This window comes from Phycicoccus sonneratiae (assembly GCF_016887965.1).
GTDB classification, from domain to species: Bacteria; Actinomycetota; Actinomycetes; order Actinomycetales; family Dermatophilaceae; genus Phycicoccus; species Phycicoccus sonneratiae.
On record NZ_JAFDVD010000003.1, the window covers coordinates 226,885 to 282,963 of the forward strand.

At 74.2% G+C, this 56,079-nt stretch carries 53 protein-coding genes and 3 tRNA genes (2 of these 56 cut by a window edge); 32 read left to right on the forward strand and 24 right to left on the reverse strand.

Annotation, left to right across the window (positions count from 1 at the left end; genetic code table 11):
• The 5 genes from orn to JQN70_RS01810 all read left to right on the forward strand — a co-directional run.
• Positions 1 to 26, forward strand: the end of a protein-coding gene (orn, locus tag JQN70_RS01790) for an oligoribonuclease (RefSeq protein WP_204129592.1). It extends 622 nt beyond the left edge of the window; 26 of the gene's 648 nt are visible here — the last part of the coding sequence; the start codon falls outside the window, past its left edge; its stop codon occupies positions 24 to 26.
• 97 nt (positions 27 to 123) lie between these two features.
• A tRNA-His gene (locus tag JQN70_RS01795) sits at positions 124 to 199 on the forward strand.
• A 60-nt stretch (positions 200 to 259) separates the two neighbouring features.
• Complete coding sequence (locus tag JQN70_RS01800) at positions 260 to 913, forward strand: copper resistance CopC family protein (RefSeq protein WP_204129593.1); 654 nt, start codon at positions 260 to 262, stop codon at positions 911 to 913.
• 47 nt (positions 914 to 960) lie between these two features.
• Positions 961 to 1,036 (forward strand) — tRNA-Lys (locus JQN70_RS01805).
• Between the two features lie 69 nt (positions 1,037 to 1,105).
• Entirely contained in the window at positions 1,106 to 2,143 is a 1,038-nt protein-coding gene (locus JQN70_RS01810) for a glycosyltransferase family 2 protein (RefSeq protein WP_204129594.1), read from the forward strand.
• Here JQN70_RS01810 and JQN70_RS01815 read toward each other — a convergent pair.
• The 6 genes from JQN70_RS01815 to JQN70_RS01840 all read right to left on the reverse strand — a co-directional run bounded on the left by JQN70_RS01815 (position 2,134) and on the right by JQN70_RS01840 (position 5,570).
• Positions 2,134 to 2,430: a GroES family chaperonin gene (locus tag JQN70_RS01815; protein WP_204129790.1), complete on the reverse strand. Its 297-nt coding sequence runs from the start codon at positions 2,428 to 2,430 to the stop codon at positions 2,134 to 2,136. The genes JQN70_RS01810 and JQN70_RS01815 overlap by 10 nt on opposite strands.
• 40 nt (positions 2,431 to 2,470) lie before the next feature.
• Positions 2,471 to 2,734, reverse strand: coding sequence for a DUF3618 domain-containing protein (locus JQN70_RS01820; RefSeq protein WP_204129595.1), 264 nt, complete (start codon positions 2,732 to 2,734; stop codon positions 2,471 to 2,473).
• Between the two features lie 2 nt (positions 2,735 to 2,736).
• Positions 2,737 to 3,216 carry a thioredoxin-dependent thiol peroxidase gene (gene bcp / locus JQN70_RS01825; RefSeq protein WP_204129596.1) on the reverse strand — a complete coding sequence of 160 codons (480 nt, stop codon included), beginning with the start codon at positions 3,214 to 3,216 and terminating at the stop codon, positions 2,737 to 2,739.
• Positions 3,217 to 3,357: 141 nt separating this feature from the next.
• A complete protein-coding gene (locus tag JQN70_RS01830; protein ID WP_204129597.1) occupies positions 3,358 to 4,038 on the reverse strand; it encodes a snapalysin family zinc-dependent metalloprotease in 681 nt (226 codons plus the stop codon).
• Between the two features lie 204 nt (positions 4,039 to 4,242).
• Positions 4,243 to 4,327 (reverse strand) — tRNA-Leu (locus JQN70_RS01835).
• Positions 4,328 to 4,334: 7 nt separating this feature from the next.
• Positions 4,335 to 5,570 carry a glycosyltransferase gene (locus tag JQN70_RS01840; protein ID WP_204129598.1) on the reverse strand — a complete coding sequence of 412 codons (1,236 nt, stop codon included), beginning with the start codon at positions 5,568 to 5,570 and terminating at the stop codon, positions 4,335 to 4,337.
• A gap of 44 nt (positions 5,571 to 5,614) precedes the next feature.
• On the opposite strand from JQN70_RS01840, the gene JQN70_RS20765 reads away from it, so the two are divergent.
• A complete protein-coding gene (locus tag JQN70_RS20765; RefSeq protein WP_204129599.1) occupies positions 5,615 to 6,694 on the forward strand; it encodes a glycosyltransferase in 1,080 nt (359 codons plus the stop codon).
• A gap of 320 nt (positions 6,695 to 7,014) precedes the next feature.
• Here JQN70_RS20765 and JQN70_RS01850 read toward each other — a convergent pair whose 3' ends face one another.
• The 5 genes from JQN70_RS01850 to rph form a co-directional block, all read right to left on the reverse strand.
• Complete coding sequence (locus tag JQN70_RS01850; RefSeq protein WP_204129600.1) at positions 7,015 to 7,662, reverse strand: WbqC family protein; 648 nt, start codon at positions 7,660 to 7,662, stop codon at positions 7,015 to 7,017.
• A 13-nt stretch (positions 7,663 to 7,675) separates the two neighbouring features.
• Positions 7,676 to 8,296 carry a PIG-L deacetylase family protein gene (locus JQN70_RS01855; protein ID WP_204129601.1) on the reverse strand — a complete coding sequence of 207 codons (621 nt, stop codon included), beginning with the start codon at positions 8,294 to 8,296 and terminating at the stop codon, positions 7,676 to 7,678.
• 97 nt (positions 8,297 to 8,393) lie between these two features.
• Complete coding sequence (locus JQN70_RS01860) at positions 8,394 to 9,266, reverse strand: glycosyltransferase family 2 protein (RefSeq protein ID WP_204129602.1); 873 nt, start codon at positions 9,264 to 9,266, stop codon at positions 8,394 to 8,396.
• Between the two features lie 4 nt (positions 9,267 to 9,270).
• Positions 9,271 to 9,918, reverse strand: a complete 648-nt coding sequence (gene rdgB, locus JQN70_RS01865) for an RdgB/HAM1 family non-canonical purine NTP pyrophosphatase (RefSeq protein WP_204129603.1) — start codon at positions 9,916 to 9,918, stop codon at positions 9,271 to 9,273.
• Entirely contained in the window at positions 9,915 to 10,661 is a 747-nt protein-coding gene (gene rph, locus JQN70_RS01870) for a ribonuclease PH (RefSeq protein ID WP_204129604.1), read from the reverse strand. Before rph ends, rdgB begins: the two co-directional genes overlap by 4 nt.
• A 24-nt stretch (positions 10,662 to 10,685) precedes the next feature.
• Between rph and JQN70_RS01875 the strand changes: the two genes are divergently transcribed.
• Entirely contained in the window at positions 10,686 to 11,759 is a 1,074-nt protein-coding gene (locus JQN70_RS01875) for a glycosyltransferase family protein (protein ID WP_204129605.1), read from the forward strand.
• A 26-nt stretch (positions 11,760 to 11,785) separates the two neighbouring features.
• On the opposite strand, the gene JQN70_RS20770 is transcribed toward JQN70_RS01875, so the two are convergent.
• Positions 11,786 to 13,066, reverse strand: a complete 1,281-nt coding sequence (locus JQN70_RS20770) for an MBL fold metallo-hydrolase (protein ID WP_307835762.1) — start codon at positions 13,064 to 13,066, stop codon at positions 11,786 to 11,788.
• The gene (gene murI / locus JQN70_RS01890; protein WP_204129606.1) at positions 13,063 to 13,890 is read right to left on the reverse strand and encodes a glutamate racemase; all 828 of its coding nucleotides are present in this window, start codon (positions 13,888 to 13,890) and stop codon (positions 13,063 to 13,065) included. Before murI ends, JQN70_RS20770 begins: the two co-directional genes overlap by 4 nt.
• Before the next feature lie 120 nt (positions 13,891 to 14,010).
• Between murI and JQN70_RS20775 the strand changes: the two genes are divergently transcribed.
• The 14 genes from JQN70_RS20775 (at position 14,011) to JQN70_RS01960 (ending at position 30,291) form a co-directional block, all read left to right on the forward strand.
• On the forward strand, positions 14,011 to 15,834 hold the full coding sequence (locus JQN70_RS20775) for an ABC transporter ATP-binding protein (protein ID WP_204129607.1): 1,824 nt from the start codon (positions 14,011 to 14,013) through the stop codon (positions 15,832 to 15,834).
• A complete protein-coding gene (locus JQN70_RS01900) occupies positions 15,824 to 16,723 on the forward strand; it encodes a glycosyltransferase family 2 protein (protein ID WP_307835763.1) in 900 nt (299 codons plus the stop codon). Before JQN70_RS20775 ends, JQN70_RS01900 begins: the two co-directional genes overlap by 11 nt.
• Positions 16,720 to 17,265, forward strand: a complete 546-nt coding sequence (locus tag JQN70_RS20655) for an acyltransferase (RefSeq protein WP_204129609.1) — start codon at positions 16,720 to 16,722, stop codon at positions 17,263 to 17,265. Before JQN70_RS01900 ends, JQN70_RS20655 begins: the two co-directional genes overlap by 4 nt.
• Positions 17,262 to 18,326 (forward strand): NAD-dependent epimerase/dehydratase family protein, encoded by a 1,065-nt coding sequence (locus JQN70_RS01910; RefSeq protein WP_204129610.1) that lies wholly within the window; start codon positions 17,262 to 17,264, stop codon positions 18,324 to 18,326. Before JQN70_RS20655 ends, JQN70_RS01910 begins: the two co-directional genes overlap by 4 nt.
• Positions 18,323 to 19,333 carry a CgeB family protein gene (locus JQN70_RS20780; RefSeq protein WP_204129611.1) on the forward strand — a complete coding sequence of 337 codons (1,011 nt, stop codon included), beginning with the start codon at positions 18,323 to 18,325 and terminating at the stop codon, positions 19,331 to 19,333. The genes JQN70_RS01910 and JQN70_RS20780 overlap by 4 nt, the downstream gene beginning before the upstream one ends.
• A complete protein-coding gene (locus JQN70_RS01920; protein ID WP_204129612.1) occupies positions 19,321 to 20,388 on the forward strand; it encodes an RNA-binding protein in 1,068 nt (355 codons plus the stop codon). Before JQN70_RS20780 ends, JQN70_RS01920 begins: the two co-directional genes overlap by 13 nt.
• Positions 20,385 to 21,092 (forward strand): acylneuraminate cytidylyltransferase family protein, encoded by a 708-nt coding sequence (locus tag JQN70_RS01925; protein ID WP_204129613.1) that lies wholly within the window; start codon positions 20,385 to 20,387, stop codon positions 21,090 to 21,092. The genes JQN70_RS01920 and JQN70_RS01925 overlap by 4 nt, the downstream gene beginning before the upstream one ends.
• Positions 21,089 to 23,329: an N-acetylneuraminate synthase family protein gene (locus JQN70_RS01930; protein WP_204129614.1), complete on the forward strand. Its 2,241-nt coding sequence runs from the start codon at positions 21,089 to 21,091 to the stop codon at positions 23,327 to 23,329. Before JQN70_RS01925 ends, JQN70_RS01930 begins: the two co-directional genes overlap by 4 nt.
• Positions 23,320 to 24,399, forward strand: coding sequence for a glycosyltransferase family 4 protein (locus tag JQN70_RS01935; protein ID WP_204129615.1), 1,080 nt, complete (start codon positions 23,320 to 23,322; stop codon positions 24,397 to 24,399). The genes JQN70_RS01930 and JQN70_RS01935 overlap by 10 nt, the downstream gene beginning before the upstream one ends.
• On the forward strand, positions 24,396 to 25,424 hold the full coding sequence (locus JQN70_RS01940) for a glycosyltransferase family 4 protein (protein ID WP_204129616.1): 1,029 nt from the start codon (positions 24,396 to 24,398) through the stop codon (positions 25,422 to 25,424). The genes JQN70_RS01935 and JQN70_RS01940 overlap by 4 nt, the downstream gene beginning before the upstream one ends.
• An 89-nt stretch (positions 25,425 to 25,513) precedes the next feature.
• On the forward strand, positions 25,514 to 26,494 hold the full coding sequence (gmd, locus tag JQN70_RS01945) for a GDP-mannose 4,6-dehydratase (protein WP_204129617.1): 981 nt from the start codon (positions 25,514 to 25,516) through the stop codon (positions 26,492 to 26,494).
• Positions 26,491 to 27,444, forward strand: a complete 954-nt coding sequence (locus JQN70_RS01950; RefSeq protein WP_204129618.1) for a GDP-mannose 4,6-dehydratase — start codon at positions 26,491 to 26,493, stop codon at positions 27,442 to 27,444. The genes gmd and JQN70_RS01950 overlap by 4 nt, the downstream gene beginning before the upstream one ends.
• Before the next feature lie 143 nt (positions 27,445 to 27,587).
• Positions 27,588 to 28,829, forward strand: a complete 1,242-nt coding sequence (locus JQN70_RS01955) for a glycosyltransferase (RefSeq protein ID WP_307835764.1) — start codon at positions 27,588 to 27,590, stop codon at positions 28,827 to 28,829.
• Position 28,830: 1 nt separating this feature from the next.
• Positions 28,831 to 30,291, forward strand: coding sequence for a sugar transferase (locus JQN70_RS01960; RefSeq protein WP_204129619.1), 1,461 nt, complete (start codon positions 28,831 to 28,833; stop codon positions 30,289 to 30,291).
• A gap of 31 nt (positions 30,292 to 30,322) precedes the next feature.
• On the opposite strand, the gene JQN70_RS01965 is transcribed toward JQN70_RS01960, so the two are convergent.
• Positions 30,323 to 31,834 carry a tyrosine-protein kinase domain-containing protein gene (locus tag JQN70_RS01965; protein ID WP_204129620.1) on the reverse strand — a complete coding sequence of 504 codons (1,512 nt, stop codon included), beginning with the start codon at positions 31,832 to 31,834 and terminating at the stop codon, positions 30,323 to 30,325.
• 112 nt (positions 31,835 to 31,946) lie between these two features.
• Between JQN70_RS01965 and JQN70_RS01970 the strand changes: the two genes are divergently transcribed.
• Positions 31,947 to 32,813 (forward strand): nucleotidyltransferase family protein, encoded by an 867-nt coding sequence (locus tag JQN70_RS01970; protein ID WP_204129621.1) that lies wholly within the window; start codon positions 31,947 to 31,949, stop codon positions 32,811 to 32,813.
• Positions 32,810 to 33,073 (forward strand): PqqD family protein, encoded by a 264-nt coding sequence (locus tag JQN70_RS01975; protein ID WP_204129622.1) that lies wholly within the window; start codon positions 32,810 to 32,812, stop codon positions 33,071 to 33,073. The genes JQN70_RS01970 and JQN70_RS01975 overlap by 4 nt, the downstream gene beginning before the upstream one ends.
• Here the strand turns inward: JQN70_RS01975 and JQN70_RS01980 are convergent.
• Genes JQN70_RS01980 through JQN70_RS01995 form a run of 4 tightly spaced genes read right to left on the reverse strand, consistent with a single transcriptional unit; the run spans position 32,996 to position 35,609 of the window.
• Complete coding sequence (locus JQN70_RS01980) at positions 32,996 to 33,445, reverse strand: VanZ family protein (protein WP_204129623.1); 450 nt, start codon at positions 33,443 to 33,445, stop codon at positions 32,996 to 32,998. The genes JQN70_RS01975 and JQN70_RS01980 overlap by 78 nt on opposite strands.
• A gap of 3 nt (positions 33,446 to 33,448) precedes the next feature.
• The gene (locus JQN70_RS01985; RefSeq protein WP_204129624.1) at positions 33,449 to 34,054 is read right to left on the reverse strand and encodes a DUF2017 domain-containing protein; all 606 of its coding nucleotides are present in this window, start codon (positions 34,052 to 34,054) and stop codon (positions 33,449 to 33,451) included.
• On the reverse strand, positions 34,054 to 34,344 hold the full coding sequence (gene clpS / locus JQN70_RS01990; protein ID WP_204129625.1) for an ATP-dependent Clp protease adapter ClpS: 291 nt from the start codon (positions 34,342 to 34,344) through the stop codon (positions 34,054 to 34,056). The genes JQN70_RS01985 and clpS overlap by 1 nt, the downstream gene beginning before the upstream one ends.
• Positions 34,345 to 34,370: 26 nt before the next feature.
• Positions 34,371 to 35,609, reverse strand: coding sequence for a homogentisate 1,2-dioxygenase (locus JQN70_RS01995; protein WP_204129626.1), 1,239 nt, complete (start codon positions 35,607 to 35,609; stop codon positions 34,371 to 34,373).
• A 189-nt stretch (positions 35,610 to 35,798) separates the two neighbouring features.
• Between JQN70_RS01995 and JQN70_RS02000 the strand changes: the two genes are divergently transcribed.
• From JQN70_RS02000 to JQN70_RS02010, 3 genes are read left to right on the forward strand one after another with little or no spacing between them, the layout of a single operon-like run.
• Complete coding sequence (locus JQN70_RS02000; RefSeq protein ID WP_204129627.1) at positions 35,799 to 36,164, forward strand: hypothetical protein; 366 nt, start codon at positions 35,799 to 35,801, stop codon at positions 36,162 to 36,164.
• On the forward strand, positions 36,164 to 36,325 hold the full coding sequence (locus JQN70_RS02005; RefSeq protein ID WP_204129628.1) for a hypothetical protein: 162 nt from the start codon (positions 36,164 to 36,166) through the stop codon (positions 36,323 to 36,325). Before JQN70_RS02000 ends, JQN70_RS02005 begins: the two co-directional genes overlap by 1 nt.
• 25 nt (positions 36,326 to 36,350) lie before the next feature.
• Positions 36,351 to 37,436: a DNA polymerase IV gene (locus JQN70_RS02010; protein ID WP_204129629.1), complete on the forward strand. Its 1,086-nt coding sequence runs from the start codon at positions 36,351 to 36,353 to the stop codon at positions 37,434 to 37,436.
• A 217-nt stretch (positions 37,437 to 37,653) separates the two neighbouring features.
• Here JQN70_RS02010 and JQN70_RS02015 read toward each other — a convergent pair whose 3' ends face one another.
• Both JQN70_RS02015 and JQN70_RS20785 read right to left on the reverse strand, forming a co-directional pair.
• On the reverse strand, positions 37,654 to 38,160 hold the full coding sequence (locus JQN70_RS02015) for a hypothetical protein (protein WP_204129630.1): 507 nt from the start codon (positions 38,158 to 38,160) through the stop codon (positions 37,654 to 37,656).
• Positions 38,157 to 44,849, reverse strand: coding sequence for a polymorphic toxin-type HINT domain-containing protein (locus tag JQN70_RS20785; protein WP_204129631.1), 6,693 nt, complete (start codon positions 44,847 to 44,849; stop codon positions 38,157 to 38,159). Before JQN70_RS20785 ends, JQN70_RS02015 begins: the two co-directional genes overlap by 4 nt.
• 228 nt (positions 44,850 to 45,077) lie before the next feature.
• On the opposite strand from JQN70_RS20785, the gene JQN70_RS02025 reads away from it, so the two are divergent.
• Positions 45,078 to 48,068 (forward strand): FG-GAP-like repeat-containing protein, encoded by a 2,991-nt coding sequence (locus JQN70_RS02025; RefSeq protein WP_204129632.1) that lies wholly within the window; start codon positions 45,078 to 45,080, stop codon positions 48,066 to 48,068.
• A 128-nt stretch (positions 48,069 to 48,196) separates the two neighbouring features.
• Positions 48,197 to 48,967: a type I methionyl aminopeptidase gene (map, locus tag JQN70_RS02030; protein ID WP_204129633.1), complete on the forward strand. Its 771-nt coding sequence runs from the start codon at positions 48,197 to 48,199 to the stop codon at positions 48,965 to 48,967.
• Here map and JQN70_RS02035 read toward each other — a convergent pair.
• The 3 genes from JQN70_RS02035 to JQN70_RS02045 all read right to left on the reverse strand — a co-directional run bounded on the left by JQN70_RS02035 (position 48,948) and on the right by JQN70_RS02045 (position 51,886).
• Positions 48,948 to 49,322 carry an ester cyclase gene (locus tag JQN70_RS02035; protein ID WP_204129634.1) on the reverse strand — a complete coding sequence of 125 codons (375 nt, stop codon included), beginning with the start codon at positions 49,320 to 49,322 and terminating at the stop codon, positions 48,948 to 48,950. The genes map and JQN70_RS02035 overlap by 20 nt on opposite strands.
• A gap of 48 nt (positions 49,323 to 49,370) precedes the next feature.
• On the reverse strand, positions 49,371 to 51,575 hold the full coding sequence (helR, locus tag JQN70_RS02040; protein WP_204129635.1) for an RNA polymerase recycling motor ATPase HelR: 2,205 nt from the start codon (positions 51,573 to 51,575) through the stop codon (positions 49,371 to 49,373).
• Positions 51,576 to 51,691: 116 nt separating this feature from the next.
• Complete coding sequence (locus JQN70_RS02045; protein ID WP_204129636.1) at positions 51,692 to 51,886, reverse strand: hypothetical protein; 195 nt, start codon at positions 51,884 to 51,886, stop codon at positions 51,692 to 51,694.
• 70 nt (positions 51,887 to 51,956) lie between these two features.
• Between JQN70_RS02045 and JQN70_RS02050 the strand changes: the two genes are divergently transcribed.
• Positions 51,957 to 52,817, forward strand: a complete 861-nt coding sequence (locus JQN70_RS02050; RefSeq protein ID WP_204129637.1) for a hypothetical protein — start codon at positions 51,957 to 51,959, stop codon at positions 52,815 to 52,817.
• Positions 52,818 to 52,849: 32 nt separating this feature from the next.
• Complete coding sequence (fahA, locus tag JQN70_RS02055; protein WP_204129638.1) at positions 52,850 to 54,103, forward strand: fumarylacetoacetase; 1,254 nt, start codon at positions 52,850 to 52,852, stop codon at positions 54,101 to 54,103.
• Here the strand turns inward: fahA and JQN70_RS02060 are convergent, their stop codons facing one another.
• The gene (locus JQN70_RS02060) at positions 54,104 to 54,913 is read right to left on the reverse strand and encodes an RDD family protein (RefSeq protein WP_204129793.1); all 810 of its coding nucleotides are present in this window, start codon (positions 54,911 to 54,913) and stop codon (positions 54,104 to 54,106) included.
• An 80-nt stretch (positions 54,914 to 54,993) separates the two neighbouring features.
• Here JQN70_RS02060 and JQN70_RS02065 point away from each other — a divergent pair, with 80 nt between their 5' ends.
• Together JQN70_RS02065 and JQN70_RS02070 are read left to right on the forward strand one after the other, a co-directional pair.
• Complete coding sequence (locus JQN70_RS02065) at positions 54,994 to 55,827, forward strand: DUF427 domain-containing protein (protein WP_204129639.1); 834 nt, start codon at positions 54,994 to 54,996, stop codon at positions 55,825 to 55,827.
• A gap of 70 nt (positions 55,828 to 55,897) precedes the next feature.
• Positions 55,898 to 56,079, forward strand: partial view of an amino acid permease gene (locus JQN70_RS02070; RefSeq protein ID WP_204129640.1) — the start only. The gene runs 1,303 nt beyond the window's last position; only the first 182 of its 1,485 coding nucleotides appear in the window; its start codon is at positions 55,898 to 55,900; its stop codon lies off the right edge, out of view.

The window sequence follows — 56,079 nt, forward strand, 5'->3', positions numbered from 1 at the left end:
TCGACCACGGCAGCGCCGTCGGCTGAGCACCCGGGGGTGGTCACGGGCACCCCCGCGCACCCGGTACGATGGTCCGCGCTGCGGGCGCACGGCTCCCCCTCCGGGGACCACGGGCCCGCCGTGGTGGGTATAGCTCAGCTGGTAGAGCACCTGGTTGTGGTCCAGGGGGCCGCGGGTTCAAGTCCCGTTACTCACCCCACGCCGATCGGCCCTCGGCCCGCTCCCGCGGGTCCGGGGGCCTTTTGCGACACTGGGGCCCATGTTCTCGCGCAAGGTCACGGCGGCCGTCACCCTCCTCCTCGTCGCGCTGGTGACGATCGGGCTCGTCGCCTCGGCGCTGCCGGTGTTCGCCGGCCAGGCCGCGGCCCTGCCGATGCACGCCCAGCTCGTCTCGACCAGCCCCGAGGACGGCGCGTCCGTCCCCACCGTCGAGCAGGTGACGATGACCTTCAGCGAGGACGTCAACGAGCAGTTCCTCCAGGTCGAGGTCACCGGTCCCGGCGGTGCCGAGGCCGAGGGGAAGCCGACCGTCGACGGTGCCGTCGTCACCCAGCCCCTCGCGGCGGGGCTGCCGGCCGGCGAGCACCGGGTTACCTTCCGGGTCGTGAGCGTCGACGGCCACCCGGTCTCGGGCCAGGTGACGTTCACGACGACGACCGCGGGCGCCACCCCCACGCCGACCCCGTCGCCCACCCCCACCCCCTCCGAGACGCCCACCCCGACGCCGTCGGCGACCCCGACGCCGAGCCCGTCGGCCTCCGACGTGGCCGCCGACCCCACCTCCTCGGGCACCCCCACCGGGCTCCTCGTGGTGCTCGGAGTGGCCCTCCTCGTCCTCCTCGCGGCCGGGGGCGCGCTGCTGGCCCGCTCGCGCCGGGGCGCGGCCGGGGAGCACCCGGACGGAGCCTCCTGACGCCGATTTCGCACCGACCCCGACCGGCTGCTAATGTCTCCGCTCGCGCGCCATTAGCTCAATTGGCAGAGCAGCTGACTCTTAATCAGCGGGTTCGGGGTTCGAGTCCCTGATGGCGCACCACCGCTCACCGAGCACGAGGCTCCCCGCACCGCGGGGAGCCTCACCCGTATCCGGACCCCCGGAGGACGCATGGAGCCGCCCGACGCCGCGCCGGCCGCGTCCGTCGTCGTGCCCACGCACCGGGGCGCGCACCGCCTCCCGCTGCTCCTCGACGCCCTCGCGGCCCAGCGGGTGGAGCAGCCCTGGGAGGTCGTCGTCGTCGTCGACGGCCCGGACGCCGCCACCGACGCCGTCCTCGCCGTCGCGCCCCGCGGGCTGCCGCTCGTCGTCGTGCACCGGCCGGCCTCCACCGGGGTCGCCGCGGCCCTGAACGCCGGCACCGAGGCCGCACGGGGGCGCGTGGTCATCCGGTGCGACGACGACCTCACCCCGGCTCCGGACATGGTGGCCCGCCACCTGGCCCACCACGCCGGCGACGAGCGGGTCGGGATCATCGGGCCGACCCGCGACGTCCTCCCCGACTCGCGGTACGCCCGCGCCTACGGCCGGCGCGCGACCCAGCGCAGCGTCACGGCCGTGCTCGCGGCGCCGGAGGACCGGCGGTGGCGGCACTGGGCGGCCCACACCTCGGTGCGACGCGACGTCCTCGAGGCGGTCGGCGGCTACGACACCGCGTTCTCCTACCGCGAGGACTCCGAGCTCGGGCTGCGGCTGGCCCGCGCGGGCGTCCGGCTGCTCGTCGACCCGGCGCTCGTCCTGCCCCACCGCGGGGCACCGGCCGACGCCCGCACCCGCGTGGCCCGCGCGTGGGTCAGCGGCGCGTCCGAGGTGCTCTTCGCGCAGCGCCACCCCGACGTCGAGCCGCCCGCGGCACCGCCCGTCGTCGGCGCGGCGGCGCGGGCGTGGTCGGGCGCCACGGCCGCGCTCGCCGGGCTCCTCCCGACGCACGGGTCGGCGCGGCGCCTGGGGTCCGTCGTCGACACCCTCCTGCGGGTGCTGCCGGCGGGGGTCGGCGGCCGGGTGGTCGCGCTGGCCGTCGAGGCGGCCGCCCGGGCCGGACGCCGTCACGGGCTGCCCGAGCAGCGCTCGTACCGCAGCCAGAAGGACGCCGAGCTCGAGGGAGAGGCGCGCCGGGCCGCCGCCCGCGACAAGGGGCGTCAGAGGTAGAGGCCGGGGCTGCCTTCGTCGACCCGTTCGGCGGCGACCGCGTGGATGTCCTTCTCGCGCAGCAGGACGTAGTCCTTGGCGCCGATCTCGACCTCGCCGCGGTCCTCGGGGTCGAAGAGCACGCGGTCGCCGGCCTCGACCTGCCGGACGTTCGGTCCGGTGGCGACGACGGCGCCCCACGACAGACGCTTGCCGACGCTGGCCGTCGCCGGGATGACGATGCCCCCGCCCGAGCGACGCTCGCCCGGCTCGCCCTCGAGGCTCACGAGGACGCGGTCGTGGAGCATCCGGATGGGCAGCCGCGACCGGCCGCGCGAGGGAGCCACCTCAGCGACGGCGCAGCGAGCGGTACACGACGATGCCGCCGACGACGGCGACGACCGCGACGACGGCGGCCAGCCGCTCGACCCGCAGCTCGCCCTCGGGCGTCTGGGCGACGTCGGCGAAGCGGGCCCTGGCGGCCTCGGTCTGCCGGCGCAGGATCGCCTTCGGCGTGGCCTTGTCGACGAGCTCGTCGACGGTGCGGGCCAGCCGCTCGCGGCGCGCGACGACCTCGGCCTCGAGCGAGGCGATCGAGGTGTTCTCGGGCATCGTCACTCCCCTCCGTCGAGCCCCAGGTCGCGGCGCAGCTTGGCGACGTGCCCGGTGGCCTTGACGTTGTACCAGGCGTGGGTGACCGTGCCCTCCTCGTCGAGGACGACCGTGCTGCGGATGACGCCCTGGACGGTCTTGCCGTAGAGCTTCTTCTCGCCGAAGGCTCCCCAGGACTCCATGACCGCGCGGTCCGCGTCGGACAGCAGCGCGACGGTGAGGTGCTCCTTGTCGCGGAAACGGGCCAGCTTCTCGGGCTTGTCCGGCGAGATGCCGAGCACGGTGTAGCCCTGGCCGGCGAGGGAGTCGAGGGACTCGCTGAAGTCGCACGCCTGCTTCGTGCAGCCGGGCGTCATCGCCGCCGGGTAGAAGTAGACGATGACCTTGCGGCCGCGCAGGTCGCTGAGGGTGACCTGGCTCCCGGTGTCGTCCGGGAGGGTGAAGTCGGGGGCGGCGTCGCCGGCCTCGAGCCTCGCGCTCATCTGCTGCACTCCTGACGTGGGTCGGACGGGTCCTCGCTCCCGCCAACCTACCGTGCAGGTCCGCCGCCCGGGAGCGCGAGGCGTGCCGGACGCCACGGGGCGCCCGCGGCGACGGCTGTCGCGGCGGGCGCCCCGGCCGGGTCAACGCGCGGAGAACGCGGCGGCGTCGAGCGTCGGGGCCGCGAACCCACCCCCGAAGATCGAGTCCACCGTGGCCGACTCCTGGGCGTTCGGGTAGGGGTTCGTGCACGACGGGCCGGGGCCACCGCCGGACATCAGCTCGCTGCAGGGCCCGGAGTAGTTGTCCGGCAGGCCGAGGATGTGGCCGGTCTCGTGGGCGGTGACCCGGAGGCTGTCGTACTGCTGGTTCTGGGCGTAGTCGAGGAAGACCGAGCCCGAGCCGGGACCGTAGACCTGGGCGTAGGAGCCACGCGGGTCGTTGCCCTCGCCGTACGTGAGGTCGGCGCCACCACCCGTGGTCCGCACGAGGTCGACGTTGGAGACCGAGGAGTTCCAGATCTGCGCCGACTGCGAGATCTCGGTCTGGAAGGACGGGGCGCCGCTCACCGAGTAGTAGACGGTGTAGGCGGCGGCGCGCGAGGTGATGCCCTTGCGCTCGGCGTTCTCGCGCTTCTCGAGCGCCTTGTCGACGATGGCCTGGAGGCGCGCGTTCTGCGCCGCCTCGCCGCTGTTCGGGGTGTAGCCGGACGTCCCGCTGGTCGAGGGCGCCGGGGCGGGCGCGGCGTCGGCGACGGCGAGGGGGCCGACGGCGAGGGCCGCGGTCGCGGCGAGGGCGCCGAGGACGGTGGTGCGGTGCTTCACGGTGTCTCCTAGGAGGGGGTCGACTGCACCGGCGCAGGCCGGTGCCGGACGGGGCCGTGTGAGGCCTTGTTCCACCGTCATCACGGGTTCACGCTGTGCCGCAACGGGTCTTGACCGACTTGACACAGTCTTTGACTGCTCCGTGACTCCCCCGTCGGAACCCTTGACGAACGCCGGGCGTGTCGTTGGGGTCCCCCTGACCCGTGGTGCGCGAGGCGGGACTCGAACCCGCACACCCGAAGGCACCAGAACCTAAATCTGGCGCGTCTACCAGTTCCGCCACTCGCGCGCGGGGCTCACTGTAACGGCGCGGGACCGCCGTCGGCTGCGCCGTAGGCCGCCTCCACGGCCGCGACGAAGGCCTGCGGCGAGTAGGCCGCGACGGCGTCCACCTGCACCTCGGCCGCCCGGGCGAGGGCCTCCTCCGGGGCGGTGATCGCGCCCGCCACGGCGTCCGCGAACGCCCGCGGGTCGGCGGTGAGGCCCGCGAACCACGACCGGTCGCCGATGCCCTCGGCCCCGACCGGCGTCGAGACCACGGGAACGCCGTGCACGAGGGCCTCGACGGTCTTGAACTTCACCCCGGCGCCGGTGTGCACCGGCACGACGCAGCAGGTCGCGGCCGCGTACTCGGCGTCGAGGTCGGGGACGAAGCCGGCCAGCGACACCTCGGGGCTCGCTGCGACCGCCTCGGCCAGGGCCGTGCTCGCGCCGGCGCCGACGAGCCGGAGGGAGGCGGTCGGCACGCGCTCGAGCACGGCGGGCCACACCCGCTCGAGCAGCCAGCGGGCGCCGTCGTCGTTCTCCGGGCGGGCGAGGTGCCCCACGAGGAGCACGACGGGCGCCGCCGACCCGCGTGGGTGCGGCACCGGGGCGTCGGGGGCGAGCGGCGGCGGGACGACGTGCGCGGTGGAGGGCGAGCCGAGCAGCCGGGCGTCCTTGTCGCTGAAGACGACGACGGCGTCGAGGCGGCGGACGGCGCGGCGCTCGTGTCGCCGGGCCCGCGCGGCCACGAGCCGCCAGCGGAGGCGACCGGGCGCGGAGGGGGACGGCTCGCGGGCGAAGAGCTGGGACTGGACGTCGTGGAAGGTGCCGACGACCCGGCCCCGGGGGGCGAGCCGGCGAACGAGGCCCGCCAGGCGCACCTGCTCGGACCACTGGAGGTCGACCACGTCCGCGGCCCGCACCGCCCGGGCGGCGGGGCCCCCGGTCACGAGGTCGGCCACGAGCGCGAGCGGGGGCATCCCCGGGTCGAGGGGGCGCCACCAGCGCTCGCCGAGCGCGACGAGCCGGCCGACGATCCGCTCGCGCGCCGTCCGTCCGGGGGCGCCGCCGACGAGGACGAGGTCGCCGGGGGCGCCGGTCGCTGCGGCCGCCTCCCGGCTCGCCGGCGTCGAGGCGGCGACGACCGTGACGGGGCCGGCGTGGCTGAGGTGGGCCAGCAGCCGGCCGAGGTAGCGACCACCCGCGTGCGGCACGTCGTCGAAGGGCACGGCGCCGGTGAGGACGACGACGCGACGGGACGGGGGCACCCGACATTCATACCGGGCCGCGGCCCGATGGGTACGGTGGACGGGTGATCCGTGTCATGGCGCCGGACCTCCCGACGCCGAGTGGCGGCATCAAGGTCATCTACCGCTACGTCGAGCACCTCGTCGCGCTCGGGTACGACGCGCGGGTCTGGCACGGCATGCCCGGTTTCGCCTACCCCGACTGGGGCAGCACCGCGCCGGTCGACACCGGGGCGCACCTGCCCTTCGAGGCCGGCGACGTGCTCGTCATGCCCGAGACCGGCGGCGGGAAGTGGGCCGGCCTCAACCCCGGCGTCCCGACGGTGATGCTCTGCCAGGGCATGGACTTCGTGTTCATGGACGCCGAGTTCACCCGTGACGTCCCGGGCGACTACCCCGGCTGGCCGCAGGCGACCTGCGCGCTCGGGGTCTCGGACGCCATCGTCACCTTCCTCGAGCACGCCTGCCCGCCGGGCTTCCCCGTGCACGCGGTGCCGGTGGAGATCGAGCCGTGGTTCGTGCCGCTGGCCAAGGAGCGGCGGCTCGCGCTGATGCCGCGGCGGCGGCGCGAGGACCTCATCGGCGCGGTGCAGCTCGTGCGCCGGTCGGGCCGGCTGGACGGCTGGGAGATCGTCCTCGTCGACGGGATGACCCAGGCACAGGTGGCCGAGGAGCTCGGGCGGGCGGCGATCTTCCTCTTCGGTGCCGAGCGCGAGGGGTTCGGGCTGCCGGGCGCCGAGGCGATGGCGGCCGGCTGCTACGTCGTCGGGTTCACGGGCGACGGGGCGAAGGAGTACCTTACGCCCGACGTGGCGTCCGTCGTGCTCGACAGCGACGTCGTCGGGATGGCCGAGGCCACGCTGGCGGCGATGGCGGAGTTCGACGGCGACCGGTCCGGGCTGCAGGCGCGGGTCGACCTCGGGCGCTCGCGGGTGCTCGAGCGGCACTCGGCGGAGGCGGTGCGGGGGGCGTTGGGGACGGCCTTCGCGACGATCACGGCCCCGGGGTCGTCCTCGCTGCTGCCGGCGCCGGCGACGCTGGCGCACTACGCGGCGCGCGGGCCCCGGTACGGGCGGGCGGGCGCGGCCTACGTGGGTGCTCGGCGCCTGGCCGGACGGGTCCGCCGGCGCGTGGGTGGTCGCTGAGGCGCGGTCGGCCGCCCGGCGAGCGGGCGTGACGAGGCGACCCCGATGCCTTGACGCCCACTCATCCGTGCCGGTCGCAAGCGATCCCTTGCCGGGTACAACCGATCCCGTGCCCGGTGCAACCGATCCTTTGCCGGGTGCAAGCGATCCCTTGCCGGGTGCAAGGGATCGCTTGCGACGAGCACGGAGTTCGCGGCGATGTACATCGGTCCTCGGCTCCCGGGTCGGCCGGTGGTCCCCGGCTCCCGGGTCGGCCGGCTCTGTCCCTCGGCTCCCCGGGTCGGCGGGTGCTCCCCGGCTTCCCTGGTCGGCCCGCGGCGTCAGGCCGGAGCCTGCTGCCGGAGCACGACCTCCATCGGGTCGTCGTGGTCGACGAGCACGGTGACGATCGAGTCGCCCGTCGTCTTCTCGTGCTCGGACCACAGCAGCTCGATCCCCAGCTCGGCGAAGCGCCGCTCCCCCTCGTCGCGGATGTAGTCGCGCGCCCCGGTGCCGGACAGGTACGACGTCGCCCCGACCTCCTGCAGCACCTCGAGCACCCGCTCGAGCCCGGCCTCCCGGGGCGGGTCCGTGACGACGAGCTCGGTCTCGATGCCGAGCATCCCCTGCACCCCGCGGATCAGCTCGACGTTGATCTCGGCGAGGTTGTGGCTGTCCACCGACCGCACGAGGTCGACGACCTCGAGCCCGCGCGTCCGCCAGTGCCGCGCGTTCCGGTACCGCCCCTCCATCGAGCGGACGAGGTGCTCCTGCCACCCCGGCTTGACCTCGACGGTCGAGATCGGCACGAGGTGCGGCTTGCCGACGAGCGGCAGCGTCACCCACGAGTCGCGCATCATGACCCGGCGCTGCACCCAGTGCTTCTGCAGCTGGTCGTGGACGGCGAGCACGAACCGGTCGGTGTGCGCCATCTTGAACCAGAACCCGGTCCAGGGCAGCAGGTCCGGCTGGTGGATGGCGACCCTCACGCGTGCACCGCCGTCACCGGCGAACCTGCCGCACGAGCGCGTACTGCTCGGCGTAGGCCATGAGCCGCACGAGCCCCGCGGCCGCCGCGAGCTGCTTGACCGAGTTGATCGGGTGGATGTCGGTCGGGATCTCCGACTGGTAGGCCGTGCAGGCCAGCGCCTTCTTCGTCACCTGCTCCTCCGTGAGGTCCTCGAAGACGTTCCACCGCAGGTCCGACGGGTAGAGGTTCACGTCGTAGGCGGCGATGTCGTAGACGAGCACGCTCGGCGGGAACCAGTGCTCCGCCGACATCGACACCCGCGACGAGCGCATCCCGGCCTCGTACACCGCGATGTGGTCCTGGTGCAGCGACGGGAACGGCAGGTACAGCTCGTCCGGGCGCACCTCCCCCATCACCGCGTCCAGCGCCCCGACGAGCTCGGTCATGTGCTGCCCGGTGACACCGTCCTCGAACCCGAGGTTGCGCGTGTCGGTGACCCCGAGCACGGCCATCGCCCGGTCGTGCTCCTCGGCACGCACCGGGCCGCTGTCGGTGACGGTGACGACGACGCACTCGTCGGGGTACTTGGCCATCAGGCCACCGCAGCCCATCGACTCGTCGTCCATGTGCGGGGCCACCACGAGCCGCTTCACGTGCATCCCTTCGCCGGCCGGTCCGTGAGCACGGTCATCCTCGCACCGATGCCCGGCCGGCGCCGGGAGGACGGCCCGATGCGACGCGCCGCCCGGCTCAGGGCGCGGGGACCCCGAGCCGGCGCGCCTCGACGAGCTTGCCGACCTCGAAGGCCATGAGCACGAGCCACGACCGGCGTTCGTCGCCCGGCCCGCGCCACGGGAAGCGGCGCAGGAGCAGCAGCTCGTGGTGCACCCGCCGGGGCAGCGACTTCGGCACCAGCCCGGCCGGGCGCACCCGCGCGGCGACCGTCGCCGTCCCCCGGCCCGAGTGGTACTGCTGCCGCAGCACGCCACGCAGGTCGGTGCGGATCCGGTAGTGCAGCAACGCGTCCGGGACGTACGCGGCCACGTACCCAGCGTCGAACGCCCGCCACGCGAACTCGACCTCCTCGGCCCCGGGCGGGAAGTCCTCGTCGTAGCCGCCGGCGTCGTCGAAGACCTCGCGGCGGAAGGCGCAGTTGCCACCGAGCGGGTACGGCCGGTCCTGCCAGGTGAGCGGCAGTCCGTCCGAGCGGGTCGGGACCGGCACCCACGCCGCGGACCGCCCGGAGAGCGTCTCGGTCTCGAAGGCGGCGCCGACGAAGGCGTGCTCGTCGAGGGCCGACACCAGCGCCCGCACCCAGTCGCGGTCGACCACGTCGTCGGCGTCGCAGACGAGGATGCGGTCGGTGGCCGCCGCCCGGACTCCCTCGTTGCGCGCGACCGACACCCCGCGCCGGCGCGACGCGTCCACCCGCCGCAGCAGCGGCAGCCGGTCGCGCCACGCGTCGAGGGCGGACGACAGGTCGTCGGTCGACCCGTTGTCGGCGACGAGGACCTCGAACGGCGCCGCGATGCTCTGGTCGGCCAGCGCGGCGAGCTGCTCCCCGATGGTGGCGGCGCCGTTGTACACCGGGATGACGACGGAACAGACCGGCGCGCCGCCCATCGGGTCAGTCCTGCGGGTCCGTGCCGAGGAGCGAGCGGAGCACCGGCTCGAGGGCACGGAAGGCGTTGCCGCGGTGGGAGATCGCGTTCTTCTCGACGTCGGTGTACTCGGCGAGCGTGCGGCTGTCGCCGGTCGGGTGGAACACCGGGTCGTACCCGAACCCGTTGGTCCCGCGCGGCTCGTGCCCGAGCCGGCCCTCGACCCGCCCCTCGACGCCCTCGACCCGCCCGTCCGGCAGCGCGACCACCGCGGCGCAGACGAACGCCGCCGCCCGGTGCTCGTCCGGCACGTCGGCGACCTGCTCGAGCAGCAGCGACAGGTTGGCCCGGTCGACCTCCGCCCGCGCCGCGCCGGCCCCCGCGTGCGACCCCGACCAGCGCGCCGAGAACACCCCCGGCGACCCGCCGAGCACCTCGACCGCCAGCCCGGAGTCGTCGGCCACCGACGGCAGCCCGGTCGCCTCCGCGAGCGCGACGGCCTTGAGGCGCGCGTTGCCGAGGAAGGTCACCTCGGTCTCGGGCACGTCCGGCCCGTCGACCTCGGCCGCCGAGACGATCTCGAGGTCGAGCTCGTCGACGAGCCCGGCGAGGATCTGGCGCAGCTCGTGGACCTTGTGCTCGTTGCGGGTCGCGAGGACGACGCGGCGGCTCACGCCTGCCGCTCCCGGGCGGGGGCGTCCAGCGCGGCGGACTGCTGACGGGTCAGCTCGGCGCAGCCGCTCGTCGCGAGGTCGAGCAGGCGCCCGAGCAGCTCGCGGTCGAACGGCACGCCCTCGGCGGTGCCCTGCACCTCGACGAAGCGGCCGTCGCCGGTCATCACGACGTTCATGTCGGTCTCGGCGGTGGAGTCCTCCGGGTAGTCGAGGTCGAGCACCGGCTCGCCCGCGACGACCCCGACGCTCACGGCCGCGATCGACCCGGTGAGCGGCTCCGCCCCGGCCGCCACCAGCCCCCGCGCCTTCGCGTCGGCCACGGCGTCCACGAGCGCCACGTAGGCGCCGGTGATGGCCGCCGTGCGCGTCCCCCCGTCGGCCTGGAGGACGTCGCAGTCGAGGACGATGGTGTTCTCCCCCAGGGCCGAGGTGTCGATGACCGCCCGGAGCGAGCGCCCGACGAGCCGGCTGATCTCGTGGGTGCGGCCGCCGACCTTGCCCCGGCGCGACTCACGGTCGCTGCGGGTGTTCGTCGAGCGCGGCAGCATCTCGTACTCGGCGGTGACCCAGCCGGTGCCGCGGCCCTTGAGCCAGCGCGGCACGCCCTCGGTGAACGAGGCGGCGCACAGCACCCGGGTGCGGCCGAACTCGACGAGGACGCTGCCCTCGGCGTGGTCGAGCCAGTTGCGGGTGATCCGCACGTCGCGGAGCTGGTCGGCGGTGCGTCCGTCATGTCGCGTCATGGGCGTCAGGCTAACCTCACGACGATGACCGCCCGCACCCGCACGCTGCTGCTCACCGAGCACCCGCTCGGGGCGTGGCGTGCCCGGTTCGAGCGCGGCGAGGTACCGTCCGCCCTCCCCTACGGCGTCGACGTCCTCAGCACGCGCGGGTACGACCTCGCCGGACCCCCGCCGCCGGTCACCGGCCGCCTCGCCAAGGTCCGCGACGTCGTCGAGCACCGCGCCGGCATCCCCGTCGAGCGCACCCTCCGCTCGCTCGGCACCGCGCACCGGGCCGACCTCGTCCTCGCCCTGCTCGAACGGGAGGGGATGCTCGCCGGCATCGGCCGCGGCCTGCGCGTCCCGCCGTTCCGGTCCACCCCCCTCGTCGTGTGGTCGTGCTGGCTCGCCGACGACGTCCGCACCGCCGACCGCGCGACCCGCGCCCGGCTGGCCCGGCGGATGCGCAGCGCCGACCTCGTGACACACCTGTCCCGCCACGAGACCGAGACCCTCGTCGACCTCGGCATCCCCGAGGAACGGCTCTTCCCGGTCACCTACGGTGTCTCGCACCGGTTCTACACACCGGGCGACGAGCCCCGCGACATCGACCTGCTCGCCGTCGGCCAGGACCGCGGCCGCGACTACGCGACGCTCGTCGAGGCCGTCCGCGGCACCGACCTCACCCTCGACGTCGTCTGCAGGCCGGAGAACCTCGCCGGCCTCGACCTGCCCCCCAACGTCCGGGTGCACGGCACGGTGCCCCTGCCGACCTACCGCGAGATGCTCCGGCGGGCGCAGGTCGTCGCCGTGCCGACCCGCGACCTCGCCTACCCGACCGGCTCGTCGGTGGCCCTGGAGGCGGCGTCGTCGGGGTGCGCGGTCGTCGTCACCGGCACCCGGGCGATGCGCGACTACTTCACCGACGACGACACGGCGGTGCTCGTCGGCGAGCAGGACGTCGACGGCTGGCGTGCGACCCTCACTGCCCTGCGCGAGGACCCCGAGCGCCGCGCACGGCTCGGCGCCGCCGCCCGGCGCTCGGTGGAGGAGCGCTTCAACGCCGACCACATGTGGACCGAGCTCGACGACGTGATGCGCGAGCGCGGCGTCCTCTGACCCCACCCGGAGCGGTCGGGGGCCGGTCAGTCGTCGGCGTGCTCCGGCGGCCAGACGACGCGGAAGCGCTCGAAGCAGACCTCGAGGTCGTCGGAGAGCCCGAGGCCGATGCGCTCGCACTCGCGGCCGAAGAACGTGCGGTGCTCCGCCATCCAGTACGCCAGCGAACGGTCGCCCTCGCCCTCGTCCCACGCGAAGCGCTCGTCGACGCTCGACAGCGGGCCGACCCGCAGCTCGGTGGTGCGCAGCACGACCCGTGGCCGGCCCGAGCCGTCGCAGGCGACCCAGTGCGAGCCGACCCGGGGCAGGGCGTCGCCGTCGTGCTGGTAGGACGCGACGAGGCCGGCCGTGGCGCGCTTCGGGCCGTCGGTGATGTAGGCCAGCAGCTCGTCGGCCACCCGCGGGCCGTCGCCGAAGTGGTCGACGTACACCTCGTCCTCGGGAGGCAACCCGGGACGGGCCGCCCGGTAGTCGGCCCACATCCGCAGCCCCGCCTCGCGGTCGACGGGGATGCCGAAGGCGTTTGGGGACGGACCCCCGAGCTCGTACACCTCGCCGGCCGCGGCCACCTCGACGGCGCCCGGCCACACCGCGGCGGCCTGCGCGCGGCACACCTCGCGGTCGTTCCAGGCCGGGACGTGGGTGAGCACGAGCCGCCCGACCCCGCCGGCCCGCACCGCCGCCGCGGCCGCCCGCGACCCGGAGAGGTGGATGTCGCGGGCGTCGTCGTCGCGGCCGTCGACGAAGGCGGAGTCGAGGAGCGCGAGGTCGGCCCCGGCGAGGAGCGGGTCGAGGTTCGGGCAGTCGTCGGTGTCGCCGGTGAAGGCCAGCACCGCACCGTCGGCCTCGACCCGGTAGCCGTACGCCTCGACGGGGTGGTTGACGGCGTAGGGCGTGACCCGGAACGGCCCGACGGTGAAGGGGTCGGTGTCGGAGACGACGGAGAAGGCGAACTCGCCCTCCATGCCGCCGTCCTCGAGCCCGTGGTACATCAGCGCCAGCCGCTCGGCGGTGGCCGACGGGCCGTGCACCGGCAGCTTCGCGGGCAGCGGCCCGTCCGGCCGGTAGCGCCGGACGACGTAGAGGCCGAGGAGGTCGGCACAGTGGTCGGGGTGGAGGTGGCTGAGCACGACCGCGTCGAGGGACGTGGGGTCGACGAGCCGCTGGAGCGGACCGAGGGCGCCGCTGCCGAGGTCGAGGAGCAGCCGCCAGGTGCGGCCCTCGTGGTCGGCCTCGACGAGGTAGCAGGAGGCGGGCGAGTCCGGGCCGGGGAAGGACCCCGAGCAGCCGACGACGGTGAGCCTCATGCCATCCCCGCCCGGACGACGGTGGGCGGCGAGGTGAAGACCGGCCCGACGGACGAGCCGACGCCGAGGAAGCGCACCGCGAGCCTCCGGAACTCCTCGGGGTCCCCGGTGGTCGTGAAGCCGTGCGACGGCGGCGGGAGGTCGTCGGGGCGCAGCAGGTCGGCGTCGGCGAGCACGCGGAAGACGTCCTTGGCCGTCTCCTCGGCCGACGACACGAGGGTGACGCCGTCGCCCATCACGTAGGAGATGACGCCGGTGAGCAGCGGGTAGTGGGTGCAGCCGAGGACGAGGGTGTCGACACCCCGCTCGCGCAACGGGTCGAGGTACTCGTGGGCCACCCCGACGAGTTCGGGGCCGCCGGTGACCCCGGCCTCGACGAACTCGACGAACCGAGGGCACGGGGTGGAGACGACGTCGAGGTGCGGCGCCGCGGCGAAGGCGTCGAGGTAGGCCCCCGACTGGTGCGTGCCCCGCGTCGAGACGACGCCGACCCGGCCGGTGCGGGTGGCGGCGGCGGCCCGGCGCACGGCGGGTCGGATGACCTCGACGACCGGCACGTCGTAGCGCTCGCGCGCGTCGTGGAGGACGGCCGCGGACGCGGTGTTGCAGGCGATGACGAGGACCTTGACCCCGTGCTCGACGAGCCGGTCGAGGCACTCGAGCGCCAGCTCGCGGGTCTCGGCGATGGGGCGGGGACCGTAGGGCGCCCGGGCGGTGTCGCCGAAGTACGCCACCGACTCGTGGGGCAGCTGGTCGAGGATCGCCCGCATGACGGTCAGTCCGCCGTAGCCGGAGTCGAACACCCCGATCGGTGAGTCGGTCACCCGACCCAGCGTAGGCGCGGACACCGACGCGGTCTTCACGCAGCACCGGTCGCGCACGTCACACCGCCCCTACACTGTCGCCACTGGGACCACACCCGCCACACACCCGGGAGGACGCGCGTGTTCGGAATCCCCCGCGGGATGTCCGTCCTGTTCTCCCCCGACACCCGCCGCCGCCTCGGGCTCGCCGTCGCGGGCTCGGTGCTCACCGCCCTCCTCGAGGTCGTCGGGGTCGCGAGCGTCGTCCCGCTCATGCAGCTGCTCACCGGCGCCCCCCGCGACACCGGGCTGCTCGGCCGCTTCTCCGACCTCTTCGGCGACCCCTCGCCGGACCGGCTCGCGACGATCATCGCCGTCGTCGTCTTCGTGTCCTTCGTCGCCAAGACGGTCGTCGGGCTCCTCTTCCGCTGGTGGATGGCCGGCTTCCTCGCGGTCCAGGAGGCCGACACCGCCCAGTCGCTCCTGCGCCGCTACCTCGCCGCGCCCTACCGCGTGCACCTGGCCCGGCACACCGCCGAGCTGAACCGCGTCATGGGCGAGTCGGTCGGCCAGACCTACAGCCTCGTCGTGGCGGGCGCGATCTCCGTCGTCACCGAGGTCGTCTCCGTCGTCGCCCTCGGTGTCGTCCTCCTCGTCATGGACCCCGTCCCGGCGGTGGCGGCCATCGCCTACTTCGCCCTCGCCGGCGTGCTCTTCCAGCGCTTCGTCAGCCACCGCGCCGAGCGGGTCGGCGGGGTCTTCCAGGAGGCCTCGCTCGAGATGTCGCTGACGTCGTGGGAAACCATCCAGGGCATCAAGGAGATCCGCATCCGGCGTGCCTCCGAGGTCTTCCTCGGCCGCTACCGCGCAGCCCGGCTGCGGTACGCCGCCGCCCGTCGCACGAGCTCCTTCCTCACCGACCTGCCGAAGAGCGTCCTCGAGCTGACCTTCGTCGGCGGGGTCGCGGTCCTCGTCGTCGTCGCCTTCGCGCAGGGCAACTCGGGGTCGACGCTCACGACGCTCTCGCTCTTCGTCGCCGCGGGGTTCCGGATGCTGCCGAGCCTCACCCGCATCATGGCCTCGCTCCAGATGGTCCGGATGGGACGCCCCGGTGTGGCCCTCGTCCTCGCCGACCTCACCGACCCCGACCTGCCCGACGTCCCCGGCGACGACCCGGCCGACCCGCGCCGGGTGCCGCTGCGCGAAGCGCTCGAGGTCCGCGACGTCGTGCACCGGTACGCCGACGGCGAGGCCGACGTCCTCGACGGCATCGCCCTCACCGTGCCGGCCGGCACCTCCGTCGCCCTCGTCGGGGCGAGCGGGGCCGGGAAGACCACGCTCGTCGACACCGTCCTCGGCCTGCACACCCCGACCTCCGGCGCGGTGCTGGCCGACGGCGTGGACATCGGCGGCGACGTCGCCTCGTGGCAGCGCTCGATCGGGCTCGTGCCGCAGGACGTGTTCCTCGTCGACGACACCCTGCGCGCCAACATCGCCCTCGGCGAGCCGAGCGCCATGGTCGACGAGGAGCGGCTGGCCCGTGCCGTGCGCGACGCCCAGCTCGAGCCGCTCGTCGCCGAGCTGCCGCACGGCCTCGACTCCACCGTCGGCGAGCGTGGGTCCCGGCTCTCCGGCGGCCAGCGCCAGCGGGTCGGCATCGCCCGCGCCCTGTACCGCGACCCCGTGCTGCTCGTCCTCGACGAGGCGACCTCGGCCCTCGACAACGAGACGGAGCGGCGGATCACCGAGGTCGTCGGGTCCCTCCACGGCCGGATGACCGTGCTCGTCGTCGCGCACCGGCTGTCCACGGTGCGGCACTGCGACCAGGTCGTCTTCCTCGAGCGCGGCCGGGTGGCCGCCGCCGGCACCTTCGACGAGGTCCGCGAGGCCAGCCCTGCCTTCGCCCACCTCGTCCGGCTCGGCTCGCTCGACCCCGTCCCGACCGGGGGTGCGCGTGCCGACTGAGCCCGAGGTCGCCGTCGTCGTCCCGCACCACGGCGACCCCACCCCCACCCTCACGACGGTGCGGGCCCTGCTCGCCCAGGAGGACGTGGCCCTCGAGGTCGTCGTCGCCGACGACGCCTCCCCCGAGCCGTTCCCGGACGTCCCGGGCGTGACGGTGGTGCGCCGGGCGCGCAACGGGGGCTTCGGGGCCGCGGTCGGTTCGGGGGTCGAGCCCGTCACGGCTCCCCTGCTGCTCGTCCTCAACAGCGACGTGTGCTTCAACCCGACGTTCGTCGCCGACCTCGTCGCGGCCGCTGCCCCCTGGCAGCCGGCGGTCGTCGGTCCGCTCGTCCTCGACCCCGACGGCACCCCGGCCCCCACCGCGCGGCACTTCCCGACGACGACGCACCAGGTGGTCGAGTGGCTCACCCCGCTGGCCCGGTTCCGGGGTCGTCGGGCCCTGCGCGAGGCGGTCGGCCACGACACACGGGCGGTCCCCGGCGCCGTGCTGCCCGTCGACTGGGTGGTCGGGGCGGCCATGCTGCTGCCCACGGCGGCCTTCCGGGCCGTCGGCGGCTTCGACGAAAGGTACTTCATGAACTCCGAGGAGGTCGACCTCCAGCGCCGGCTGCGCGGGGCCGGCGTCCCGTCGGTCTTCGCCGGGACGGTGTCCCTCACGCACGTCGGCGGCGGGTCGTCCGACCCCGGGCTGCGCCGCCGGTGGCTCGTCGAGTCGCGGATGGCCTACGCCGGCCGATGGGGCGGGCGTCGGCGGCTCGTGGCCGCGCTCACCGCCGCCACCGCCGTCAACGCGGCCGCCAACACCGCGCGCCGGGTCGCGGGCCGCGACGTCGCGCCGCTCGCCACGGCCCGCCAGGAGCTGCGCCTCATCCGCGGGGGCCCGCGATGAGCACCGTCCGCCGCGTCGTCGAGGCACCACCGTCGCTGCGGTGGCACCTCGCCCGGGCCCGGACCCCGTTGTACCGCAGGGCGTTCGCGGCGTTCGGCGCCGGTACGGTCGTCGTGCGGCCGCGCATCCTCCGGGGTGTCGCGCGCATCGCGTTCGGCGCCGGCTGCGCGGTGCACGAGGGGGCGTGGCTCCAGGCCGAGGGCGTCGACGGGTCCATCACGTTCGGCGACCGGGTCTACCTCGGGCACGACGTGCACGTCCACGCCATCGACCCGGTCCGGGTCGGCAGCGACGTCGTCCTCGCCGACGGCGTGTTCGTCGCCTCCACCGACCACGGCCGCACCGACCGCTCCGCCGTGCACGGCACCGGGCCGGTGACCATCGGCGACCACGTCTTCGTCGGCCAGCGTGCCGTCGTGCTCGGCGGTGTGACGATCGGCGAGGGTGCCACCGTGGGTGCCGGCGCCGTCGTCACCCGTGACGTCCCGGCCGGCGCGACCGTCGCCGGTGTGCCCGCCCGCGTCGTGGAGGCCTCCCGATGACCGTCCTGCTCACCGGTGGTGCCGGCTTCATCGGCCAGCACCTCGCCCGTCGGCTCGTCGGCGGGGGGCACGAGGTCGCCGCCCTCGACCTGCTGCACCCGCAGGTGCACGCCGACCCCGACGCCGCCGTCGCGGCCTTCCCCGGGCCCGTCGTCGTCGGCGACGTCGCCGACCCCGCCGCCTGGAACGGGCTCCCGGACGGCGTCACCGCCGTCGTCCACCTCGCCGCCGAGACCGGCACCGGCCAGTCGATGTACGAGACCGAGCGCTACCACCGGGTCAACGTCGAGGGCACCCGGCTCGCGGCGGCCTTCGCCCGCGACCGGGACGCCGCGCTCGTGTCGATGAGCTCGCGGGCCGTCTACGGCGAGGGCCGGTACGAGTGCGCCGAGCACGGCACCGTCTTCGGTGGGCGGTGCTGTGCCGCAGCCGAACCCGTCGCGTCGCACGAGGACGACCCGCACCACCCGGTGTCGGTCTACGGCGAGACGAAGTCGCTCGCCGAGGCCACGGCGGCCGACGAGGCCGGTGCCGCGGTCCCGCTCACCGTCGTGCGCCCGCAGAACGTCATCGGGCCGGGGCAGGCGCTGCACAACCCGTACACCGGGGTGCTCGCCGCGTTCCTCGCGATGCTCCGCGAGGAGCGTCCCCTCACCGTGTACGGCGACGGCCACCAGACCCGCGACTTCGTCCACGTCGCCGACCTCGCAGCGCTGCTCGCCTGGGCGGTCGAGCACCCGGCCGCGGCCGGCAGCCCACGGGTCCTCAACTCCGGCACCGGGGTCCGCACCAGCCTCCTCGACCTCGCCGACGCCGCGATCGCCGGCAGCCCCCTGCCCTCCCCCGGCGTCACGCACCTCGACGTGCACCGCGCCGGCGACATCGAGCACGCCTGCGCCGACCTCGCCCGCGGCCGGGAGGCCGGCGCCCCCGCGCCCACGTGGACCGCACGCGACGCCATCGTCGACTTCATCCGGTGGTCGTGGGACAAGCCGGGGGCCGGGGCGGCGGCGTGGGACGACGCGCTCGACGAGCTGGCCCGCCGCGGCCTCACCTCGTGACGGCACCGACCCGGGTCCTCGTCCTCAGCCCGGTGTTCCACGGGTACTGGCGCTCCCTCGAGCGGGCCCTCGCGGGGCTCGGCCACGACGTGACGACGGTGACCTACGACGAGCACCGCGGGCTCGGGCGGCTCGCCGCCAAGCTCGGTCACGACCTGCCCGAGCGGCTCGGCGGGTCCGACGCCCGGCGGCGCGCGGTCCTCGGCGCGCGTGCCCGCACCGCCGTCACCGCCCACGACCCCGACGTCCTGCTCGTCGTCAAGGGCGACGCCTTCGACGACGGCTTCTGGGAGCTCGTCGAGGCGCGCCGGCAGCGCCGGGTGCTCTGGCTCTACGACGAGCTGCGGCGCACCGGACACACCGACGCCTCCCTCGCCGCCGCCGGCCCCGTCGCCTCGTACAGCCCGCTCGACGTCGAGGCGCTGACCGCCCGCGGCCTGCCGGCGGCCCACGTCCCGCTCGCCCACGACCCCGACCTGCCCGTCGGGGCACCGCGCCCCACTGACGACGTCGTGTTCGTCGGCGCCCGCTACCCCGCCCGCGAGGCGCTGCTCACCGGCCTCGCGGCGCGCGAGGTCCCGGTGCGGGCGTACGGCCGCGACTGGTCCGGCCACCCCGTCGACCGCCTCCGGACCTGGCGGATGGGCACCCCGGGCGTCCCTGCGGGCCGCGACCTCCCGCGGCCGGACGCCTACGCCGCGATGGCCGGCGCCCGGGCGACCCTCAACGTCCACGGCGACCAGGACGGCGTCACGATGCGCACCTTCGAGGCCTGCGGCGTCGGGGCGGTCCAGCTCGTCGACCGCGCGGACGTCGGGCGCTACTACGACCCCGGCGCCGAGGTCGCGGTGTTCGACGGTGTCGACGAGGCCGCCGAGCTGGCCGGCCGCGCCGCCACCGACCGGCCCTGGGCCGAGGGGCTGCGGCGCGCCGGCCGCGCCCGGACCCTCGCCGAGCACACCTTCACCCACCGCGCCCGAGCCCTGGAGGCCCTGTGGACGGCCTGACCCACCCCCGCGACCTCGAGGCCTGGCACCGCTGGCAGCTCGGCCGCCAGCCGCTGCGCCGCCGCCTCGGTCAGGTCGCCGGCGTGCTGCGCACCATCGCCCGACCGGACGCCCGCCCCGGCGCCCTCACCCTCACCCGGGGTGGTCCCGGCCCGGTGCGCCTGCTCGTCTGCCTCGAGTCACGCTCCCCCACATCGGCGCTCGCCCTCCTCGGGCCGCTGCGCACCCTGCCCGCCCTCGAGGGCGTCGCGGTCCTCGCCCCCGAGCCCGTCAAGGACCTCCTGCCCCCGTGGGTGTGGACCGAGTCCACGGTCGTCCTCCACGACGACGTCCCGCGCCTGGCCGCCGAGGCGTCGGTCGTGCTGTCCACCGGGCACTACCTCCCGGTCGGCCGGGCGGCCCGCGACGCCGTCTCCGAGCCGCACCGCTTCGTCACCGCCCAGCACGGCCTGCTCACGCCGGACGCGCCACCGCTCGCCGAGGGCAGCACGCTGCTCGCCTGGAGCGCCGCCGACGCCGCCTTCTGGGCCTCCGGACGCACCGACCTCCCCGAGCCGTCCGTCATCGGCTCGCAGCTGCTCTGGGACGCCGGCGCCCCGCCGCGCGCCGAGGCCGACCCGGCCGCCCGCCCGGTCTTCCTCGGCCAGCTGCACGGCGCGGAGCTCCCCCGCGACCTGCTCGTCCGGGCCGCCGAGACGTTCTGCCGCGAGACCGGCGCCACCTACCGGCCGCACCCGTCCGAGCGCGACCGCGACTCACGACGCACCCACGCCCGGTTCGAGGCCGAGGGCATCGTCCTCGACCGGTCCGGCACGCCGCTGCGCGAGCTCGGGGCACCGGTCGTCGCGGCCTTCTCCACCGGGGTCCTCGAGGCCGCCGCGGCCGGCCTGCCCGCGTTCGTCCACTGCCCGGACCCACCCGCCTGGCTCACCGCGTTCTGGCACCGGTACGGGCTCGCGCCCTGGGGCGGGGACCCGACGCCCTCCCCCGAACGGCCCGCCGTGGAGCCCTCCCGGGCTGCGGCCGAGGTCATCTCGGGGATGATGGCCGGGTGAGGATCCTCTGCCTCGTCCCCGCCCGCGGCGGCTCCAAGGGCGTGCCCCGCAAGAACCTCCGGGTCGTCGCGGGGCGCCCGCTCATCGCCTGGACCATCGAGCAGGCGCTCGCCGCCCGTCCGTCGATGGACGTCGTCGTCTCCACCGACGACGACGAGATCGCCCGCGTCGCCGAGGAGGCCGGCGCCCTCGTGCCCTTCCGGCGGCCCGCCGAGCTCGCGCAGGACGACACCCCCACCGAGCCCGTCGTCCGGCACGCGATCGAGGCCGCCCGGGCCGCCGACGCCGCGCCCGACGCGGTGATGCTCCTCCAGGCCACCTCGCCGGTCCGGTTGCCCGGCACCCTCTCCCGCGCGATCGCCCAGCTCGAGGCCACCGGCGTCGACTCGCTCGTCGGCGTCGTGCCGCAGGCCCCCTTCATCTGGACCGACGGCCCCGAGCCGAGCGCCGCCTACGACGTCACTGCCCGGCCGCGCCGCCAGGACCTCACGCCGCAGACCCTGCGCTACCGCGAGACCGGCTCGCTCTACCTCACCCGCCCGTGGGTGTACGACGAGCTCGACAACCGGATCGGCGGGCGCGCCGGCCTCTTCGTCATGGACGAGGTCGAGGGCGTCGACGTCGACACCGAGCTCGACCTCGCCGTCGCCGAGCAGCAGCTGCTCTCCCTGCACCAGCCGACCACCACGGGGACCCCCGCATGATCATCGAGCGCACCGTCACGCCCTTCGTCGTCTACGGCGAGGACCCCGTCCTGCGCGCCCTGGAGAAGATCACCGCCAACAAGGCGCGCATCGTCTTCTGCGTCACCGAGCACGGCCACCTCGTCGGGTCGATCACCGACGGCGACGTCCGCCGCTGGATCGCCGGGCAGGAGCAGGTCGACCTCTCCCGGCCCTGCTCCGAGGCGGCGAACACCGACGCGGTCAGCGCCCCGGCCACCGCGACCCCGGCCGAGGTGCGCCCGCTCTTCCACGGCGCCGTCGACCACGTGCCGCTCGTCGACGAGCACGGCCACCTCGTCGCCGTCGCGGTCAACCGCAGCGACACCTTCCGGGTCGGCCGGCGCGAGGTCGGCAAGGGGCACCCGACGTTCGTCATCGCGGAGATCGGCATCAACCACAACGGGTCGGTCGAGCTCGCCAAGGAGCTCGTCGACCTCTCCGCGCGGGCCGGCGCCGACGCCGTGAAGTTCCAGCTGCGCGACATGGGCGCCCTGTACCGCGGCGGCACCGGCAGCGAGGGCGAGGACCTCGGGCCGCAGTACACCCTCGACCTGCTCTCCCGCTTCAACCTCCCGGCCGAGCGGCTCTTCGAGGTCTTCGACCACGCCAAGGGCCTCGGGGTCGACGTCATGTGCACGCCCTTCGACCCGCCGAGCGTCGATGCTCTCGTCGAGTACGGCGTCCCCGGCCTGAAGATCGCCTCGGCCGACCTGACCAACCACACGCTCCTGCGCCACGCCGCCGCGTCCGGCACCCCTCTCGTCGTCTCGACAGGGATGTCCACCGAGGCCGAGATCCGCGAGAGCGTCGCCCTGTTGCGGTCCACGGGAACGCCGTACGCGCTGCTGCACTGCCAGTCGACGTACCCGGCGCCGTTCAAGGACGTCAACCTGCGCTACCTCACCCGGCTCGCCGAGCTCGGCGACTGCCCGGTCGGCTACTCCGGCCACGAGCGCGGGTACCACGTGCCGGTCGCCGCGGTCGCCCTCGGCGCGACGATCGTCGAGAAGCACGTCACCGTCGACAAGTCGATGGAGGGCAACGACCACAAGGTCTCGCTGCTGCCCGACGAGTTGCGCGCGATGGTCGAGCGCATCCGCGAGGTCGAGGACGCCCTGGGCTCCACGGAGCCCCGGGTCGTCAGCACCGGCGAGATGATGAACCGGGTCAACCTCGCCAAGAGCCTCGTCGCCGCCCGCGACATCGCCGCCGGCGAGACCATCGACCTCGCCGCCGTCGACGTCAAGAGCCCCGGCCGGGGCCTGCAGCCCAACGCCCTCGACACCCTCGTCGGGCGCACCGCGAACCGGGCGATGGTCGCCGGCGACTTCTTCTACGCCTCCGACCTCGCCGACGCGGTCCCGACCGGCCGGCAGTACACGTTCCGCCGGCCGTGGGGGCTGCCGGTCCGCTACCACGACGTCGCCGCGCTCACCGCCGACTGCACCCCGGACTTCCTCGAGTTCCACTTCTCCTACAAGGACCTCGAGATCGACCCGCACACCGCCGTGCCCCGCGCACTGCCCATGGGCTACGCCTGCCACGCGCCCGACCTCTTCGCCGGCGACTTCATCCTCAACCTCGCGAGCGAGGACGACGCGCACTGGGAGCGCTCGGCGGAGGAGCTGCAGCGGGTCATCGACATCACCCGCTCGATGCGCGACCGGTTCGAGCAGGACGCCGACCCGGTCGTCATCTCGAGCGTCGGCGGCTTCACCACGGATCGGCACGTCTCCCCCGACGAGATCCCCGACATGTACGCCCGGGTGGCCGCGGGGCTCGACCGCGTCGACGACTCCGGGGTGCGCCTCGCCTGCCAGACGCTGCCGCCGTTCCCGTGGTACATGGGCGGCCAGCTGTACTGCAACCTCTTCGTGAATCCCTCCGACACAGCCGGTTTCGCCTCGACCTACGGGCGGCGGCTATGCCTGGACGTGTCGCACTCGAAGCTCGCAGCGACCTTCCTCGGCATCCCGTTCAGCGAGGCCGTCGACCTCCTCGCGCCGCACGCCGAGCACCTCCACCTCGTCGACGCGGTCGGCGTCGACGGCGAGGGCGTGCAGGTCGGCGAGGGTGAGGTCGACTGGGCGGTGCTCGCCGAGCAGCTCGACCAGCACGCGCCCGGCGTCTCGTTCATCCCCGAGATCTGGCAGGGCCACGTCAACCACGGCGAGGGCTTCTGGGTCGCGCTCGAGCGGCTGGAGCAGTGGCTCTGACGGCACCGCCGCTCGCCCTCTGGGTCGTCCCCGTGGCCGAGCTCGGCGGGGTCGCCCGGCACGTCCTCGACACCGCGGCCGTGGGCCTGCCGGGGTACCGGCTCGTCGTCCAGTGCCCGCCGGGCCCGCTCGCCGAGCGGCTGCGCGAGCTCAAGGCCGCCGTGACGACGGCGCCGGTCGGGCCGGAGCACGGTGTGCGCGAGTCGGTCTCGGCGGTCCGGCACGCGGTCCACGCGCTCGCCCCGGCCGTCGTGCACTCGCACCTCGCGTGGGCCGACGTGGTGGTCGCCGCCGCCACCGTCGGCGCGTCCGCGGCCGTCGTCTCCACCGAGCACGGCATCGCCGGCGACGACCTCGTCTACCACGGGACGGCCTGGCGCTCGCGGCTGCGCGCCGGCCTGCACACCGCCCGGCTGCGGCGCGCCGACGCGGTCATCGCCGTGTCGGAGGCGACGGCCCGGACCCTGCGGGCCAAGTGGCACCCCGGCCGCGGCACCGCCGTCCACGTCGTCCCCAACGGCGTCGACCCGCTGCCGGATACCCCGGACCGCAGCCCGGGGCTGCACGTCGTCTCCGTCGCGCGCCTGGCCCCCGAGAAGCGCCTCGACGACCTCCTGCGCGCCGTCGCGGTGCTCCACGGGCGCCATCCCGAGGCACGGTTGACGCTCGCCGGCAGCGGTCCCGAGGAGGCGTCCCTCCGGGCGTTCGTCACCGACCTCGGCCTCGGGGACGTCGTCGACCTGCCGGGCCACGTCGACGCCCCGTCGCTCCTCGAGCGAGCCGACGTGCTCGTCCAGCTCTCGGTGTGGGAGAACTGTTCCTACTCGCTCCTCGACGCGCTCGTCCACGGTGCGGGCGCCGTCGCGACCCCCGTCGGCGGCAACCCCGAGATCCTCCCGCCGGATGCCCTCGTCGCGGCCACCGACGCCGGGGCCGTGGCCGACGCCGTCGAGCGCCAGGCCCTCGACCCGACCACCCGTCCGCGGCTCCCCGACGGGTGGCCCACCCGCGAGGAGATGACCGCCCGGGTCACCGAGGTCTACGACTCCGTCACCGGGACCCTGCGGTGAACGACGTCCTCCTCGCCGCCAACAACGGCGAGGTCGGGGGCGGCGAGGTGATGCTCCTCGCCACCGCCGAGGTGCTGCGCGACCTCGGGCTCGGGGCCGAGGTCGTCGGCCCGGACGCCGAGGGCGGTGTCCTCGACCACGCCGAGGCGGCCGGCTTCCCCGTGCACCGGCTCGCGGCCGACCGCCGCCGCTACGCCCGCGAGCTGCGCGACTGGCACCGCACGCGCACCGGGCTGACGTGGTGCCACGGGCTCGTGCCGTCCTTGGCCACGGCCGGACGGCGGCACCGCGTCGTCCACCTGCACCAGCTGCCGAGCCGCGCCCACCGGGCCGCGCTCCTCGCCGCCCGCAACGGGGCGAGCGCCACGCTGGCCCCCTCGCGCTGGCTCGCCGCGCGGGTCTCCGGCGCCGCCGTCCTGCCGAACTGGACCGCCGACCCCGGACCGGTGTCGCCGCGCCCGCCCCACGACGGAGCGCCCCGGCTGGGCTTCCTCGGGCGGCACACGGTCGACAAGGGGCTCGTCGTCCTCGCCGAGGCGCTCGCCGGGCTGCCGGACCGCGAGCGACCCCACCTCGTCCTCGCCGGCGAGCCGCGGTTCACCGACGCGTCGACGGCGCGGCGCGTCGCGGAGGCGCTCGAGCCGCTCGGCGACGGCGTCGAGCGGCTCGGCTGGGTCGAGCCCGCCACCCTGTTCGCCCACGTCGACGGGCTCGTCGTGCCCTCGGTGGCCCCCGAGGCCTTCGGGCTGTCCGGCGCCGAGGCGATGGCCGCCGGGGTGCCGCTCCTCGTCACCGACGCCGGGGCCCTGCCCGAGCTCGTCGGCCCCGACCACCCGTGGGTCTGCGCGGCCGGCGACGCCGACGCGCTGCGCGACACCGTCACGGCGTGGGCACGAACCTCGCGTCACGAGCTGACGTCGGTGGCCGCCGCCCAGCGCGCCCGGTGGCAGGACGAGTACTCCCCGCACGCCGGCCGCGACCGCGTCGCGACCCTCCTGCGCGACCTCCACGTCCACCCGGCCTGACCGCGCCCGGCGCCCTCCACCCGGCCCGACCGGCCGCCGTCTGCGAGGATGGCGCCGACCCGCCACCGGACCGGAAGGCCCTGCCGCCCATGCCCACCGCGCTCATCACCGGCATCACCGGACAGGACGGGCTCTACCTCTCCGAGCTGCTCCTCGCCAAGGGCTACGAGGTCCACGGCATCGTCCGCGGCCAGAACAACCCCAAGCGCGACCTCGTGCGGCGGACCGTCCCCGACGTCCACCTCCACACCGGTGACCTCACCGACCTGTCCAGCCTCATCCGGGCGATGGCCACCGCGCAGCCCGACGAGGTCTACAACCTCGGTGCGGTCTCGTTCGTCGCGTACTCGTGGGAGAACGCGCGCGTCACCACCGACGTCACCGGCAACGGGGTCCTCAACGTCCTCGAAGCGGTGCGCCTGTACTGCGGCGACGACCTCTCCCGCGTCCGCTACTACCAGGCCTCCAGCTCGGAGATGTTCGGCAAGGTGCAGGAGGTCCCGCAGCGCGAGTCGACCCTCCTCTGGCCGCGCTCGCCCTACGGCGTGGCCAAGGTGTTCGGCCACTACATGACCATCAACTACCGCGAGTCCTACGGGATGCACGCCAGCTCCGGCATCCTCTTCAACCACGAGTCCCCCCGTCGCGGACCGGAGTTCGTCACGCGCAAGGTCTCGATGGCCGTCGCGCGCATCGCCGAGGGCCGGCAGGACAAGCTCGTCATGGGCAACCTCGACGCCCAGCGCGACTGGGGCTTCGCCGGCGACTACGTCGAGGGCATGTGGCGGATGCTCCAGCAGCCCGAGGCCGACGACTACGTGCTCGCGACCGGCGAGACGCACTCCATCCGCGACCTGCTCGACGTCGCCTTCGCGCACGTCGGCATCGACGACTGGTCCGGCCGCGTCGAGCAGGACCCCCGCTTCATGCGCCCCGCCGAGGTCGACCTCCTCGTGGGCGACGCGAGCAAGGCCCGCGACCGCCTCGGCTGGACCCCGACCGTCGGCTTCGAGGACCTCGTGCGGATGATGGTCGACGCCGACCTCGCGCTGCTGCGCGCCGAGCGGTGAGCACCGCCCTCGTCACGGGGGCCACCGGCCAGGACGGCGGCTACCTCGTCGAGCGCCTCCTCGCCGAGGGGCTCGAGGTGCACGGCCTCGTCCGGCGCGAGGACCTCGGCGGCCCGCTCCCGGAGGGCCTCGTCGTCCACGAGGTCGACCTCGGTGGCCCGGACGACGACCTCGCCGCCCTCGTCGACCGGGTCGCCCCCGACGAGCTCTACAACCTCGGCGGCGTCAGCTCGGTCGCCCAGTCGTGGGCCGACCCGCTCCTCACGACCCGGGTCAGCGGCACCGCCGCCCTCGTCCTCCTCGAGGCCGCGCGCCGGGTCCGCGAGCGCACCGGGCGGGAGGTGCGCTTCCTCCAGGCCGCGAGCGCGGAGATCTTCGGTGAGCCGCCCGTCGCCCCGCAGGACGAGGACACCCCGGTCCGCCCGGTGAGCCCCTACGGTGCCGCGAAGGCGCTGGCCCACCACGGCGTCGGCATCGCCCGGGCCCGCGGCCAGTTCGCCACCTCGGTCGTCCTCTACAACCACGAGTCGCCGCGCCGGCCGCGCACCTTCGTCACCCGCAAGATCACGCACACGGTCGCGGCCATCGCCGCCGGGCGGGCCGAGCGCCTCGTCCTCGGCAACCTCGACGCCAGGCGCGACTGGGGCTGGGCCCCCGACTACGTCGACGCGATGGTCCGGGCGGTCCGGCACGACGAGCCCGCCGACTACGTCGTCGCCACCGGCGAGGCGCACACGGTCCGCGACCTCGTCGCCGCCGCCTTCGCGCGGGTCGGCATCACGGACTGGGAGCCGCTCGTCGAGGTCGACCCCGCCCTCCTGCGCCCGGCCGACCCGAGCCTGCTCGTCGGCGACGCCACGCGGGCCCGCACCCGGCTCGGCTGGGCCCCGTCGGTGACCTTCACCGAGCTCGTCGCGCGGATGGTCGACGCCGAGCGCTTCGACGCCTGACAGGCCCCGGATTCCCCGCCGGGGGAACCTCGTCCGTTCGGACGAGGCGACCACTCGCCGGAACGGCCCGCCACGGGGTGCGAACGGGTACCAGCGGGTAGCTGCGCTTTACGAACTCTTTACCGTCCCCGGATGCTGGATCCGTGGCCCACACCCTGCCGGACGGACGCACCGTCGCCGTCGCCCACGACTACCTCACCCAGCGCGGTGGCGCCGAGCGCGTCGTCCTCTCGCTGGCCAAGGCCTTCCCGGGCGCCCCGGTGCACACGACCCTCCACGAGCCCGACGCGACCTACCCCGAGCTCGCCGCGCTCGAGGTGCGGGCCTCCTCGCTCAACCGGTTCGCCCCGGCCCGCCGCTCCTACCGCAGCGCCCTCCCGCTCCTGCCCTTCGCGGCCTCGTCGGTGCGCCCGACCGAGGACGTCGTCGTCGCCTCGACCTCGGGGTGGGCGCACGGCTTCCGCGCCGAGGGCGACGTCGTCGCCTACTGCCACGCCCCGGCCCGCTGGCTCTACCAGAGCGAGGCCTACCTCGGCGGCTCGCTCCGCTCCTCCGCCAAGGGCCTGGCCCTCGCGGCCCTCAAGCCCTCGCTCCTCGCCTGGGACCGCCGCGCCGCCGCCCGTCCGGCGAAGTACCTCTGCAACTCGAGGGTCGTCCGCGACCGGATCGGCGAGGCCTACGGCATCGAGGCCGAGGTCGTCCCCCCGCCGCACTCGATGGACGTCCACGCCCCCCGCGAGAGCGTCCCCGAGCTCGAGGACTGGGCCGGCGAGGGCTACCTGCTCGTCGTCTCGCGGCTGCTGCCCTACAAGAACGTCGACGTCCTCGTCGAGGCCGTCCGCGGCACCGACGAGCGCCTCGTCGTCGTTGGCACCGGCCCGGAGAAGGCCCGCCTCCAGGCCATCGCCCCGCAGAACGTCAAGATGGTCGAGGGCCTCAGCGAGGCCCAGCTGCGCTGGGTGTACGCCCAGGCCCGCCTGCTGCTCGCCCCGAGCCTCGAGGACTACGGCCTGACCCCGCTCGAGGCCGCCGCGTTCGGCGTGCCGACCGTCTCGCTCGGCGCCGGCGGCTACCTCGACACCGTCGTCGACGGCCTGACCGGCCTCTTCGTCGAGGCCCCCGAGGTCGGCGCCTTCCGGGCCGGCATCGCCGAGGCCACCGGCCGCTCCTGGGACACCGCGGCCGTCCTCGCGCAGGCCGACGCGTTCGGCGAGGAGCGCTTCGGCGAGCGGATCCGCGAGGCCGTGTCCTCGCTGCGCCCGCGGCAAGTGCGCACCGCCCCCGCCCGCCCGCGGGTCGTCCTCGGCGCCCGCACCCCGGCTCCCGCCTGGGCGGCCCGCGTCGCGTCCGGCCTGGCCATCGCCCCCGCCACGGTCACGGACTGACATGGCCCTCGTCTCCCCCGTCCGGGTCACCACGCGCCCGCGGACGCCGACCGCCACGCACCGGCTCATCGCCCCGGCCGCCGTCGCCACCGACCTCGCGGGCATCGCCCTCGTCATCACCCTCGCGGCGCTCGGCCGCATGCACCTGCCGTTCGCGAACGCGGCCGCCGACCTCCACGAGCTCGCGGTCGCCGCGGCGGTGCCGCTCGCCGTCGGCTGGGTCCTCGCCATCGCGGCGCACGGCGGCTACGCCGGCCACCACTTCGGGGCCGGGGCGACCGAGTACAAGCAGGTCGTGCGGGCCACGCTCGTCGGTGCCGGGGCGATCGGGGTCGTCTCGTACCTCGCGAAGCTCGAGTTCTCGCGCGGCTTCTTCTTCCTCCTCATCATCCTCGGCGTCCCCGTGCTCGTCCTCGGCCGCCACCTGCTGCGCCGGGCCCTGCACGCCGCCCGCCGCCGCGGCCGGCTGACCCACCGCGTCCTCGTCTCGGGTTCCCCCGACCAGGTCGACGAGGTCGCCGACGTCCTGCGCCGCGAGCCGTGGCTCGGCTACGAGGTCGTCGGTGCCCTGCTGCCGACCCCGGGCGCGGCGGCGACGCCGGGCGGGGTCCCCGTGCTCGGCACGACGAGCCGCACCGCGGCGGTCGTCGCGTCCGAGGGCTGCGACGTCGTCCTCTTCGCCGGTGGGGCCGTGGGCTCGGCGCGCGAGATGCGCCGCGCCGCCTGGGACCTCGAGGACTCCGACGTCCAGATCATGCTCGTCCCCAGCCTCACCGACGTCGCGACCGACCGGGTCCGGGTCCGTCCCGCCGCCGGCCTGCACCTCATGGAGCTCGACCGACCCCGGGCCCACCGCGCGAGCCGCCTCTCCAAGCGTGCCTTCGACATCGTCGGCGCCTCGGCCGGCCTGCTCCTCGCCGGCCCGGTCCTCCTCGCGACGGCGCTGGCCATCCGCCTCCACGACGGCGGCCCGGTGCTCTTCCCCCAGACGCGCGTCGGCCTCACCGGGTCCTTCTTCGACTGCTTCAAGTTCCGCTCGATGGTCGTCGACGCCGACCGGCTCGTCGCCCAGGTCGCCGCGCAGAACAAGCACGGCGAGGGGCACGTCCTCTTCAAGGCCGCCGACGACCCGCGCATCACCCGCCCCGGGAAGTTCATCCGCCGCTTCTCGATCGACGAGATGCCGCAGTTCCTCAACGTCCTGCGCGGCGAGATGAGCCTCGTCGGGCCGCGCCCGCCGCTGCCCTCCGAGGTCGAGCAGTACACCGACGACGTCCGCACCCGGCTCGCCGTGCGCCCCGGGATGACCGGGCTGTGGCAGGTCTCCGGTCGCTCGGACCTCTCGTGGGAGGACTCGGTGCGCCTCGACCTCTACTACGTCGACAACTGGTCGCTGGTCCAGGACCTGACGATCCTCTGGCGCACGGTCTCGGCGGTCCTCACCGCCCGCGGCGCCTACTGACCGCCGGACCCCTCCCCCGGGGCCGGCCGGCTCAGCCGGCCGACTTGCGGGCCGCGGTGCGCCGCGGTCTGGCGCTCTTCGCCGGCGACTGCACCGGGACCCCCGGGCCGGCCGGCACGACCGGCTCGACGGCGACGTCCTCGCTCGCCGGCGCGCTGTCGTAGGCCTTGCGGCTCGTGTAGTCCGAGGCGTAGGTCGAGTACCCGTAGCCGCCGTAGACGACCCCGCCGACCTTGCGCTGCGGCGCCATGTTGAGCACGACGCCGAGCACGCGGCCGCCGACCTGCGACATCATCCGGGCCGCGAGGCGGGCCTGCTCCTTGTGCGTGCGCCCGACGGCGAAGACGAGCAGGGTGCCGTCACAGAAGCCCGCGAGCACGCCGGCATCGGTGACGGGCAGCAGCGGCGGGGCGTCGAGGATGACGACGTGGTCCTCGGTGAGCCGGGCGACGAGCTCGTGCATCCGCACCGACCCGAGCAGCTCGCTGGGGTTCGGCGGGGTCCGGCCGGACGTGATGAGCCGGACGTTGTCCTGGTCGGTGGGCAGCAGGACGTCCTCGACCGGGACCTGCCCGGTGAGCACGTGCGACAGCCCGACGGTGCCGACGACGTCGAAGACCTTGGCGAGGGTCGGGCGGCGCAGGTCGGCGTCGATGATGACGACCGACTGGCCGGAGGCGCCGAGGACCCGCGCGAGGGTGGCGGCGACGGTGGACTTCCCCTCGCTCGCGTTGGCGCTCGTGACGACGATGCTGCGGGCCGGGTCGTCGACCCCGACGAAGCGCAGGTTGGTGCGGACCTGCCGGAAGGCCTCCGCGGCGATGCCCAGCTGGCCGACCCGGCCGCGGCCGCGCACGACGCCCAGCTCCTTGGTCTGCGGCACGACGCCGAGCACGCTCGCCGAGGTGAGCTCCTCGACGTCGGAGACCGTGCGCAGGCGGGTGTCGAGCTGACGCCGGAGGAAGACGAGCCCGTAGGCGACGCCGAGCCCGACGACGAGCCCGACGAGGGCGTTGCGGCGCGGGTTCGGGGCGATCTTCCCGCCGGGCAGGGCCGACTCGATGGGGACGATCGAGACGATGGGCTTCGCCGAGGGGTCGGCGGCCGTCTCGATGGCGTTGGCCTCCTCGGCGGTGGCCTTGATGACCGCGTCGGCGAGGAGCCGCGACTCCTCGGGGGTCGGCCCGGTGGCGGTGACCTTGAGGATGACCGAGTTCGTCGCGACGCTCGCGCCGACCCGCCCCGCGACCTCGGCCGGCGTCGCGTCGATGCCGGTGGCCGCGATGGCCCGCTCGGCGACCGCGCGGCTCGTGACCAGCGGCAGGTAGGAGTCGGCCTTGGAGCCGCCGAGCGAGTTGGCGGCCAGGCTGTCGCCGGTCGTCTCGCCCGACCCGGCGACCCGGACGTACCCGCTGGCGTCGGCGAGGTAGACCTCGGGCATCCGCAGGGTGAGGCCGTAGGCCGCGGCGCCCCCCACGAGCGTGAGGAACACCAGGCTCAGCAGGTGGGCCCGCGTGAGGCGGACGAAGTCGAGCAGGGTCACGAGGAGGTCCTCCGGGCTGGCCGCTGCAGGGTACGGCGGCTCGGCCCCGATGCTACCGGCGGACCCCGCGTCGCGCCGGTGGACGACGGGCGCGCCACCCTAGAGTTGTCGCGTGCCCGAGGCCCGTGACGTGCCGACCTCCGTGCGGGTGGCCCTCGCCCACGCGGCGGTGCAACGGCTCGCCGACGAGGCCGGCGCCGACGTCCTCCACATCAAGGGCCCCGCCGTCGCACCGGGGCTGCGGCCGTGGGCGAGCGGCGGCAGCGACGTCGACGTCATCGTCCGGCCCGAGCACCTCGAGCGGCTGATGTCCGCCCTCGACGCGCACGGCTGGCGCAGCGAGACGACCTTCGAGGCCGGCTCGGCGTTCGACCACGCGGCCAACCTCTTCCACCCCAGCTGGGGGCTGCTCGACGTCCACCGGCTCTACCCCGGCATGGAGCGCGACCCCTCGGGGGCCTTCGCCGTGCTCTGGGAGGACCGCGGCCGGACCTCCATCGCCCACGTGCCCTGCGTCGTCCCCGACCCCCTCGCCCAGTCGCTCGTCCTGCTCCTCCACGCCGCCCGGACCCCGACGGGCGGCGAGCACCCGGACGTCCCGGCCAACTGGACCCGGCGCACCGACGCCGAGCGCGACGCCATCCGCTCGCTCGCGGTCCGCACCGGGTCGACGGTCGGGCTCGCGGCCGCCACCGGCGACCTCGCCGCGCACGCCGGCACCCCCGAGGCGGCGCTCTGGGAGGTCTTCACCGAGGGCGGCGACCGGCTCGACGAGTGGCGGGCCCGCTGGCGGGCCGCCCGGGGGCCCCGGGCCAAGGCCTCGGTCGCGGTCCGCTCGCTCGGGGTCAACCGCTACTACCTCGCCCAGAGGCTCGGGCACGAGCCGACGCGCACCGAGGTGGCCCGGGAGGCCCTGGCCCGCTTCGCCCACCTCGGACGGGCGCTCGCGGCCCGGGCGACCGCGGCGGTGCGGCGGTGAGCCGCCTGCGGGTGGGGCCGGACACCGCGTGGCTCGAGGTCGACGGCGTCGTCTACGCCGCACCGCTGCCGGACGGTCCCCCGGTCGTCCTCGACGGCCCCGGCGCCCTCGTCTGGCGGGCCGTCGTGCCCGGCGGCGGGCTCGACGACGTCGTCGCGCGGGTGGCCGCGGAGGCCGGCACCTCAGCCGAGGTGGTCGCCGCCGACGTCGCGTCCTTCGTCGACCAGCTCCTCGCCGGTGGGCTGCTCGCGCACGAGTGACCCCGCGAGTGCCCCGAGCAGCGCACCGGCGGTGTTGCACGCGACGTCGAGCAGCGTCGCCTCGCGGTGGAGGACCGGGAGCAGCTGGACCGCCTCGACCGCCGCGCTGAGGCCGCCGAGGGCGAGGACGACGACCGGCACCCGCCGCCGCAGCCAGGCGACCCCGAGCCAGCCGAGGGGCACGAAGGCCAGCACGTTGAGGGCGGCCGCGTAGTGCTCGGGACGCACCGACGACGGCACGCCGGCGTGCAGCAGCACGACGTAGACCTCGACGACGGCGCGGTTGACGAGCGACCCGTCCGGCCAGAGCAGCACCCCGCCGAGGAGCACGGCGAAGACGAGCGCGAGGACGGTCGCGACGCGGCGGAGCATCCCTCAGCCCCGCAGCAGGGCGCCGGCGAGGGTCTCCTGGAGCCAGGTGAGGAAGTCGTAGAGCGCGATGACGTGGACGAGCGGCTCGTCGTCGTCGAGCGAGGTGGCCGCGCGCTCGAGGAGCTCGAGGTCCTCGTCGGTGCGCAGGTCGAGCCGCTCGCCGAGGACGAGCCGCACGTCGGTGAGCGCGGTGAGGAAGGAGCGGGCCTGCCCCTCGTCGAGGGCGACCTTGTCGGCGTCGGCGCGCAGCACCGCGGCCGAGGCCGCGAGCGCGCGGGCCTTGCGGTGGCGCAGGCCGCCCTCGGTGAGCCGGCGGAACTCGGCGGCGGCGGCGTCGTCCTCGCGGTGCGCCGACGGCAGCAGGCGGTCGAGGGCGGGGTCGCGCGGCCCCTCGTCGACCGGCGCCGGCGGCTCGTCCCCGCCGGTGAGGTCGAGACCGGCCACGAGGTCGTCGAAGGCGTCGTCGCCGGTGCTGGGGTGCCCCGGCGGCTCGAGCAGGTCGTGGACCTGGTCCATGAGCGAGGCGACGACCTCGCGCTCGTCGGCGTCGAGGGTCGCGACGAAGCGCCGGTCGGCGCCGCGTCCGCTGCGCCGGAAGGCCTTGGCCATCAGGAGTCCTTCTGGAACGTGGCCCACAGGCCGTAGCCGTGGAGCGCCTCGGTGTCGGCCTCCATCGCCTCGCGCGGACCGTTGCTGACGACGGCGCGGCCCTCGGTGTGCACCTGCATCATCAGCTTCTCGGCCCTGGCCCGGCCGTAGCCGAAGTGCTGCTGGAGGACGTAGGTGACGTAGGACATGAGGTTGACGGGGTCGTTCCAGACGATGGTCACCCACGGGGTGTCGGGAGCCACGTCCCCCTCCGGGGCGACGACCTCCTCGGTCACGGGCGCGAGCGACACGCCCCAAGGATAGGAGCCCGCCGGGGTCAGCCCCGACCGCGGTTCCAGGAGTCGGCGTAGACGCCGTCGTCGCACGCCCGGCCGCCCTCGCCGAGCTCGAGCGGGCGGAAGGTGTCGACCATGACGGCGAGCTCGTCGAAGTACTCGGCGCCGATCGAGGCCTCGGACGCCCCGGGCTGCGGACCGTGCGCGTGGCCGCCGGGGTGCACCGACACCGACCCCTTGCCGATGCCCGAGCCCTTGCGCGCCTCGTAGTCGCCGTCGACGTAGAACATGATCTCGTCGCTGTCGACGTTCGAGTGGTAGTACGGCACGGGGATGGCCAGCGGGTGGTAGTCGACCTTGCGCGGCACGAAGTTGCAGATGACGAAGTTCCAGCCCTCGAACACCTGGTGCACCGGCGGCGGCTGGTGGACCCGGCCGGTGATCGGCTCGTAGTCGCGGACGTTGAAGGCGTACGGGTAGAGGCAGCCGTCCCAGCCGACGACGTCGAGCGGGTGGAACGGCAGCGAGTGCACGGTACCGACGATGCCGCCGGGGCCGTTGCCGCGGTGCTTGATGAACACCTCGGCATCGTCGGTCGCCTTCTCCCCCACGTCCTCCGCGAGCAGCGGACCCTGCGGGCCGCGCAGGTCGCGCTCGCAGTACGGCGCGTGCTCGAGCAGCTGGCCGTAGCGGCTGAGGTAGCGCTTGGGCGGCGCGATGTGGCTGTTGGCCTCGATGCAGTACGCGCGCAAGGGGTTCTTCGTCGAACGCTTCGGCAGCCAGCGGTGCGTGGTGGCGCGCGGGATGACGAGGTAGTCGCCCTCGGCGACGTCGAAGGCGCCGAAGACGGTCTCGACGCGGGCGGCGCCGCGCTCGACGTAGACGCACTCGTCACCGACGCCGTTGCGGTACCAGGGGCTGTCGGCGCCGGCGACGACGTAGGAGATGCGCACGTCGCCGTTGCCGAGGACGAGCCGGCGCCCGGTGACGACGTCGGTGGTCTTGACGTCCTTCGGCGCGAAGAGGTCGTGGAGCCTGAGGTGGCGCGGCTTCAGGGGGTGGTTCGGCGTCGTCGACTGGTCGGGCAGCGTCCACTCACGGGCGCCGGAGGTCGTCGACGGGATGTTGCGGTGGTACAGGAGGCTGGAGTCGCTGCTGAAGCCCTCCTCGCCCATCAGCTCCTCGTAGTAGAGCTCACCCTGCTTGCCCCGGCCCGCGGGGCGCCGGTGCTGGGTGTGCCGCTTCGGGGGGATGCTCCCCATCGCCTGGTAGTGCGCCACGGTCGGTGTCCACCTCGCTGTGGGTCGGGGCCGGTGTCACCGTCACCCTAGGCGGGTGGGGCCCGGCTGGCATCCCTGCACCGTGCCCGCCGGTCACCGTGGTCAGGTGTGTCCAGTGGTCGGGGGTGGCGACCGGACAGCCTGCACAGTGGCGCGACAGCGTCGTCGCCCGCCGGGATGATGGTCGCCATGACCTGGCTCGTCCTGTTCCTGTCCTTCGCCGGCGGTGTCGTCGGTGCGGGCGCCGCGGCGTGGGTGGCGCTGCGCGGCCAGCGCCAGGACGCGCGCGGCGAGTGGCGCGAGCGGCTCGACCAGGCGATCGCGCTCGTCACCGCCGACTCCACGGCCGAGCAGCAGATCGGCGACGAGCTGCTCGCCGACCTCATCGACTCCGACCTCGGCAGCGACGAGGACCGCGAGCTCGCCCGGCGGATCGCCCGCATTCGGCTCGGCCAGCAGATCGTCGGGGGGCCGCGCGGCCTGCGACCGGCCGAAGAGGTGGACCTCTCGCTCGCGCCGGGGGATGATGGAGACGTCGAGCAGGAGGAGGAGTGATGACCGCCACCACCGGTCCGGACGGCGTGTTCCGGGTGCCCTCCTCGACCGTGCGCCTCGCGCGGGCCCTCGTCAAGGACGCCCGGCGCCGCGGGACCCGCGAGAACCGCCGGGTCGAGGACGTCGCCCGCACCCCGCTCCCCGAGGACACCGGGCACTGACCGCACCGACGTCCGGGGGGCGATGATGGCCGCGCGCGCCTTTCCGTGGGTGCTGCACGTCGACCTCGACCAGTTCATCGCCGCCGTCGAGGTGCTGCGCCGGCCCGAGCTCGCCGGCCGCGAGGTCGTCGTCGGCGGGCGCGGCGACCCCACCGAGCGGGCCGTGGTGTCCACCGCGTCCTACCCGGCGCGCGAGCGCGGGGTCCGTTCGGGGATGCCGCTGCGGCTGGCCGCCCGCAAGGCCCCGGACGCGGTGTTCCTCCCCGTCGACGGGCCGCACTACCTCGCGGTGTCGGCGGAGGTGTTCGACGCGGTGCGCTCGCTCGGGCTCGTCGTCGAGGTGCTCGGGTGGGACGAGGGGTTCGTCGGTGGTGAGGGTCCGGACCCGGAGGCGCTGGCGCGTGCCATCCAGTCGGCGGTGCTCGAGCGGACGCGGCTGCATTGCTCGGTCGGGGTCGGGGACAACCGGGTCCGCGCGAAGATCGCCACCGACTTCGGCAAGCCGCAGGGCATCTACCGGCTGACCGCCGAGAACTGGTTCGAGGTCATGGGGCACCGGGCGACGGCCGAGCTGTGGGGAGTCGGGTCGCGGGTGTCGGCGCGGCTGGCGGCGCACGGCATCCACACGGTGGTTGAGCTGGCGGCCGCGGACGAGGGCGTGCTCGTCGGCGAGTTCGGGCCGCGGATGGGGGCCTGGTACGGCTCGCTCGGGCGGGGTGAGGGCTCGGCCGAGGTCGACGACACCCCGTGGGTGGCGCGCGGGCACAGCCGGGAGACGACGTACCAGTCCAACCTCGTGACGCCGGACGAGGTGCGCGAGGCGGTGAGGGTGCTCACCGACCAGGTGCTCGAGGACGTGCGGCGCGAGGGGCGGCCCGTCGTGCGGGTCGGGCTGAAGATCCGGTACGCGCCGTTCTTCACGGTCAACCGGAGCCGGAAGCTGCCGGCGGTGACGGCGGAGGCGGGGCCGGTGCACGACGTGGTGCAGGCGCTGCTCGCCGACCACCTCGAGGAGGGACGCGAGGTGCGGCTGCTCGGTGTCCGGGCCGAGATGACCATGCCCGACGACGGCGACGACGTCTCGCGCACCCCGGTCCGCGGCCGCGTCTGACCCGCCGCTCCGACCGCGACGACCCCCGCACGTGCGCGGTTATCGCTGTCCGGACGTCCTCCCGCCCGCACCAACCCCGCACGTGCACGGTTCGTCTGGTCCGCCTCGACCGCCCCGCCGTCCCGACCCCGCGATCTGCAGAGCCCCGCGTGCGCTCGCCCGGAGCCGCGCATCTCAGGCGTAGCACAGTCTCTAGCCCCTGACGTCGCCGTCTGCATCACGACGTGCGTTGCCGCAGCGCACGCACAATGGCCTTCCACAGCAGCACATACTCCTCGTAGTTTCGTTCTTCGCCATCGACAGACCTCACGCTTCCTACGCAGCCAACTGTCACCGGCTCCACAGCCGCGCCGCGACGTCTCCCGTACTGCACGTTCACCAAGCCGGAGAGTGAGGCGATGGCTGCGGCGCGACGCTGCGACGCGTCTCCAGAAACCATCGGCGCGAGTTCCGGGGTCCACTCCGGGACCCAGACGAAGAAGTCCCAACGACCCTCCTGCGCCAAGGCCGGCATCTCCTCGTATGCCACTTCGACCAGCACCTCTGCGAAGCCTCGGTCGACTTTCACTCGGTCCACATTGAGGAGAACGAGAGTCGGCCAGTCCGTGTTGCCCATGGACAGCACCCCGGAAATGTCCTTCTCGTCGATGCCGACGATGTCGGTGGCATGTCCCCGGCCGGTACGTGCCCAGGTCGTCGGATCTACAAGACGTCGTGGCATCACGGGTCGTACTTTAAGAAGAACACGTGATCAAACTCCCCGGACCCCCGCAGATCGGTCAGCGCCCTCCGTTCTCTGGCCACGGGGAGTCCGCCCTTGGTGGCACGACCGACTTGCACTGCAATCTGACGACCGTTGCGCTCCATGACCAGGTCCGGGTATCGCCCTGACGCTGACCGCCTCTCGGCCTTGCTGCCCCCAGAGACCACCGCCCAGCCGTCGTCAGCTAGCCGGGACTCTGCCTCACCGATGCGCGCTACGTGCTGAGGACTACCCCGGCGCCCCCAAGGGTTGGGCACAAACTTCTCTGCGGGAGTTGGACTGGCGATACCACTCGCAACTCCGGCGATTTCGCCGCTGCTACCACAGTTGTGGACGAGGATCGCGTTGCGGCCGACGTGGTAGGTGTGGACGCCCTCGACGGTGAGGTTGTAGGCGAGCGCGAGGTGCTGCGTCCCGTCCTTGAGCCCCGAGACGGTGAGCCGTCGGCCGTCCGCCGTGAGGACCTTCTCGCCGGGGGCGAGGTCCTGGGCGTCCTCGAAGCGCTGGTCGGTCTCGGACCAGAACGGGTGGTCCTCGGTCGTCGTGACGACCTCGCCGTCGACCCCGAGGTCGACGACCTCGTCCTCGTGGAGCCAGACGTGTTCGACCTTCCGGACCGACTGCTCCCCCGTCTCGGGATCGGTCGCGACGACCTCGTCACCGACGTCGATGTCCTCGATCGGTCTCTGGGTGCCGTCACCCATGAGGACGAGCGTCGAGCCCGAGAACGACAGCATGCAGACCGAGGAGAGGAAGCGGTCCGCCGCCTGGGCCTCACGGCGCCAGTCGAAGTAGGCGTCCCACGCCCGCCGCAACGCACTGATGACCTTCTTGGCCTTGAGGATCTTCGACCAGGGGATGAACCCGATGACCATGCTCACGCAGGCACCGATGTCGCCCTTGCTGAAGCAGTTCTGGATGTCCCGGATGCCCGTGACCTCGAGCAGGATGTCGGCGCCGGCCGCCATGACGATGTCGAGGAGGCTGCGCTTCTTGACCTCCTGCGCCTTGCGGACCTTCTCGCGGAGCTCGGGGTCGTTCGAGCCGCCCGTGGTCGTGGTCGAGCCGCCGACGTTCTTCGGCTTGGTGTAGTGGATCTTCCCCGGGTCCGGCTCGTTGCGCTGGGTCTTCGGGTTCCACGTGTAGCCCATGACCGAGTCGTCCGTGGGCCCCAGCGGAGCGAGACCCGTGGCGTCCGAGTAGGTGACCGGGCTGTTGTTCGCGTACCCGTAGCCGTTCATCTGCTGCGGGTCGGAGAGGTCGAGCAGCGGGTCGGCCGAGACGAACGAGCCGATCTCCGGGTCGTACTCGCGCGCCCCGAGGTGGGTCAGCCCGGAGGCGTCCGTGTCACCACCGACGAAGCCCTTGCCGGCCGGCCACCCGGTCGAGCCGGACGTGCCGCGCTGACGACCGAACGGGTCGAGCGTCCGCTGGGTCGCGGAGAGGGTCGTGGCGTCGATGCTCCACTGACCCGTGCCCTGGTGGTCGTCGACGACGTAGGTGAGCGACCCCGTGCTGCTGCGCACGACCGACGCCCCGCCGAGCCCGACGATGCGCTCGCCGGTGACGGCCTGCGTCGCCGTGTTGAGGGTCAGCTGCGTGCCGCCCATGTACAGCGTCACCGCGCCCGGCTCGCGCCGGATCAGCCGCTCGCCGGCGGCGTCGTAGAGGTAGGTGGAGGTGACTCCGCCCTTGGTGCTCGACGCGAGCTTGCCCTCCGGGTCCCAGGTCTGCGTCGTGCCGTCGCGCGAGGTCATCCGCCCGGCCGCGTCGAAGGCGTAGGACCGCGTCACCGGACCCGACGGGCCGGTCTCGCCCACGGACCGCACCGTGTGCGGCTGACCCGCGGCGACGGTCGGGTAGGTGTAGTCGCGCACGACGTCGGTGCCCGATGCGGTCACCGCGTGACGCGTCTCGAGGTCGCGGTTGCCGGATGCGTCGTACGCGTAGGTCTGCCAGTAGGCCTGCGGCCCACCGACGGTCCCGCCGGTGCCGACCGACGGCGCGCCGGCACACGCGTCCGTCGACGTCCAGGCCTCGCGCAGCCGGGCGAGCCCGTCGTAGGCGTAGCACTGCGCGTCCTTGACGCCGGCGACCGTCGAGGTCTGGCTGAGGATGTTCCCGCTCTGGTCGTAGCCGAAGGTCCGCTCCTCGACGCGCGTCGGCGCCACGTCGCGGTCGATCGCCATCTGGGTGAGGCGCCGCGTGACGTCGTCGTACTGGTACCCGACGTAGACGGTCTTCCCCGTGCCGCCGAGGTAGAGCCGACCGACCTCCCCGTAGCTCGTGCGGAGCACGTCGTTGAGGTAGGTCTTCCCGAGGTTGCTCGTGACCCGGGCGAGGTCCTCGTTCGTCGAGTAGCCGTACGTGACGAGCTCCTGCGGGAGCCCCCCGGCCGCCGGCAACAGCTGGCGCAGCAGGTTGCCGTTCGGTGAGAACACCTGCTGGACGTCGTAGGACTTCCCGCCGAGGGCGCCCTCGCTCACCGGGATGGTCCACCGTGTCCCGGTCGTCCGGTACCCGTCGTCGTACCCGAGGACCGTCGTGCGGTACTCGTTCGTCCCCTGCCAGCGCGAGGACGAGGTGAGCTGGCCCTTCATCACCGTGTCGTAGACGAACGACGTGCGCGTCGCGCCGGTCTTCGTCGTGTCGTTGGTGGAGGTCGGCCGGCTGAGGACGTCGTAGGTCGTGAACACGGTCTGCCCGACCGCGTTCCGCGACGACTCGACGCGCCCGGCGCTGTCGTAGGTGAGGTCGGTGGCACCCGTGTCGGGGTCGGTGGTGCGGGTGGTCCGGCCGCGCTGGTCGTAGGCGTAGGTCCAGCGGGCTCCGCCGGGGGCCGTGACCGTGTCGAGGCGCCCCTTGGCGTCGAACGCGAACAGGGTGCTGTCGAAGGACCCCGTGGGAGCACCGGACGGGTAGCGCCGCCGCTCGGTGACGCGGCCGAGGGCATCGGTGACCTCGGCGGTCGCCGGGCTGCCGGCCGGTGGGTCGACCGTCGTCAGCTCGCCCGCGTAGGCGGTGGTGGTGCGCCACTTCTCGCTGCCGTACCCGCGGAGGACGTCGGCGGTCGGGCGGCCCATGCCGTCGAACTCGGTGACGTGCTGCGTGGGGACCTCGTTGTCCGCCGCGGTGAAGCGCGTCGTGCTCGGTGCGCCGAGGGCGTAGTACGGGGCGTTCGTCTTCCGGACCCGGCCTGCCGTGTCGTAGAAGCTGTCCGTGACGAGCCGGCCGCCCGTCGCCGCCGGCACCTGGGTCTGGATCTGCCGCAGCAGCCCGTCGAGCAGCTCGACGTTCGTCTCGTAGGTTCCGTCGTCCTTGAGCCGCTTGGTCGTCACCGACGACGGGGCCGTCGTCGACAGCGTGTACGACACGTCCATGCTCGGCGTCTGGGTGGCCTTGGCCCGCCCGGGCAGCCAGGCCTTGAGCAGGCGGCCCAGCGGGTCGTAGGTCGCGTCGGTCCGCTTGCCGTTGGGGTCGACGAGCGCGGTCTCGTCACCGCGCGCCGCGTCGACCGTGCTCGTCGTCACGTGCCCGAGGGCGTTGGTGGTCGTCGTCGAGGTGAGCGGCCCGCCGGCGGGGGTTTGGGTGTAGGCGTAGGTGGTCTTCGCCCCGGCCGCGTCCGTGCTGGTGGCGACCCGTCCGGTGGCGTCGTAGGTGGTGGTGGTCGTCGTGGCGTAGCTCGCCGACCCGCCCGAGGGCCACGAGGCGAGCTCCTCGACCTTGGTCACCAGCCCGCGCGTCGGTGCGGCGGTCAGGGAGGTGGCGTTGTCGTAGTAGCTGCGGGCGTCGGCGACGACCTGGGCACCGCCCGTGACGGTCGTCGAGCACGGCCCCACGGTGGTCCAGGTCCGCGACGGAGACGCGGTGATCCACGCGGCCCCGGCCGTGGGGTACTCCATCCGGGTGCAGGTGTCGTCCGCGGTGGACCCGGTGTCACCGGCGGCCTCCACGGTGAGGGGCACGCCGTCGTTGCTGAAGGTGCGGGTCGTCCGCGTCGTCCGCCACACACCGGTCGAGAGCTTCTGCTTGGTGTCGACCCCCGTGACCTGGACGGCGCGTGACGTCAGCGCGCTGAGTCCGGACCGGGCCCGCGTCGCGAGGACGGCGCTGCGCCACGGGGAGCTCAGGGTCGACGAGACGATGGACCCGCCGTCACGGTCGTAGGCGGCGACCTCGCGCGCTGTCCCCGCGTATTCCTTCACATCCGTCACCGCCGTCCCGAAGGAGTCGGTGACGGTCGCGGAGCGCGTGCCCGACGGCAGCTTGTCGCCGTCCATCCCGCGGAAGTACCGGCTCTCGCTGAGGGTGACCGGGTCGGTTCCGGACCCGACCCGCGTCCGGACGGTGCCGTAGCCGCGGAACTGGTTCCAGCTGCGGTTCTCGGGCTTGGTGGCCTCCGACTCGTCGTACGCCCACGCGGGGGCGCCGACGTACTCGTACGAGGTGACCTTCGCCGGCTGGGTGCCGGTGCCGTCCTGCTCGAGGACCTGGGTCACGAGGTACTTGTGGAAGTACTCCTTGATCGGGCTGCCGGTGCTGTCCGGCGGGCTCCAGGTGACGGGGTAGCACCGCAGGCCGTTCGTGGAGTCGGACGCCGGCAGGTTCGTCGGCGAGCACTGGGGTGCCGAGTAGCTGACGCCCAGGACGCCGCCCGACTCCGACGTGACGGCGTTGACCCGGTAGCGGTACAGCGCCGGGATGCCGTCGGTCCCCGAGTCGACCCGGTTGCCCAGCTGGACCCCGCCGAAGGTCACCGGCGCGAGGGCAGCGGTTCCGCCGACCTTCCCGGTGCGTGTGATCGACGAGAGCCACAGCGCCGGGCTCAGGCCGTCGCCGCTGTTCGGGTACGACTGCGCCAGCGTGTAGGTGTCGACGGCGGCGTACGTGGTGGCGGACGCGAGCGCCTCGGTGCGGATCGCGGTGAGCCGCTTGCGGCTCCAGAACGTCGGGGAGTAGCGGTTGGTGCAGGCCTCGCCGGCCTTGCAGGCCTGGTCCATCGGCACATCCGGCCACCGGGCGGCGTTGCCGGGGACGAACTCGGCGTCCGAGCAGGTGAACCCGGTGGTCGGGAGGCACCGCTCGGCGACGTCGAAGGAGATGCGGTCAGGAGCCGGCGCCGAGTACTCGGCATTGAGGCGACCGCCGTACTCGATGCGCGAGAGGTACCCGCCGCGCACGTACAGGGCACCGGTGGTCTTGAGGTTCCTCCCGTAGTTGTTGGTCTCCTTGGTGTACCAGTAGCTCGCGGTGTTGCCGCTGGGGTCGACGACATGGTCGAGGTTCCAGCGCCACGCCTGGGTGCAGGAGGAGGCATCGAAGGTCGTTGCGCGACAGGGCTCTCCGACCTGGTTGCCGAAGACCGGCACGGTGAACACGGAGTTCGTCTCGGCCTTGCCGCTGACCCAACCGGGCAGCCGCTGGCGTCCGAAGTAGTACTGCGTCCCGTCCGTCGTGGTGACCCGCCAGTACTCGCCGTCGTTGTCGCCGTTGACGGCCCCGGTGAGCCGCTCGACCCGCGACCCGTCGTTCTCCGCGGGTCGCCACGTGCCCGTCGCGTCGTCGCGGACCAGCTCGGTGGTCTTCCCGCCCAGGTTGAGGACGGCGTTGTCCGAGTACCAGCAGAGGTCGGCCGTCTTGACGGTGTTGTTGCCGCCGGTCTGGTCCTCCGAGCAGGCCTTGTACTGCCGCTCGACGTAGCCGGGGTTGTAGTCCCAGCCCTCCCCCACCCACGAGGACTGGTTGTTCGTCGAGACCTGCCGGCCGTCGACCGCCGAGGACGAGTAGGCGAGCGCGACCTGGGGCTCGGACCCGGCGGGGGCCGGGGGCACGGCGACGGGCATCGTCCAGCCGAAACCGCCCGAGGAGCCGCCGGCGCTCCACGACCCGGACGGGGCGAGCGACGTCGCGGTGAAGGTGCCGCCGCTGCCCGAGGGGCTCGCGACGGCCGCGACGACTGTGGAGGCCATGGCCGCCGCGGCCCGGGCAGTGCCGGCGTCGGCAGCGGGTCGCGCGGGCAGGGAGGCGACCAGGGTTCGGCTCGTCGGGTCGTTCGTCGAGGTCAGGGGCCTCGCGGTGCGGCACTCGGTGCGGCTCGGTGTGCTCAGGGCGCACGCGGGCAGCTCGACGAGGCGCAACCGCGAGGCCCAGTCGCCGCCGTACGCACCGACGAGGTTCGAGTAGTCGAGGCGGACGTCGAGGGGCGCCTTCGCCCGGTCGGCGGTCCCGGCCCGGACGTCGACGACGAGGCCACGGACGCCGAGCCGCTCGGCGACCGACGACGGCTGGAGGGCGACGTCCGTGCGGGCGGCGGGTCGACGCTTGCCCCACCCGACGCTCACCGGCCCGGCCGCGGCCCGCGTCCCCGGGGTGGCGCCGGCGGCGAGCGTCGCGGTGTCGGCCGAGGGCCACCGCGCGGTCTGGACCTTCGCCGAGGGCAGCGCACGAACGGTGGGGGCGGGGCGCTTGGCCGCCGTTGCGGCGTGGACGGGCCGGACCACGTCGACCGCCGCCGGTCGTGCCCGGGGCTCGACGGGGCGCGGTTCCGCGTGCGCGCTGAGGGCGGTGCCCGCCAGCATCGCCGCGACCACCGCCGCGCCGACTGCCGAACGGGACCGGATCCGCATCCACCACGTCCGGTTCCTGCGCACGGCGACCTCCTCGCTCGAGCCGGTCCGACGTCCGGCGCGGGGGAAGTGAAGCAGTCGGGCGAGCAGCGTGGCAAGCAATCTGCGAGAACTCGCAAAGCGGCGTTGCGAGAACTCGCAACTTTGCCCTTGAGCGCCGGAAACCCCTTCCGGAGAGCGAAACCCGCGCGCTACGCTCCGGCCGCCGCGACCCCTCCCGGTCGTGGACGACGACTCCGAGCCGAGGTGCACATGGACAGACACTCCACGCGACGGGGCCGCCGCCTCCTCGCATCAGGTCTCGCGACGGCCCTCGCGGTCGGGCTCGGGCAGGTCGCCCTGTCCGGCCCCGCGAGCGGGACCGAGCCCACGACGGGCAGCCCGACCGCGAGCCCCGCGACCGCGTCGAGCACGGCCGACACCCTCACCCGTGCCGCGGCCTCGGACCTCGCCCGCCGCGGCCAGAAGGACGTCGTCGTCACGAGCCTGACGACCGAGACCTCGCAGACGGTGGCCCACCCGGACGGGACGTTCACCGACTCGACCAACCCCCGGCCGGTGCGAACCCGCGTGGCGAACCGGTGGGTGGCTGTCGACAACACCCTTGTGCGCGAAGGAAACCGGATCCGTCCGCGAGCCTCTGCGCTTCCCATGTCCTTCTCCGGCGGGGGCTCCGCGGCGCTCGCCACGCTCGGCTCCGAGAGCCGCACCCTGTCCTTCGGCTGGCCCGGGATGCAGCTCCCTGCGCCGGTCCTGGACGGAGACCGGGCGACCTACCCCGAGGTGCTTCCCGGCGTCGACCTCGTGATGACGGCCGACACCGACACCTTCTCCGAGGTCCTCGTCGTCAAGGACCGCAAGGCCGCGACCAACCCGGCCCTGCGCAGCCTGCGGTTCTCCGTCGCCGCGCCCGGCCTGACGCTCCGCTCGCGGGCGGGTGGTGTCCAGGCCGTCGACGCCGCCGGCCGTCCGGTGTTCGCGTCGGCGCAGCCGCAGATGTGGGACTCCTCGGGCCCGCAGACCACGGCCGAGCTCGCCGCGAAGCCCACGGCCCGCGCCACGGTGGCGGGGCGGGGCGCCTCCGACCGGCTCATGAGCGCCGGCGCGGGGTCGCGGTCCCGCCCGATGACGACCCGGCTCTCCGGCGGGCACCTCGACGTCGTCCCGGACCGGGCCCTGCTCACCGGGGCCGACACGACCTTCCCGGTGCAGATCGACCCCGCGTGGAGCGGCGGCAAGGTGGCCTGGGCGTACGTCGACAAGAAGTACCCCACCGTCAGCTACTACAACTCCACGGGTGACGCCCGCGTCGGCTACGAGTCCCAGGAGGGCACGACCAAGCGCAGCTTCTTCCACATGAAGTCCACCGGTTTCCACGGCGCGGAGGTGCTGAGCGCCACCTTCCGGCTCAACGAGACGTGGTCGTGGTCCTGCACCGCCCGCGAGATGCAGGTGTGGGCGACGAACAGCATCACCTCGAAGACGACGTGGAACACCCAACCGACCTGGGCCTACAAGCAGTCGGCCAAGACCTTCGCCTACAACTGGTACCCCAGCGGCCAGGCCTCGCCGTGCCCGAACCCGTCCGGCGGGGTCGAGTTCGACGTCAAGACGCAGGCGACCAACGCGGCCAAGGGCAAGTGGTCCTACATGGCCATCGGCATCCGGGCCGCGAGCGAGACCGACACCTACGCCTTCAAGCGGTTCCAGAACAACCCGACCCTGTCGGTGACCTACGACAACCTGCCGACCACGCCGACCTCGGCCACGACCGTGCCCTACACCCCCTGCACCGGAGGCTCGATCGGGAACACCGACATCAGCCTGAGCGCCGTCCCGCAGGACAAGGACGGCGGGACGGTGATCGCCGAGTTCAGGTACGGGACCACGTCGACCCCGACCACCGTCCGTTCGGTGTCGGCGACCGCCGGCAAGCCCGCTGTCCTCGACCTGAAGCGTTCCCTCGGCCCCGGGAAGTGGTACTGGGAGGTCCGCACCGTGGCGAAGAACGCCAACGGCCAGTCGAGGTGGTCCCTGCCGACGGCCACGTGCTCGTTCACCGTCGACCTGACGGCCCCGAACCCCGCGGCCGTCACCGTCACGAGCCCGACCTTCCCGGACTACTCGGACAACCCCGACAGCGTCCAGGGCCCTGCCGGGAGGCCGGCCGTCTTCACGATCACGACGCCCGCCGACGCCGCCTACGTCCGGCTCGCCTTCGACCGGGACCCCATCTACCGGGCCCCGGTCACGGCGGGCAAGGCGGTGGTCACGATGATGCCGACCCGCACCGGGCCGTCGAAGCTCAACGTCCAGCTGGTCGACGCGGCGGGCAACCTGTCGGGCATCAACAACTCGTTCGACATCTTCGCCGGTCCTGTCCCGTCCGGGACCCCCTACGCCCGAGGTGACCTCAACAGCGACGGCAAGCCCGACATCCTCCGGTGGTACCAGGACTCGCTCGTCTGCGACTACCTCGGGTCGGGGGCGATCGGGGCCAGCACGACGACCTTCTCGGCCGGTTCCGGGTGCGCGGTCACCAACACCGCCGACCTCGGCGCCGGGAGCAAGGCGGTCGACGTGGGCAACTGGGACGGCGTCCTCGACGACACCGAGACCAACGACGTCGTGTCGCTCGTCGGCGGCAAGCTGCGCCTGTTCCGCGGCAACGGCGCCGGGGGCTTCGACACGACGGCCGAGGAGTACCTCACCGACGACGACCTCCTCAACCCGACCGTGTTCGACGCCTCGGCCTACACCGACGTGTTCGGGGCGGGCGACTGGGACGAGGACGGCGACCCCGACCTCGCCGCGCGGACGGCGGACGGCCGTCTCTGGCTGCTCGCCAACGACAACGGGAACATCTCCGTCCCGGCCGGCACCCGCGGGGACGAGATCGGCCTCGTGTGGACCAACTACACGCCGTTCTTCCCCGGAGACATCACCAACGACGGACGGGCCGACATCATGGCCCGGCTCAACTCGACCGGCGTGATGTACGTCTACCCCGGACGGACGACCGACATCGGCCTGGCCCCCCGGATCACCGAGGGCAGCGGATGGAACGCCTTCGCGCAGATCCTCGCGATCGACGACTGGAACCTCGACGGTCGCAGCGACATCGCCGGCGTCGCGACCGACGGCACGCTGTGGTTCTACCCCGGTCAGGGACGGACCGCCGCGCCGTTCCTCAACAGCCGCACGGCCACCGGTTCCGGCTGGACCAGCAACTGGCTGATGTAGGACCAGCCGCCCGCGCTACGGCGCAGTACTCGTCGTGATCGCGACGGGTACTGCGCCGTAGGCCGCGACCGGCGGGGGTCGGGGAGCGACCTAGAGTGGACCGTCCACGACCCCGGCGGAGGACCCCGATGATCGAGCTGCTCGACGCGCGCGAGGTCGAGCGCGCCCGCGCCACCGGAACGCTCGTCGCCGACATCCTCGCCACCTGCCGCGAGCGCTGCGAGGTCGGCACCAACCTCCTCGACGTCGACCGCTGGGCCCGGGAGATGATCGACGGGGCCGGCGCCCTGTCCTGCTACGTCGACTACGAACCGTCCTTCGGCCGTGGGCCGTTCGGGCACCACATCTGCACGTCGGTCGACGACGCCGTGCTCCACGGCCTCCCGCACGACCGCACGCTGCACGACGGCGACCTGCTCACCCTCGACCTCGCCGTCTCCCTCGGCGGCGTGGTCGCCGACTCGGCGGTCAGCTTCGTCGTCGGCACCGCGACGCCGGAGGCCACCCGGCTCATCGAGACCACCGAGCGGGCACTGGCCGCCGGCATCGCCGCGACCGGCCCCGACGCCCGGCTCGGCGACGTCTCGCACGCCATCGGGTCGGTCCTCACCGGCGCCGGGTACCTCGTCAACACCCAGTTCGGCGGGCACGGCGTCGGCTCGACGATGCACCAGGACCCGCACGTCTCGAACACCGGTCGCCCGGGCCGGGGCTACCGGCTGCGTCCGGGCCTGCTCCTCGCCCTCGAGCCGTGGGTGATGGCCGACACCGACGAGCTCGTCACCGACGCCGACGGCTGGACCCTGCGCAGCGCGACCGGCTGCCTCACCGCGCACAGCGAGCACACGGTGGCCATCACCGAGGACGGCGCCGAGGTGCTCACCCTCCCGTCCCGCTGACCCCTCCGGGCGGCGGCAGCCGCTCGGGGTCGAGGTCGCCCCACACCGCCGCGATGCGGCCCTCCTCGAGCCGGTAGATCGCCAGCTCCTGCAGGCGGTGGCTCGACCCGTCGCCGGTCTCGAAGGTGTCGACGAGCCGGGCGGCCAGCCAGTCACCCTCGACGACGAGGTGCTGCAGGTGCCACCGGAAGCCCGGGTACGCCTCGACGACCGAGCGCAGTCCCGCGCCGTAGGCCGCCGGGTCGCTCGGCGCGTCGTTCACCCGCACGTCGGCGGCGACGAACGCCCCGAGCTCGTCGAAGCGGTACTCGTTGCAGCGCCGGAGGTACCGGCGGTAGAGCTCCGTCGGGTCCATCCCGCGACGCTAACCCCCGGCGGGGCTGCGGTGGGGTTCGTGACCTGCTCAGCCGGACAGCACGACGAGCCGCTCCGTGGCTCGGGTCATCGCCACGTAGTGGTCGACCGCGCCCTCGATACCGGTGCCGAAGCGCTCGGGGTCGTGCAGCACGACGAGGTCGAACTCCAGGCCCTTCGTCTCCTCCGCCCGCAGCGACTGCACCCGCTCCGTGGCGGTGAACGACGGGTCGCCGACGACGCACGCCACGCCTTCGGGATGGGACGCCAGCCAGCCGTCGAGCAGCGCGTCCCGCTCCCCCGCCGCTGCGTGGAGGACGGGAATCCCGTTGCTGCGGATCGAGGTCGGCACGTTCGCGTCGGGGATCGCGGCGCGGATGACCGGCTCGGCCTCGGCCATCACCTCCTCCGGCGTCCGGTAGTTGATGGTCAGCGAGGCCGTCGTCACCGTGTCGACGCCCACCCGCGCGAGCCGCTCCTCCCACGACTCGGTGAACCCGTGCCGGGCCTGGGCCCGGTCGCCGACGATCGTCAGGCTGCGCGACGGGCAGCGGTCGAGGAGCATCCGCCACTGCGCGTCGGTCAGCTCCTGCGCCTCGTCGACGACGACGTGGGCGAAGGGCCCGGCGAGGGCGTCGGCGTCGGCCACGGGCAGCGCCCCCTCGTCGACGAGGGCGGTCCGCAGGTCCTGGCCGCGCAGCATCGACATCACCTTCATCTCCGAGTCGTCGCTCGCGAGGAGGTCGGCGACGACGTCGGCCATCCGCCGCCGCTCCTCGGCCTCGGCCGCCCGCTGCCGTGCCCGCCGTCGGGACGCCCCGGGGTCGCCGAGCCGTCGGCGGGCGGCGTCGAGGAACGGCAGGTCCTCGGTCGTCCACGCCGCGGGGTCGGCCCGCCGCAGCGCGCGCACCTCGTCGGCGGACAGCCAGGGCGCGCAGAGCCGCAGGTACGCGGGGACGGTCCACAGGTCGCCGACGAGGTCGGTCGGCTCGATGAGCGGCCAGGCCCGCTGGAAGGCCTCGGCGAGCTCGTCGTCGGCGGCGAGCGCACTGCGGAACCGGGCGCTCGGGTCCTCGGACGCCACGCCGTAGGCGTCGAACTCGTCCGCCTGCTCCTCGCCCCAGCCGTCGTCGTCGAGCACCGCGGCGAGCTTGTCGACGAGGACGTCGGTCAGCGCCTCCCACACCCGGTCGCGGGCCTCGTTGTGCGGTGTCCCGGGCTCGGGGGCGTCGAAGGCCTCGAGCCAGTCGGCGGGGTCGAGCCGCACGTCGGCCCACGGCGTCGAGACCGTCATCGGCGAGGTCGGTGCCTCCTCGTAGAAGCGCACGCCGGCCTCGACCGCGTCGAGCAGCCGGGCCGAGGACTTCAGCCGCGCCACCGCGGGGTCGGTCTCGTCCACGGCGCCGGCCCCCTCCGGCACGAGCTCGCGCAGCGTGCACGTCCGCACGCCCTCCTCGCCGAGGCTCGGCAGCACGTCGGAGACGTACGCGAGGTACGGCTGCGAGGGACCGACGAACAGGACGCCACCCGTGCGATGCCCGAGCCGCGGGTCGGAATACAGCAGGTACGCGGTCCGGTGCAGCGCGACGACGGTCTTCCCGGTGCCCGGTCCGCCGTCGACGACCAGCGCCCCCCGCGACCCGGCGCGCACGACGGCGTCCTGGTCGGCGGCGATGGTGCCGAGGACGTCACGCATCCGCGGCGAGCGGCTGGCGCCGAGGCTCGCGACGAACGCCGACTGGTCGTCGAGCGCTGCGTGCCCCTCGAGGCCCTCGGCCGTGAAGACCTCGTCCCAGTAGTCGGTGACCCTCCCGAGCGTCCACCGGTAGCGGCGCCGGCTGGCGAGCCCGCGGGGGTCTCCGTGCGTCGCGGCGAAGAAGGGCTCCGCCGCCGGGGCCCGCCAGTCGACGAGGAGCGGCTCCCCGGCCCCGTCGGTCAGGCCGAGCCGGCCGACGTACACGGGGTCGCCCCCGGCGGGCACGACCCGCCCGAGGCAGAGGTCCACGCCGTACCGGCGCAGGGTCCGCAGCCGGGCGGTGAGGCGGTGCACCTCGAGGTCGCGGTCGAGGGCCTCCTGCCCGGTGCCGCCGGGCGCGCGGCGCTCGACGTCCAGCCGGGCCTCGAGATCGGCGACCCGGCGCTCGAGGGTGGCGGACAGCGTGGCGAAGAAGGCCTCGTCGGCCGTGACGAGCGCGGGGTCGTCCTTCGCGGGGTGGTCGGACAGCTGGAAGACGCGGGTGGTGGCGTCGGGCACGTCGGCGGCTCCGGTTCTCGGTGGAGGTGGTGGGCCGACGATTCTGGAACGGAGAGGGGGCCTTGCCACAAGCCCCCGGGTCCGCTATACGTTGGGAGTGGAGGGGGATACAGGGGTCAGTTGCCGTGCGACGGGTCCTCGCCGTCGTCCCCCGGAACCCGGGCGTTGGGCCCGGTCGGACCCTCCTGCACCTCGCCCGACTCGCCGTCCGGCTGCCCCGCCACCGCCTGGTCGTCGCTGATCGGCGTGTCCGCGTCCGCCCCGGACATCTGCTGCACCTCGGACACCTGGCCCTCGTCGTCCCTACCCATCCCCCGACGCTAACCGGCCGACGCCTTCCGCGGTCCGGGAGGTGCGCGGCACCGCGATAGGTTGGACGCCATGCCGACGACGCCGCTCCTCCTGCGTGCCCTCGTCGACGACGCGGCGGTCTTCCCGCCCGGCAACAGCCCTCTCCCGCAAGCCGTCTCGGCACACGCTGCGCACCGCGCGGCTCCGTACGGCGGCTGCGTCGGACCGCTCCTCGTGCCCGCCGCCGCGGCTCGCGACCTCCTCGACCAGCTCGACACCGGACGGTGGACCGGCGCCGACGCCCTCGGCGTGGGGGTCGTCGCGCGGCCCGGCACCGACCCGGCCGTCCTGCGCGAGGCGCTCGCCGTGCTGGGCGCCGACCCGCGGGTGCGCGTCACCGGTGCCGAGCTGGGCTGGAGCGCCGACTGGCGACGGCTCGACCTCCCCGGCGACCTCCCCCTGGCCCTCGAGGTGCCCCGCGGCGGCCCCGAGCAGGCAGCGGCGGTCGCCGACATCCGCTCGTCGGTGGCCGAGGGCGACGCCGTCGTCGCGAAGTTCCGCACCGGCCCGACGCCCGCGTGGCCCTGGCCCAACGAGGCCGAGCTGGCGCACTTCCTCCACGCGGTCACCGCGGACCCGGTGCCGTTCAAGCTGACCGGGGGCCTGCACCACGCGGTCCGCGGCCGCTACACCGTCGACGGCATCCCGGAGGAGAACCACGGCGTGCTCGACGTCCTCGTCGCCACCGCGGCCGCCCTCGAGGGCGCCTCGCCCGCCGAGCTCGCCGGCCTGCTGGCCGTCACCGACGCCCGCGCCGTGGCCGACCTCGTTCTCGCGTGGAGCGACGACACGACCCGCCGGGTGCGCGCCGCGTTCACCTCCTACGGCTGCTGCACCGTCACCGACCCCCTCGGCGAGCTCGCCGAGCTCGGCCTGCCCACCACCGCCTGACCACCGTCCCACCCCGGAAGGACCGACGCGCCATGACCTGGCTCGACCTGCCCGCCGACCACCCGTTCGGCCTCCACAACCTCCCCTACGGCGTGTTCAGCACCGCCGGCACCGAGCCCCGCGTCGGGGTCCGCGTCGGCGACCACGTGCTCGACGTCAGCGAGGTGGCCCGCATCGGTCGTGACGCGGTCGGCGTCGGCGACGGACCCGACCTCACCGCCGCGTGGGAGCGGCCGAGCCTCAACCCGTTCCTCGCCCTCGGCCGGGACGCCTGGACGACGGCCCGCGAGTGGCTCACCGCCGTCCTCACCGACGCGGTGCACGAGGAGCGCACCCGCCCGCACCTCGTGCCGCTCGCCGACGTGACGATGCACCTGCCGCTCGAGGTCGCCGACTACGTCGACTTCTACGCGAGCGAGCACCACGCGAGCAACGTCGGACGCATCTTCCGTCCCGACTCCGAGCCGCTGACCCCCAACTGGAAGCACCTGCCAATCGGGTACCACGGCCGCTCGGGCACCGTCGTCGTCTCCGGGTCCGACGTCGTCCGCCCCACCGGCCAGCGCAAGGCCCCCACCGACGCGGCCCCCACCTTCGGCCCGAGCGCCCGGCTCGACATCGAGGCCGAGCTCGGTTTCGTCGTCGGCGGCTCGACCGCCCGCGGCGACCGGGTCGCCCTCGAGGACGCCGACGACCACCTCTTCGGTGTCGTCCTCCTCAACGACTGGTCGGCCCGCGACCTCCAGGCCTGGGAGTACGTCCCGCTCGGGCCGTTCCTCGGCAAGTCGTTCGCGACGAGCATCAGCCCCTGGGTCGTCACCACGGACGCGCTGCGCGCGGCCCGCGTCCCGCTGCCCGGGCAGGACCCCGAGCCGCTCCCCTACCTGCGCGGCTCCGACGCCACCGCGGACGACCCCGGCACGGCGTGGGGGCTCGACGTGCACGTCGAGGTCGAGTGGAACGGCACCGTCGTCTCCCGGCCCGAGTACCGCGACATGTACTGGTCGCCGGCCCAGATGCTCGCCCACCTCAGCGTCAACGGCGCCTCGGTGCGCCCGGGCGACCTCTTCGGCTCCGGCACGATATCGGGGCCGGGGAAGGACACCCGTGGCTCGTTCCTCGAGCTCTCGTGGAGCGGCCGGGAGCCGGTGACCCTCGAGGACGGCTCTCAGCGCTCCTTCCTCGAGGACGGAGACACCGTCGTCCTGCGCGCGAACGCCCCCGGCCCGGACGGCTCGGTCATCGGCTTCGGCGAGTGCGTGGGGAGCATCCTCCCCGCCCGCTGATCAGCGCTTGAGGACGACGACGGTGTCGGCGACCTTGTCGTGCAGCGCCTGGCGCCGCGGGTCCCAGAGGAGCCAGGCGGGGTCGAGCACGGAGAGGAAGACCCCGGCGAGCCCGAGCACGGTGTTCAGCGAGAGCAGCTCGGTGACGACCTTGATGGCCTGCCGCCGCAGCGCGACGGGCAGGGTGACCGGACCGGCCGCGTCGACCGGCCGGACGACCGTGCCGAGCAGCATCTTCCCCGGTGTCGCCGAGCGCCACACGAGGAAGCCGACCTCGTAGACGAGCGCGACGGCGAGACCGACGAGGGTGACGGGCAGGGCCACCTCGGTCAGCGCGTTCTGGAGCGCCGCCTGGTCGGGCTGGGACCCCGGTCCACCCTCGAGCGCGGCCGCGAAGAAGTCCTCGAAGACGTCGAGGACCGGGCCGAGGAACGGCAACGACAGCAGCCCGCCGACGATGTTGACGAGGATCGAGTCGACGACGCGCGCGAGGAGCCGGCGCCACCACTCGGCGAGCACCGCGCCGTCCGGCAGCCGCTGCTCGCCCGGTCGGGCACCGGAGCCGGCGGGCGGCGCGGACCATCCGCCCTGGGGACCCGAGGCGTCGCCGGCCGGGCGACCCGCCGGGTGGCCGGCCGCAGCCCGCTCGGTGGCGGACGGGACCGCGGGCGAGCGCCCGATGGTCGAGGCGGCGGCCGTCGGCGAGACCTTCGTCGTCGTGTGCGCGGTCCAGACGATGCCGTCGAAGTACCGGAGCAGGTCCGGGTCGTCGGGGTCGTCGTACCACCCGGCGGCGGTGGGCGTCGTCATGGGCTCAGGGTCTCACGACGGGGGTCACGTGCCGGCGAGGCCCCGTTGACCCGGACGCCGCTCGGGCGGACGATCACCGGATGGCCCTGCACCTCGGACGGCACCACTCCTCGCTCCACGCCGAGCTCCGGTGGGAGCCGGTCACCCGCCGGGTGCGGGCGAGCCTGGACGGGCAGCCCGTGCTCGACACCACCGACGCCGCCCTCGTCTGGGAGCCGCGGCGCGTCGTGCCGATGTACGCGGTCCCCCGGGGCGACCTCGCCACCGTCCTCGAGGAACGCTCCCCCGCCACCCTCCCCGACCCGCTGCCGCCGGTGCTCGGGCCGGTGAACTTCGGCTGGCACACGACGCCCGGCACCTCGTACGACGTCGTCGTCGGCGACCGGCGCGTGCCCGACGCCGCCTTCGCCCCGGACGACCCCGACCTCGGCGGGCGGGTGGTTCTCGAGTGGGAGCCGTTCTCCTGGACCGAGGAGGCCCAGCCGGTCACCGGGCACCCGCACGACCCCTTCAAGCGCATCGACCTCCTCGCGAGCGATCGCCACGTCGTCGTCTCGGTCGGCCGCGTGACGCTGGCCGACAGCCGGAACGCCGTGGCGCTGTACGAGACCCACATCCCGGTGCGCTGGTACCTGCCGCCGGAGGACGTCCGCCTCGACCTGCTCGAGCCGAGCACCTCGAGGACCACCTGCGCCTACAAGGGCCACGCCCGCTACTGGTCGCTGCCGGCGCGCGACGGCGCCCCGGCCGTGGAGGACCTCGCCTGGTCCTACCCCGACCCGCTGCCCGAGGTGGCCGCGGTCCGCGACCTCGTCTGCTTCTACGCCGAGCGCACCGACCTGGTCGTCGACGGCGAGCCGGTCCCCCGGCCGGTCACGCCGTGGTCGTCACCGGCCGACCAGGAGCGCACCTGAGCCGTCCCACGCACCGGATGCCCCAGCACCCAGCGCGCGGTCCCGCGAGGCGCGGTCATAGGGTCGCCGGATGAGCGACGACTCCTCCGTCCTGCGCACCAAGCCCGTCGAGGACGTCCTGGCCCAGGCGGGCGGACCCGACGGCGAGGGCGGTGACGACGCCCACGGCCCCGGCCGGCTCACCCGTCGTCTCGGACCGTTCGACCTCATGGGCTTCGGCATCGGCATCGTCATCGGCACCGGGATCTTCAC

What these genes read in the sequence shown, in the direction of transcription:
- JQN70_RS01800 (WP_204129593.1), top strand. Translation starts at nt 260, where the DNA reads ATGTTCTCGCGCAAGGTCACGGCGGCCGTCACCCTCCTCCTCGTCGCG.
- JQN70_RS01815 (WP_204129790.1), bottom strand. Translation starts at nt 2,430, where the DNA reads ATGCTCCACGACCGCGTCCTCGTGAGCCTCGAGGGCGAGCCGGGCGAG.
- JQN70_RS01930 (WP_204129614.1), top strand. Translation starts at nt 21,089, where the DNA reads ATGATCATCGAGCGCACCGTCACGCCCTTCGTCGTCTACGGCGAGGAC.
- JQN70_RS20655 (WP_204129609.1), top strand. Translation starts at nt 16,720, where the DNA reads ATGAGCACCGTCCGCCGCGTCGTCGAGGCACCACCGTCGCTGCGGTGG.
- JQN70_RS02045 (WP_204129636.1), bottom strand. Translation starts at nt 51,886, where the DNA reads ATGGGTAGGGACGACGAGGGCCAGGTGTCCGAGGTGCAGCAGATGTCC.
- JQN70_RS01820 (WP_204129595.1), bottom strand. Translation starts at nt 2,734, where the DNA reads ATGCCCGAGAACACCTCGATCGCCTCGCTCGAGGCCGAGGTCGTCGCG.
- JQN70_RS02050 (WP_204129637.1), top strand. Translation starts at nt 51,957, where the DNA reads ATGCCGACGACGCCGCTCCTCCTGCGTGCCCTCGTCGACGACGCGGCG.
- JQN70_RS02010 (WP_204129629.1), top strand. Translation starts at nt 36,351, where the DNA reads ATGGCCGCGCGCGCCTTTCCGTGGGTGCTGCACGTCGACCTCGACCAG.
- JQN70_RS02065 (WP_204129639.1), top strand. Translation starts at nt 54,994, where the DNA reads ATGGCCCTGCACCTCGGACGGCACCACTCCTCGCTCCACGCCGAGCTC.
- JQN70_RS20770 (WP_307835762.1), bottom strand. Translation starts at nt 13,066, where the DNA reads ATGAGGCTCACCGTCGTCGGCTGCTCGGGGTCCTTCCCCGGCCCGGAC.
- gmd (WP_204129617.1), top strand. Translation starts at nt 25,514, where the DNA reads ATGCCCACCGCGCTCATCACCGGCATCACCGGACAGGACGGGCTCTAC.
- map (WP_204129633.1), top strand. Translation starts at nt 48,197, where the DNA reads ATGATCGAGCTGCTCGACGCGCGCGAGGTCGAGCGCGCCCGCGCCACC.
- JQN70_RS02060 (WP_204129793.1), bottom strand. Translation starts at nt 54,913, where the DNA reads ATGACGACGCCCACCGCCGCCGGGTGGTACGACGACCCCGACGACCCG.
- JQN70_RS02005 (WP_204129628.1), top strand. Translation starts at nt 36,164, where the DNA reads ATGACCGCCACCACCGGTCCGGACGGCGTGTTCCGGGTGCCCTCCTCG.
- rph (WP_204129604.1), bottom strand. Translation starts at nt 10,661, where the DNA reads ATGACGCGACATGACGGACGCACCGCCGACCAGCTCCGCGACGTGCGG.
- JQN70_RS01980 (WP_204129623.1), bottom strand. Translation starts at nt 33,445, where the DNA reads ATGCTCCGCCGCGTCGCGACCGTCCTCGCGCTCGTCTTCGCCGTGCTC.
- JQN70_RS01960 (WP_204129619.1), top strand. Translation starts at nt 28,831, where the DNA reads ATGGCCCTCGTCTCCCCCGTCCGGGTCACCACGCGCCCGCGGACGCCG.
- fahA (WP_204129638.1), top strand. Translation starts at nt 52,850, where the DNA reads ATGACCTGGCTCGACCTGCCCGCCGACCACCCGTTCGGCCTCCACAAC.
- JQN70_RS01875 (WP_204129605.1), top strand. Translation starts at nt 10,686, where the DNA reads ATGACCGCCCGCACCCGCACGCTGCTGCTCACCGAGCACCCGCTCGGG.
- JQN70_RS01860 (WP_204129602.1), bottom strand. Translation starts at nt 9,266, where the DNA reads ATGGGCGGCGCGCCGGTCTGTTCCGTCGTCATCCCGGTGTACAACGGC.
- bcp (WP_204129596.1), bottom strand. Translation starts at nt 3,216, where the DNA reads ATGAGCGCGAGGCTCGAGGCCGGCGACGCCGCCCCCGACTTCACCCTC.
- JQN70_RS02000 (WP_204129627.1), top strand. Translation starts at nt 35,799, where the DNA reads ATGACCTGGCTCGTCCTGTTCCTGTCCTTCGCCGGCGGTGTCGTCGGT.
- JQN70_RS02025 (WP_204129632.1), top strand. Translation starts at nt 45,078, where the DNA reads ATGGACAGACACTCCACGCGACGGGGCCGCCGCCTCCTCGCATCAGGT.
- JQN70_RS01985 (WP_204129624.1), bottom strand. Translation starts at nt 34,054, where the DNA reads ATGGCCAAGGCCTTCCGGCGCAGCGGACGCGGCGCCGACCGGCGCTTC.
- JQN70_RS01910 (WP_204129610.1), top strand. Translation starts at nt 17,262, where the DNA reads ATGACCGTCCTGCTCACCGGTGGTGCCGGCTTCATCGGCCAGCACCTC.
- JQN70_RS01810 (WP_204129594.1), top strand. Translation starts at nt 1,106, where the DNA reads ATGGAGCCGCCCGACGCCGCGCCGGCCGCGTCCGTCGTCGTGCCCACG.
- JQN70_RS02035 (WP_204129634.1), bottom strand. Translation starts at nt 49,322, where the DNA reads ATGGACCCGACGGAGCTCTACCGCCGGTACCTCCGGCGCTGCAACGAG.